Source organism: Streptomyces sp. NPDC032745, assembly GCF_055579465.1.
This window is the reverse complement of the sequence record NZ_JBVING010000001.1, coordinates 379,877-436,788: the sequence shown is the minus strand read 5'-3', so window position 1 is coordinate 436,788 and position 56,912 is coordinate 379,877. Positions and strand designations below refer to the sequence as shown.

The window sequence follows — 56,912 nt, the reverse complement described above, 5'->3', positions numbered from 1 at the left end:
TGGAGTCCAGGGCCAGCACGTAGCTGCTGTCGACGGTGAGGCCGTCCTGGTCCACGTCCACGACGTGCACGTACTGGGCGAGGTTGGCCAGGTAGACCGTGCCCTGCCCGGAGCAGCGCATCAGGTCGAGGCCCTCGCCGGTGCGGGCGCGGGCGGTGCGCTGGGTGGTGCTCTGGTACTCGCCGTCGAAGTCGATGATCCCCTGGTAGGCGACCATCGCGCCCTTGCGGGCGAGTACGTCGTCGGAGCCGCTCAGGGTGACCCGCAGCAGCTGCGGGTTCTGGACGGCGTACCGCTCCTGGGACTGGGCCTCGGCGTGGGCGAAAAGTGCGCTCTGCATGATGTGTCCGCTCCCCCTCAGCCCCGGGTCCGGAGCCGGTCGGTGCTGTCCTCGCTGGGCTGTACGACGACGATGCCCTGGCCGGAGAAGGCCATCTGGTAGGCCTCCCCGCTGCCCCGGCCGATCATCGACGAGGCCTTGAAGCTGCGCTTGCCCTTCACCTTGAGGTTCGGGGACCAGGCGACGAGCGCGTCGGGGTCGACGTACGTCTCGTCCTCGCCGCGGCCGCAGTCGACCACGATCGGGGTGCCGCGGGAGGTGATGGCGACCCACCCGGTGCCGGCGACCTGTACGTTGAACAGGCCCTGGCCGGCGAACTTGGCCATGCCCTTGACCCGTTCGACGCCCCACTGGAGGTGGGCGTCGAAGGCGAGCAGGTTGGTGCCGTTGACCGACAGCGCGTCGTTGTTGAGGTTGATCACGACGACGTCGGCGCCGTAGTCCGCGAGGTAGAGCAGGCCGTCGCCGGTGCACTTCATCAGCGGGGCGCCCTCGCCGGTGAGCCACTGGGAGGCCATCTGGCGCAGGGCCGGCGGGTTGGGCTCGTACTGGACGAAGCCCTCGTACGCGACCATCGATCCGGTGCGCGCGAAGAGGTCCTGGCCGCTCTGCATGGCGACTTTGAGCATGGCCCGGCCGTGGTTCTCCATGCGGGCCGTGACGGGGGTGGGGGCGTAGCCCGCGAGCTGCTGGTTCATTGCGTTCATGACGGGCTCCCTCAGACCTCGTACGGCTGGACGACGATGAAGTTGCCGGGAGCGCCGCGGAACTGGAGGTTCACGGTCTCCCCGCTGTGGCCGGGGTAGGCGTTGCGCCGCAGCCGGACCTGGCTGGAGACGATCACCTGGGAGGCCGCGGACCACGCGACGATGGCGTTGCTGTCGGCGAAGGTGGTCGGGGTGACGGGCAGCACGACCGGCGTGCCGTGCGTCTTGACGATCACCGTGCCGGAGCCCTGGAACAGCATGGTGAACAGGGCGCCGCCGGGGATGCCGTGGCCCTCGATGCGGCGGACCTCGTGCTGGAGGCTCTCGTCGAAGGCGAGGACGCTCTCGGCGGAGACGCAGATTCCGTCGCCCTGGAGCTCGATGGCGTGCAGGTGCGCGCCGTTCTCGGCGAGGAAGACCTGGCCGCGGCCGCTGCAGCGCATCAGCTGCATCTCCTGGCCGGTGGCGTTGCCGACGATGCGGCCGGCGAAGCCCGCGCCCTTGTAGCTGAAGTCGACCTTGCCCTGGTAGAGGACCATGCTGCCCTGGCGGGCGAGGACGGGCTGGCCGCCCATCGCCAGGTCGACCCGCATGAGCTGCTGGTTCTGCGCGGTCCAGCGGGTGCCGGTGGGGACTTCCTTGTACGGCTGGAGGGCGGCGGCGAGGCCGGCGCCGGCGGCCTGCGGGGCGCCCTGGCCGTAGCCGGGCTGCTGGCCGGGCATCTGCCCGGGCGCCTGGCCGTACGGGGGCGGCTGCTGGCCGGGGACCTGGCCGTAGCCGGGGGGCTGCTGGCCGTACGGCGCGGGGGCCGGGGCCGGCGGCGGGACCTGGCCGTGGCCGGGCATCTGGCCGTACGAGGGCTGCGGCTGCTGGCCGTACGACGGCGGGCCGGGCGGCTGCGGGGCGTGGGGCGGCTGGCCGTACGGCGCGGGGGCCTGCGGAGTGGTCAGCGGGCCGACCATGGTCGGGGCCGAGTGCACCGGGGCCGGCGCGGCGGGCTGCTGGTACTGCGGGGCGGGCGCGGGCGCCGGGGCCGGCTGCGGGACGTGCGGGGGCTGCGGGGCCTGGGGTGCCTGCGGGGCCTGGACCGGAGCGCCGAAGGACGGCGCCGGGGCGGTGGCCTGCGGCGGCGGGGCGAAGCCCGGCGCGGCGCCGGCCTGGGCCTGGGCGGGCGCCTGCGGCTGCGGCTGCTGCGGGGCCTGCGCCTCGTCCTCCTCGGCGACCTCGCCGCCGAAGTTCTTCAGCAGTGCGGCGAGTCCGCCGTCGAAGCCCTGGCCGACGGCGGCGAAACGCCACACGTCCTTGAGGTAGAAGTCGCCGAGCATCACCGCGCGCTCGGTGCTGAACTCCGCGCCCGTGAAGGAGTACCGGACGACTTCCTCGCCGCCGGCCACGATCCGGATGTAACCCGGGCCGATCTGCGACATCTGCCCGGCCCCGTCGATCGTGGCGGTGAAGGACAGCTTGTGGATGCTCGCCGGAACGCGGTCCAGCGTCACCCGGAAGGACTCGGTGTCGCCGGCCTGCGTGCCGAGCTGCTGAATGGACTCCTCAGGCGACTTCGGCTGGTTGTAGAAGACGAAGTAACGGTCGTCCGACAGCTGCTCATTGACGTCGAGACCGAAGCAGCTGATGTCGAAGGCGAGTCCGGGGCCGGCGATCTGGACACCCACGTACAGATCGGTGCCTGCCGTGAGATCGCTGATCTTGGCCTTGTGACCGCGTTGGAATTCCCTGGCCATACGTAACGACCGTCCCCCATCCCGACAGTGAAATGCGTGCCGCTCAGGCTAGCCGCATCTGCCGACATCCGGCCAAGCCGGTACCGACCCGGTACATATCGATACGTCCGCGCCCGACGGTGGGCGGGCGGGGTCATTCCTCGCGGGCCGCCGGGACCTTGGGAAGGCGCTCGGCGGCGACCACTCCCTCGAGGTAGCCGCGGGCCCGCTCGGTGCGCGGGTAGGCCTCGAGCAGTTCCCAGAAGCGGGGGCCGTGGCCGGGCACGAGCAGGTGGGCGAGTTCGTGGAGCAGCACGTAGTCGACGACGTACTCCGGCATCCCCTGGAGGCGGTGCGAGAGCCGGATGCTGCCTTCGGCCGGGGTGCAGGAACCCCAGCGGGTGTTCTGGTTGGTGACCCAGCGCACCGAGCGGGGGCGGGCACGGGCGCCGAAGTACTGCTCGGACAAACGCTCGGCGCGCTCGGTGAGTTCCGCGTCCCCGAGGGTGCGCTTGCTCTCCTGCGCGGCCAGCTTGTCGAGCATGACCCCCACCCACCGCTGCTCCTCGGCCTCGGACATCCGGGCAGGGATGAGGACGACCGTACGGTCACCCTCGCGATAGGCGGATACGGTCCTGCGGCGGCGCGCGCTCCGGCGGACTTCGACGGCGCGCTGCTGTGGGTCGGCGGACACGCCCAAGACCGTACCCGCTCGCCGTCGCGGAAGTCGCCCTGCTCCACGGTTCGAACATGATCGATTCGGAGCCGGTACAGGAAACACCCTTTTTCTCCATCTCATATGCCTAATAGCCCTTGCCTGTGGACAAATGCGCGCACGGAATGCGGCGGGCGGGCACTCTGCTCGGGAAGGCGATGGGGCGGAGTTCGTACGACGGGGGGAAAGCCATGTATCCGAAGGTGAAGCCGGCGCTGGCGAGGGCGTGGCGGGATCTGCAGACGGTGCAGTTCGGGGTGACGCCCGCGCATGCGGTGGTGCTCGGCCCGGTGGACACGGCGACGGGATCGCTCCTCGACCGGATCGACGGGACGCGGGGCATGGAGCTGCTGCGCGCGGAGGCGGCGGCCGTGGGGCTGCCGGAGGGGCAGGTGGACGCGCTGGTGCGGAGGCTGGCGGCGGCCGGGCTGCTGGACGATGCCACCGCCGGCGGGCCGCGGGCCCAGGCGGTGCGCAAGCGGCCGGAGACCCTGGAGCGGCTCGGCCCCGATCTGGGGTCGCTCTCGCTGGTCCACCGCGACCCGGGAGGCGACTTGCGGGGTGTCGCGGCCCGCCGGGCCATACGGGTCCAGGTGCGCGGGAGCGGCCGGGTGGGCGGGGTGATCGCCGGGGTCCTGGCGGGAGCCGGCGTGGGCCGGGTCGAGGTCCTCGACGGCGGCCGGGTGGAGGCGGCGGATGTGGCTCCGGGCGGGCTGGGGCCCGGCAGCATCGGCCGGCTGCGGGCCGAGGCCGCGACCGGGCTGGTGCGCACATCGGCCCCGGGGCGCGCGCCGCGGACCGCGGAGCACGAGGGGCCCGAGCCGGGGGTGTCCTTGGTGGTGGTCGCACCCCGGGACGGCCTGCAGGCATGGGCTCCTGACCCGGGCCTCGCGGCCGACTGGATCGCCACCGGCACCCCGCATCTGTATGCCGGGGTGCTGGAGGGCACCGGGCTGGTGGGGCCGCTGGTGCTGCCGGGTGCGACGGCGTGCGCGGGCTGCATGGAACGCGACCGGGTCGAGGCGGATCCGGCCTGGCCCCGGATGCTGGTCCAGTGGCGCTCGGCGCACCGCCGCCGAGCCACCGCGGCCTGCGACCTGGGCCTGGCCACGGCGGTGGCCGGCCTCGCCGCGGCCCACGCCCTGTCCTTCCTCGACGGCGCACTCCCCGCCTCCACTGCCTCCCGCTGGGAGGCCGCCCTCCCGGCCCTCCACTGGGAGCAGACCCCGTTACGCCCCCACCCCGACTGCCCCTGCGCGGCAGCCCGCATCCCGGCCGAACAGGCGGCGGCGACATGAAGCTCTTACGAAGGCACGTCAAGCCGCTCCTCCACAGCGCGGCATGGCCCCTCGATCCGGGGCCCGGCCGCCGGAATCACCGGGACGAGGCTGCGCAGGGCCACGACCAGCTCGCGCAGCTGCCCAAGGGGTGGATTACAGCCCAGGAATTCCGCCAGGTTCTGCTCGGCCGGCTCCCAGCGGGCCGCAAGGCAGTGGGAGAGGAGAAGGTTTCCCACGTCCGAGGAATCCCGGTCTCCGGCAGCGTCGGAGATGACGAGCTCGGCCACACGGAGCAGGTGCGCCTCCCGCTCGGGCGGCGGAGCACGTGCAGGACGACGGGCGTCTCGTAGTGCACCCAGGCGTTGCCTGGCGCGAGTCCGGCCGCGCGGCCGAGGTCGGCGAGCGCCTCCTCGTACCGGCCCAGTTGCACGTAGGCGTCACCCCGGCCGGCAAAGGCCCCCGGGTTCGGGGCGGGCGCCTCGGGCGGGGCGGGGCGGAGGCGCCATGACAGGATGCGGTTGGCCGAGGGGTCATCCTGAACCGCCGCTTGCGGCACAGCAGTCTGGGAACTGGAGGGGCATATGTCTGATCTTCCCCGGAAGGCGGTCACCCGTACCGTCAAGCTGGCCGCGCTGCCGCTCGGCTTCGCGGGCCGGGTCACCTGGGGGCTGGGGAAGCGGATCGGGGGCAAGTCTGCGGAGATCGTGGCGCGCGAGCTCCAGCAGCGGACCGCCGAGCAGCTGTTCCGCACGCTCGGGGAGTTGAAGGGCGGCGCCATGAAGTTCGGGCAGGCGCTCTCGGTCTTCGAGTCGGCCCTGCCCGAAGAGGTCGCCGGGCCGTACCGGGCGGCGCTGACCAAGCTTCAGGAGGCGGCCCCGCCGCTGCCGGCCGAGACCGTGCACCAGGTGCTGGCGGACCGGCTGGGCGCCGACTGGCGGGACCTGTTCGAGGAGTTCGAGGACAAGCCGGCCGCGGCCGCCTCGATCGGACAGGTGCACCGGGCGGTGTGGCACGACGGCCGGCAGGTCGCCGTGAAGGTCCAGTACCCGGGGGCCGGTGAGGCGCTGCTGTCGGACCTCAGGCAACTGGGCCGGTTCGCGGGGCTGCTGGGGCCGCTGATTCCCGGCATGGACGTCAAGCCGCTGATCAAGGAGTTGCGGGACCGGGTCGCGGAGGAGCTGGACTACGAGCTCGAGGCCGAGGCCCAGCGGATCCACGCGGACGCGTTCGAGGGCGACGAGGACGTGGTCGTACCGGACGTCGTGCACCAGGGCGACCAGGTGCTGGTGACCGAATGGATGGAGGGGACCCCGCTGTCGGAGGTGATAGCGGACGGCACCGAGGAGGAGCGCGACGGCGCCGGTCAGCTACTGGCCCGGTTCCTCTTCTCGGGGCCGGCGCGCACCGGGCTGCTGCACGCCGATCCTCACCCGGGCAACTTCCGCCTGCTGACGGGGGCGGACGGCCGGATGCGGCTCGGCGTGCTGGACTTCGGCACCGTCGACCGGCTGCCCGGCGGCTGGCCCAAGCCCATCGGCACCTCGCTGCGGATGACGCTCGAGGGCGATGCCGAGGGGATCTACGGGCACCTGTGCGCCGAGGGGTTCGTCAAGGAGTCCATAGAACTGGACCCGGAGGCGGTGCTGGACTACCTGCTGCCCATCATCGAGCCCGCCCAGGCCGAGGAGTTCACCTTCACCCGGCCGTGGCTGCGCGGTCAGGCGGCCCGGATCGCCGATCCCCGGTCCCCCGCACACCAGTTGGGCCGGCAGATCAACCTGCCTCCCTCGTACCTGCTGATCCACCGGGTGACGCTGAGCACCATCGGGGTGCTCTGCCAGCTGGGCGCGACGGTACGGCTGCGGAGTGAACTGGAGTCCTGGCTCCCGGGGTTCCTGCCCGAGGAGTGAGCGCACGGACCCAGCGGGCCTGAGGGCTGAGGGCCTGAGGGCTGAGGGCCTAAGCGCCTGAGGTCACCACCAGGACGAATCGAGGCGGCCCTCGATCGCCCTGAGGTTGGCCCGCGCGCAGTCGACGCAGAAGTACTGTCTGGTCCCGTTCTCCACCGAGCAGGTCCAGGTGGGCGGGGCGCCGTCAGGGGCTTTCTTGCCGCAGCGCGCACAGACGACGGGCTGGGCCTCGGGTCCCGACGGGGCGGGGTGGGGATTCGGCTGGTCCACCTCCAGACGATACCTCCGCAAGGGGTGGAGAACCGTCCGCAACGCACCGGGGGGACCGGTCCGTTCGGACCGGTCCCCCGTACGCTGCTGCGCCGCTGGTCAGCGGCAGTTCAGCGGCTGATCAGTGCATGACGGCCATGGCCAGTGCGCGCCGGGCGCGCAGCGAGACGCGCTCGGCTCGCCGCTGCATGCGGCGGGCGGCGACCAGGCGGAGGGCCTGACGCTCGGCGTCGACCTCACGCATGCGGTCGTCCATATGGGCACGAGCCAGGGCTTCTGGGATGAGTTGCATTTCACGGGTCCTGTTCTGACGCGAGGTGATCGCGCCGGCGGTGATGAAGTCTGCGGTGGCGGAGCCGTACGGCTGCTCGCTCGTCGTGTGGGCGGTCATGGAGGCCTGCTTCAAGGGGTCGTGCGTCAGGGGGCGGTCGATGGTTCCGATGGCGGTCATGCCGCAACAACCGGGTTCTTGCGCGGACGGCCACGGGGGCGCTTCCGGGCTACGACGACGCCCTGGACGAACAGCTCGCCACCCCAGACACCCCAGGGCTCGCGGCGCTCGAGCGCACCGGCGAGGCAGGCCTCGACCAGCGGGCAGGTGGCGCACAGGGACTTGGCGTACTCGACGTCCGCCGGGGACTCGGCGAAGAAGACCTCGGGGTCGTAGGTACGGCAGGCGACGGGTACGCCGAGGTTCTCGATGGCGTCGTCGAGCGCGGTCAGCGCGGTGAGGGGAGTCAAGGCGGAGTCCTCCGGGACTGCGGGCGGGGAGATCGTCTGGGTCTGCGGTACGGACGGGGCGTGCGCTTCGAGTTGCACGGTGTTTTCTTCCTCGTCTTGGTTGGCTAGTCGTTCCGGCCGGGTTCGGCCGGGGGCGGCTGGTACCTGGTCTTGCCAGTCCCGAGGCTCCTTCGTGCCGTCGTCCCCGTTCGGGGACAAACAGAAGGGCCGCGGATCCCGGGTGGGGTTCCGCGGCCCTGAAGGCGCCGGCCTGATCATGCGATCAGACTGGATCACTCCAGGGTTCGAGCCCACGGAAGGCCCACATCAGGTGGTGCTGCTGCTTCGTCGTCTGCTTCGTCTTGGCTCCGGCACCGGCTGCGGCCGCGAAGCCATAGGCGCCATGCGCCTGAGCTTCTGCTGCCAGTACTGCCACCGGTGCCTGGGTCGGTCGCTCATTCCGCTCGCTCACAAGGCGCGCGGCGGGCGCGGCCAGCAGGGCGCGGCTGTCAGCGCAAATCGCAGACAGACCGGTACCCAGGAGCGGGAGGAGCGAGGAAGAGCCGAGCATGGAGGAGGCGGCGACCGAGCGATCGGTCATTTTGGTGCTGGTGATGAAGCTGGTCACTGGTCTCGCCTCCTCTCGGCGTCTCGGGGACGGGGCCCGGGGGCCTGTCCCATACGTATTCGGATAAGTACAGCACGGATCCGGAGCTTCGGAGAAGCCACCGTTTCCGTTGCTAAGAACCTATGGGGATTCGCTGGGCATGTGCAAACTATTTTTCCGACGAGTTTCTACGCGTCGTCAGAATCTGCGCTCCCAGGCTCCTGACCTGCGCAGATGGCCAGGACGTCGGCTCCGTACCGGTCGAGCTTGCGGCCGCCGACTCCAGAGATCATCGAGAGCTCGCCCTCCTCGGACGGTGCGGCCTCGGCGATCGCGACGAGCGTCCGGTCCGTGAACACGCAGTACGCGGGCAGCCCCTGCTCCTTCGCCTGGCCCGCGCGCCACTCCCGCAGCCGCTCGTAGAGGCCTTCGTCCATGTCGGACGGGCAGTCGTCGCAGCGCATCAGTTTCAGCTCGCCGGCCTCGATCAGCGTCTTGCCGCACACCCGGCACAGCGCCGGGCCGCGGCGGCCCCGCTTGCGGACCCCCCGCTCGGCCGGGGCGCCCGCGGCGCCCGCTCTGCCGCCCGGGGCCGCAGAGCCCGGCCGGAGCCCGTTCAGGAAGCGGCTGGGGCGTCGGGAGGCCCGGCCGCCCGGAGCCCGGGAGAGAGCCCAGGACAGCGTCAGGTGCAGCCGCGCCCGCGTGACCCCGACGTAGAGCAGCCGGCGCTCCTCCTCCACCTGCTCGTCGGTCTTGGCGTACGTGATCGGCACCATGCCGTCGGTCAGGCCCACGAGGAACACGGCGTCCCACTCCAGGCCCTTCGCCGCATGCAGCGAGGCGAGGGTGACGCCCTGGACGGTCGGGGCGTGCTGGGCGGCCCGGCGCTCGTCCAGCTCGACCGTCAGGTCCGCCAGGGTGGCCCCGGGCCGGCTCCGGGCGAAGTCCTCGGCGAGCCGGACCAGGGCGGCCACGGACTCCCACTGGTCGCGAACCGCGCCGGAGCCGGCGGGCGGCTCGCTGGTCCAGCCGGTGGAGCTGAGCACGGCCCGGACCTGGGAGCCGAGTTCGACGACGTCGTCGAGCAGCGGGTCGTTGCCGCCGGAGCGGGCGGCGCCGCGCAGGGCGAGGATCGCCTTCTGCACCTCGCCCCGCTCGAAGAAGCGCTCGGCGCCGCGCAGCTGGTACGGGACCCCGGCGTCGGCGAGGGCCTGCTCGTAGACCTCGGACTGGGCGTTGATGCGGTAGAGCACGGCGATCTCGCCGGCCGGGACGCCGGCCGCGATCAGGTCCCGGATCCGGATCGCGACGCCCTCGGCCTCGGCGGGCTCGTCGGGGTACTCGGCGTAGACCGGGTCGGGACCGGGCTCGCGCTGGGAGACCAGCTCGAGGCGGTGTTCGGCGGCGCGGCCCCTGGCCTGGGCGAGGAGCCCGTTGGCGAGGTGCACCACCTGGGGGGTGGAGCGGTAGTCCCGGACCAGCTTGACCAGGGTGGCCTGCGGGTAGCGGGTGCGGAAGTTCAGCAGGTGGTCCGGGGTGGCCCCGGTGAAGGAGTAGATCGTCTGGCTGGCGTCGCCGACGACGCAGAGGCTGTCGCGCTCGCCGAGCCACAGGTCCAGCAGCCGCTGCTGGAGCGGGCTGACGTCCTGGTACTCGTCCACCACGAAGTGCTGGTACTGCGTGCGGATCTGCTCCGCGATGTCGTGCCGGTCCTGCAGGATGCCGACCGTGAGCAGCAGCACGTCCTCGAAGTCGATCATGCCGCGGTCGCGCTTGAGCTGCTCGTACGTCCCGTAGATCTGCGCGGTCTCCGCCATGTCCCGGGGGGCTTCGCGGCCCGCCTTGAGGGCGGCCGCCGGATAGTCGGAGGGCACGGTCTGGGTGACCTTCGCCCACTCGATCTCGCCGGTGACGTCGCGCAGCTCGCCCCGGTCGAGCCGGATACGGCAGCGCGCGCCCGCCTCGGCGACCAGCTGGACCTTGCGCTCGACGAGCCGGGGCATCTCGCCGCCGATCGCCTTGGGCCAGAAGTAGTGGAGCTGGCGCAGGGCTGCGGAGTGGAACGTCCGCGCCTGCACCCCGCCCGCGCCGAGGGAGCGCAGGCGGCCGCGCATCTCGCCCGCGGCGCGGTTGGTGAACGTGACGGCCAGCACGCTCGCCGGCATCAGCTGGCCGGAGCGGACCCCGTAGGCGATGCGGTGGGTGATCGCCCGGGTCTTGCCCGTACCCGCGCCCGCCAGCACGCACACCGGCCCGCGCAGGGTCGTCGCGACCTCGCGCTGCTCCGGGTCCAGGCCCAGGAGCACCGCGTCGGCCGAGTCGGCTCCGGCAGGGAAGGATGAGAGGTGCGTTGCTGATGTCACCCCGCCATGCTGCCAGGTCTCCAGGGACGCACGGGAAACCTGTCCACAGGGTGCGGGCATTCGTCGTACCGGCGTCCTTGACGCACGTGACGTACTTGACGTACCGGCCGTACCGCGGGTGCGGGAATGGCCCCGCGGTCCCGTACGTTCGAGTACTCGGACCACCCAGACCCCACAGAGGAGAGCGCAGCATGCAGGACACGGGTTCCGTCACGATGTACAGCACGACCTGGTGCGGCTACTGCCGCCGGCTGAAGACCCAGCTGGACCGGGAAGGCATCGCGTACAACGAGATCAACATCGAGCTGGACCCCGAGTCCGCGGCGTTCGTCGAGAAGGCGAACGGCGGCAACCAGACGGTTCCGACCGTCCTCGTGGTGTCTCCGGCCGGCACCGAGGCCGTCATGACGAACCCGAGCCTGGCCCAGGTCAAGCAGGCCCTCGCCGTCTGACCGACGGGCCCGGCCCGTCGGTGCGCCGCGTGAACAGAGCTGCGTGAACAGAAAGGCCCCCGCCGCGGCGGGGGCCTTCTGCTGTGTGAGAAGCCTTACGTCGTCCGGACCGTCCGGACCGTCCGGACCGTCCGGACCGTCCGGAAGCGTTGCGCCGTCCGTCCCGTGCCTTATACGAGCGGCCGCGGCAGCGGCTCTCCGTACCAGCGCTCGACCAGGCGGGCCGCGATGGAGATCCCCGACGGGGGCACCATCGCGCCGGACTCGAACGCCGCGCGCAGCTCCTCGCGGGAGAACCAGCGGGCCTCCTGGATCTCCTCGCCGTCGACCGTGATCTCCGTGGTGGTGGCGCGCGCCGTGAAGCCCAGCATCAGGCTGTACGGGAACGGCCAGGGCTGGCTGGCGACGTACTCGACCTCGCCGATCCTGACGCCCGCCTCCTCCCACACCTCGCGCACGACCGACTGCTCGATCGACTCGCCCGGCTCCACGAACCCGGCGAGCGTCGAGAAACGCCCCTCCGGCCAGTGCACCTGGCGGCCCAGCAGCGCGCGGTCCTGCTCGTCGGTGACGAGCATGATCACCGCCGGGTCGGTGCGCGGGTAGTGCTCGGCGCCGCAGCCCGGGCAGCGGCGGATGTGCCCGGCGGCCGCGACCACCGTGCGCTCGCCGCAGCGGGAGCAGAACCGGTGCATCCGCTGCCAGTTCTCCAGGGCCACCGCGTGCACCATCAGCCCGGCGTCGCGCGGGGACAGCAGCAGTCCCGCCTCGCGCAGGCCGGCCGCGCGGGCCGACTGGTCCATCCGGCCCGGCAGCGAGTCCTTCTGGAGCGCGAAGTACCGCACGCCGTCCTCGTCGGTGCCGAGGAAGTAGCGGTGCGTCTCGGTGACCGGGGCCTCGAAGGCCGGGGTCATCACGATCCCGGTCTCTCCGTCGGGGGTGTCGTCGATCAGGACCTGACCGCCGGAGACGACGAACACGCGCGTCGTCGGGTGGCTCCAGGCGGCGGCGAGCCAGGCCTCGTCGAGGCGGTGGTGCGCGGCGCGGTCGATTCCGCTGGGCGCGGTGAGCGAGATCGGCTGCTCGGTATGGGTGCTCACAGGTACTTCCAACTCCCCCGGTGGTGGGACAGGCAGGCTCAGTGACTCGTGACTCGGTGCGTGCGGTGCGTGCGGTGCGGTGGTGCGGGCCGGTGTCAGGCGGGCTTCCCGTGGTTGGCGGCCAGGTCGCCCCACAGGTGGGCGGCCGTCTCGACGCCCTTGAGGAGCAGGTCCAGCTCGACCTTCTCGTTCGGCGAGTGCCAGCCGTCGGACGGCACGGAGATGCCGAGGAACAGGACGGGCGCGTCCAGTACGTCCTGGAGGTCCGCCGCGGGTCCGGAGCCGCCCTCGCGGGTGAAGCGGACCTTCTCGCCGAAGGCACGGCCCATGGCCCGTACGACGGACTGCAGCGCCGGGTGGTCCAGCGGCGTCAGGCACGGCCGGGTGGGGGCGCCGAAGACGATGGAGTGGCGGATCCCGTCCGGGATGCGCGCCGCGACCCAGTCCCGGACGGCCGCCTCGACCTCGTAAGGGTCCTGTCCGGACACCAGGCGGAACGACAGCTTCAGGTGGGCGGAGGCGGGGACGATGGTCTTGCCGCCGGGGCCCTGGTAGCCGCCGCCGATGCCGTTGACCTCGGCGGTCGGGCGGGCCCAGACCCGCTCCAGGGTGGAGTAGCCCTTCTCGCCCGCAGCCGCGTGCGACTTGGCCGTACGCAGCCACTCGGACTCGTCGAACGGCAGCTCGGCGATCAGCGCCCGCTCCTCGTCCGTGAGCTCGGCGATGTTGTCGTAGAACCCGGGGATCGTGACCCGCTCGTCGGCGTCGTGCAGCGCCGCGACCAGGCGGGCGGCGACGGTGGCCGGGTTGGGCACGGCCCCGCCGAAGGCGCCGGAGTGGATGTCCTGGTCGGGCCCGTGGAGGTCGATCTCGCAGTCGGCGACGCCGCGCATGCCGGTGCAGACGGTGGGGGTGGTCTCGGACCACATGCCGGTGTCGGAGACGATCACGACGTCGGCGGCGAGGCGCTCCGCCTCGCGCTCGACCAGGGCACGGAAGTTCGGGGAGCCCGACTCCTCCTCGCCCTCGATGAGCAGCTTGAGGTGCACGGCCGGGGCCTCGGCGCCGGTCGCGGCCAGGTGGGCCCGTACGCCGAGGGTGTGGAAGAAGACCTGGCCCTTGTCGTCGGCGGCGCCGCGCGCGTACATCCGGCCGTCGCGGATCACCGGCTCGAACGGGTCGGTGTGCCAGCCGTCGGCGACGGCGGCGGGCTGCACGTCGTGGTGCCCGTAGACGAGGACGGTCGGGGCGTCCGGGTCCGCGCTCGGCCACTCGGCGAAGACGGCGGGCGCGCCGGGGGTCTGCCAGATCTCCGTGACCGGGAAACCGGTCTCCTTGAGCTTGGCGGCGAGCCATTCGGCGCTGCGACGTACGTCGTCCGCGTGCTCGGGCTGGGCCGAGACGGAGGGAATGCGCAGCCACTCGGCGAGATCGTCGAGGAAGGCGGCGCGGTGGGTCTCGATGTACGTGCGGACGACGCTGTCCGCCGGGGTTTCGCTCATGCCTATGAGCCTATCTGTCGGGTTGCCGGTCACTGTCCGTGTCCGGTTTGCCTTGGAGGATCCGCTCAAGACGGGCCCGGTCGGGGAGGTTGCGGGGCCGGATCACGCGGCCGCTGCGGACGTGGAGGAAGACGGCGGAGACCCGGTCGAGGGGGGTTCCGGTGGCTTCCGCCCAGGCCAGGCGGTAGACGGCGAGCTGGAGGGGGTCGGCCTCGGTGGTGCGGCCGGTCTTCCAGTCGACGATCTCGTACGAGTCGTCGTGGTTGCGGTACACGGCGTCGATCCGGCCGCGGATGACGCGGCCGGCGAGGGTGAGCTGGACCGGGACCTCCATGCGGTGGGGGGTGCGCTCGGCGTACTCGCTCCGCTCGAAGGCGGCCTTGAGGGAGTCGAGGTCGGCCTCGTCGGCGATCTCCTGGTCGGAGCCGGGCAGCTCGGTGGCGGGGTCGAGGACGTCGAGGAGCGGTAGGGGGAGTTCGTCGAACCGGGACTCGACCCAGGCGTGGAAGCGCGTGCCCTGGCGTGCCGCGGGCTGCGGGGGCTTGGGCATGGGGCGGGCGAGGTCGCGGGCGAAGCCCTGCTCGTCCGCGGCGAGGCGGAGGAGCTGGCTGGCGGAGAGCGCGGCCGGGAGCTCGACGTCGCGCACGGCGGCGCGCGCACGCCGGAGCTCGCCCTCGAGGGCGTCGAGATCCCGGTCCCAGGAAGCGACGGCCCGAGCCTCCTCGGACGTGAGGCCGGCCCCTCCCGCGGTCCGCCGTCCGCCACGGGCGGGACCCCGGTCGTCGCCGTACGGGCCGGTGACCGCGGGCGGTGGAGTGGGGCGTGGCACGGGCGTGCGCGTGGGCTCGGCGGCCCAGGGCTCGGCGGCCCAGGGCTCGGCGGCCCAGGGCTCGTCGTCCGGCCAGAGGGTGTCGTCCGGCCAGGGGTCGTCGTGGGGTGCGGAGTCCTCCCCCGCCCCGCCCCTTCCCGAAACCGGGGCTCCGCCCCGGACCCCGTGCGTCGGTCCTGCGGCCCGGAGGTCCTCGCCGCCCGGCGCGCCGGAACCGGGCTCGGCACGCGCGTGCGGGATGGCCGCGGTGGCGCCCTGCGGGGAACCGGTGGCCTCGTCCGGGGCCCACAGGTCATAGCCGTCCGGCGCGCCGGCGGCGGGCTCCTCCGCGTACGACGGGTCCTCGCAGTCCGGGGGCCACAGGTAGGGGTCCTGGTCCAGCTCCGGGGCGGGCTCCGGGTCCGGGGTGGCCAGGTGGGACTCGACCAGGGCTGCCGCGGCGCGGCGCAGGGCCAGGGAGTCCGGGTCCAGGGGCAGGGGCCAGGACCGGTCCGGGGTGGACTCGGTGGCGAGCGACGGGTTCTCCGCGTCCGGGTCGGGTTCCTCCGCCCAGGCTTCGATCTCGCCGTGGCCCGCCACGCAGTGGTCGTGGAGCGAGGACAGGAAGGGCGACGGGCCGCGGCGCTTCTTCTGCGTCGGGCCCCACCAGTGTGCCGAGGCCAGGAGGAGCGAGCGGGGGCGGGTGAACGTCACGTAGCCCAGGCGGAGTTCCTCCACCGCCTTGTGCTCCTTCAAGGAGGACTTGAAGGACTTCAGGCCTGCCGAGGTCCACGCCGGATCAGCCGGGAGGGTGGCCGCGTCGCCGCGCAGACCGTACGGCAGGACCTTGGCGTACGAGGTCCACGGCTCCGGGGCCTTCTCCTTCGGGAACGAGCCCGCGCACAGGTCCGGAACGACCACCACGTCCCACTCCAGCCCCTTGGACTTGTGGGCGGTGAGCACCTTCACCGTGTTCTCCCCGCCGGGGAGCGCGTGGTCCAGGCCCTTCTCGTACTGGACCGCCGTGCGGAGGAAGCCGAGGAAGGCCAGCAGGGACGCCTCGCCGTCCAGCGATGCGAAGCCCGCCGCGACGTCCAGGAAGCCGGACAGCGACTCGCGGCGCCGGGCCGCCAGCGCGTGCGGCGACGCCGACAGCTCCACGTCCAGGCCGGTCGCGGCCAGCACCCGGTGCAGTACGTCCATCAGCGGGTCGGCGAGCGAACGCCGCAGGTCGCGCAGTTCCTGGGCCAGGTGCGCGAAACGGACCCTGGCTGCGGGAGAGAACGGCAGGTCGTCCGCCGCGGACGCGGAACCGTCCAGGAACGTCTCCAGCGCGTCCGCCAGCGAGACGATCTCCGCCGGGTCCACGCCCTCCACGGCCGCCGCGAGGCGCTCGTCCGGGTCCACCTCACCCGGCCCGCGGCCGATCAGCTGCCGCGCCCGGCGGCCCAGCAGCGCCAGGTCACGGGCGCCGATCCGCCAGCGCGGGCCGATGAGGAGCCGGACCAGGGAGGCGTTGGCGCCCGGGTCCTGCAGCACCTCGCAGACCGCGACCAGGTCGGCGACCTCCGGGAGGTGCAGCAGTCCCGAGAGCCCGACGACCTCCACCGGCACGTCCCGGGCCACCAGTACGGCCTGGATCTGGGCGAAGTCCCGCGCGGACCGGCACAGCACCGCGATCTCGCGCGGCTCCGTCCCCGTACGGACCAGGTGCGCGACCGAGTCCCCGAGCCACTCCAGCTCCTCGGCGTGCGTGTTCAGCAGGGCGCAGCGGACGGTGCCGGCCTGTTCCTCCCCCGGCGCCGCGCGCAGCGCTTCGACGCCCTCGTGCATGGACCGCAGCGGGGCGGCCAGCCCGTTGGCCAGGTCGAGGAGGCGGCCGCCGCTGCGCCGGTTCTCGCTCAGCGAGAACCGGGTGGCGGGGCTGCCGTCGGCGTGCGGGAAGTGCTCGGGGAAGTCGTCCAGGTTGGCCACGGACGCACCGCGCCAGCCGTAGATCGCCTGGCAGGGGTCGCCGACGGCGGTCACGGCGTGCCCGCTGCCGCCGCCGAACAGGCCGGACAGCAGGAGCCGCTGGGCCACGGAGGTGTCCTGGTACTCGTCGAGCAGGACCACCCGGAACTCCTCGCGCAGCAGCGCCCCGACCTCGGGCCGGGTGGTGGCCAGCTGCGCGGAGAGGGCTATCTGGTCGCTGAAGTCGAGCAGGTCCCGGGAGCGTTTGGCGGCGCGGTAGCGCTCGGTCAGCTCCAGCAGCTCGAGCCGGCCGCGCACGGCCTCGGGGACCTTGCGCAGGTCGTCGTTGGTGAGCCTGGTGGTGGCGAGGGTGTCGAGGAGTTCGGTGTCGTACGCGCGCAGCTCGGCCGGGGTGACCAGGTGCTCGGAGAGCTCCCCGTCGAGCGCGAGCAGGTCGCTGACCAGGTCGGGGACGGATTTGGTGAGCGCCGGGTACGGGCCGGGCGCCTCGCGCAGCACACGCGCGGCGAGCTGGAAGCGGGTGGCGTCGGCGAGCAGCCGGGCGCTGGGCTCCAGGCCGATGCGCAGGCCGTGGTCCTTCAGGAGCTGGCCGGCGAAGGCGTGGTACGTGGAGATGCGCGGCTCGCCGCCGGCCGCGTCGGCGTCGGCGTCGGCCGGAGAAGGGTCCGGGTCGCTGATGCCGGCCCGCGCGAGAGCCTTGCGTACGCGCTCGGCGAGCTCGCCGGCGGCCTTGTTGGTGAAGGTCAGGCCGAGGACCTGCTCGGGCGCGACCGCTCCGGTGCCGACCAGCCAGACCACCCGGGCGGCCATGACCGTGGTCTTGCCGGAGCCGGCGCCGGCAACGATGACCTGCGGGGCGGCCGGGGCGGTGATGCAGGCCAGCTGTTCGGGCGTGAAGGGGATGCCGAGGAGCTCCTTGAGCTGCTCGGGGCCGGTGAGGACGGACGGACGCGCGGACACGTGAAGAGGCTAGCCGGACCCACGGACACTCCCGGCCGCCGTCTCACCGGCCGGCCGGTCGCGGGGCGGCGGGCCCTGCTGCCCGCGGGCCCGGCGGGTTCGGCCGTGTGACTCACTCCACCGTCTGGCGGCCCTCCGGGCGCGCGCTGCAGGAGCTGCGGAAGGAGCAGTGGTCGCAGTGCTTGCCGGTCGCGGGCGCGAAGCGCTCGTCCAGGACCCGGCCGGCGGCGGTGGCGAGCAGGTCGCCGACCCATTCGCCGTTCAGCGGCAGCTGCGCCTGGATCTTGGGCACCGCGTCGCCGCCGTCGCGCTGGGCGGCGCCCTGGCGCAGCTGCACCAGCTCGGCACCGCCCGCCTCGGGGCGCAGCCCGTCGAAGACCTCGTCGACGGCGCCTTTGCGTACGGCGAGCTGGTACACGGCGAGCTGGGGGTGTCGTGCGACCTCGTCCTTCGTGGGCGCGGCCTTGCCGGTCTTGAAGTCGACGACGTACGCACGCCCCTGGGGGTCCGATTCGACCCTGTCCATGGCACCCCGGATCCGGACGGTGTGGTCGCCCGCTTCGAGCGTGACGTCGAACGCGTGCTCCGTGGCCACGGAGGCCCGGCCCGCGCGGTCGGTGGTGTGCCAGCGCAGGAAGCGCTCCAGGGCGGCGCGGGCGTTGTCCTTCTCCTGGCGGGATTTCCACGGGGCGTCGAAGGCGAGGGCGTCCCACACGGAGTCGAGGCGTTCCATCAGGACGGCGAGGTCGGCGGGGGTGCGGCCGGAGGCGACCTCGTCGGCGAGGACGTGGACGACGTTGCCGAAGCCCTGGGCGGCGGTGGAAGGGGCGTCGGCCTTGACCTCGCGGCCGAGGAACCACTGGAGGGAGCAGGTGTTGGCGAGCTGCTCCAGGGCGCTGCCGGAGAGGGCGACGGGCCGGTCCCGGTCGCGCAGCGGGACGCTGCTGCGGGTGGGCTCGTACAGCCCCCACCAGCGCTGCGGGTGCGCGGCGGGGACCAGCGGGCGGTCGTCCTCGTCGGTGAGCGCGGCGAGGCGGGCGAGGCGGCGGGCGGCGGCGTCGCGGAGCGCGGGCGAGGCGTCGGGGTCGACGGTGGTGGCGCGCAGCTCGGCGACGAGGGCGGGGACGGCGAGGGGGCGGCGCGGGCGGCCGGTGACGTCCTTGGGGGTGACTCCGAGCTCGGTGAGGAAGCGGGAGGGCTGGTCGCCGTCCTCGGCGGGGGCCTTGACGGCGGTGACGACGAGGCGGTCGCGGGCGCGGGTGGCGGCGACGTAGAAGAGCCGGCGCTCCTCGGCGAGGAGCGCGCCGGGGGGAAGGGGCTCGGCGAGGCCGTCCCGGCCGATGCGGTCGGCTTCGAGGAGGGAGCCGCGGCGGCGCAGGTCGGGCCAGAGCCCTTCCTGTACGCCGGCCACGACGACGAGTCGCCACTCCAGGCCCTTGGAACGGTGGGCGGTCATGAGGCGGACGGCCTCGGAGCGGGTGGCGCGGGTGGTGAGGGTGTCGGCGGCGATGTCCTCGGCCTCGAGCTGTTCGAGGAAGTTGAGGGCGCCGCGGCCGCCGGTGCGCTCCTCGGCGCGGGCAGCGGTGTCGAAGAGCGCGCAGACGGCGTCGAGGTCGCGGTCGGCGTTGCGGCCGGCCGCGCCGCCGCGGCGGGCGCCCCGCTCCAGGCGCTGGGGCCAGGGGGTGCCCTCCCAGAGGGTCCACAGGGCCTCTTCGGCGGTGCCGCCGCCCTCCAGGAGCTCGCGGGCCTTGCGCAGGAGCAGTCCGAGGCGCTGCGCTCCGCGGGCGTAGGCGGGGTCGTGGGCGGTGAGCCGTTCCGGCTCGGCGAGGGCGCGCGCGAGCAGCACGTCGGACGGGGCCGGCACCTTGATGCCGGCGGCCCGCTCCTCGTCGCGCAGGGCCCTGCCGAGCCGCCGGAGATCGGCGGCGTCCATCCCGCCGAGCGGCGAGCCGAGCAGCGCGAGCGCCGCCTCGACCCCGACCCACCCCGCGTCGACGCCACCGCCTGCGGCGGGCCCGGAGTCGGTGGTGTCGCCTGCTGCGGACCCGGACCCGGCGGCGCTGCCGGCGGCGCTGTCGGCGACGGGGGCGGCGGACTCGGCGGCGCTGTCTGCGACGGGGGCGGCGTGCTGCCCGGCAGGGATCGGGGTGGCGGCTGCGCGGAGGGCCGTGATGAGGGGGGTTATCGCCGGTTCGTGGCGCAGGGGGGTGTCCGAGCCGTCCGTTTCGGCCGGGACTCCCGCCGAGATCAGGGCGCGGCGCATCGCCGGGAGGGTGCGGCCGCCGGAGCGGACCAGGACGGCCATGTCCTGCCACGGCACGCCGTCCTCCAGGTGTGCCCGGCGCAGGATGTCGGCGATGTTGTCCAGTTCGGCGCCGGCCGTGGGGTACGTGAACACCTCCACCCCGCCGCCCTCCCGGACCGGGGCCAGGGCGCGGTGGGCGCGGACCGCTGCCGACGGGAGGCGCGGGACCGGCATGCGGGACGTCAGCAGGCGGGTCGCCGCGAGGAGGCCGGCGCCCGAGCGGCGGCCCACCGTCAGGGCGTGCACCGCGGCTCCCGGGAAGGAGCCCTCGAAGTCCAGGATGTTGTTGATGTCGGCGCCGCGGAAGGCGTAGATCGACTGGTCCGGGTCGCCGAACGCGACCAGCGTGCCGGCCGGCCCGGCCAGGGCCCGCAGCAGCCGCAGCTGGGAGGCGTCCGTGTCCTGGTACTCGTCCACGTAGATCACGTCGTAGGACAGAGCGAGGGAGGGCGTGCGCTCCGCCAGCAGGACCGCTCGGTGCACGAGCTCCGCGTAGTCCAGCGTGCCCTGCATGTCGAGGACGTCCAGGTATTCGGAGAGGAACGCGGCCGCCGCCTTCCAGTCCGGGCGGCCCAGCCGGGTCGCGAACGCGTCCAGCGCCGCCGGGCCGAGGCCCAGCTCGCGGGCGCGGGCGAGCACCGCGCGGACCTCGTCCGCGAAGCCGCGCGTGGTCAGTGCGGCCCGCAGGTCGTCCGGCCAGCGGATGGAGCGGATGTGGCGCTGGCCCTCCAGCAGGGTGCGGACCGTCACGTCCTGTTCCGGCCCGGACAGCAGGCGCAGCGGATCCGCGAACAGGTCGGTGTCCTGGTGGGCGCGGACCAGCCCGTAGCAGAAGGAGTGGAACGTGGTGGCCTGCGGAGCCCGCGCCCCGCCGAGCCGCAGGGCGGCCCGGTCGCGCAGCTCCACGGCCGCCTTGCGGCTGAAGGTGAGGATCAGGATCCGGGCGGGGTCCGTCCCGGCTTCGACACGGGCCGCGGCCGCCTCGACCAGTGTGGTCGTCTTCCCGGTTCCCGGTCCGGCCAGGACGAGGAGCGGTCCGCCGGTGTGATCAACCACCGCCTGCTGCGCTGCGTCCAGAACAGGGGGATCCACCCGCTGCGGCCCGGTGCGCACGAGGCGGTACGCGTCGGGGGTCCGCGTGCGCCGCCGCTCGGAGCGGTCGGATGGAGAGGTGATCACGTGGGGTGCCGGTCCAGGTCCTGGTGGGTCTGCGGTTACTGCGGTTGCTGCGCTCGCTGCGGGTTCCGCGACCGCTGCCGCGCTTGCCGAAGAGGCAACGCTACGGCAACCGGCGGGTCCCGCGCAGTTCCCCGAGGTCCGGGCGGGGAGGCCGCAGCGGCCTTCGCCGGTCGCCCGTACCGTCGCCCGTACGGGCGCCCGACCGCCCGCCCGGGCCCCGCATGGACGAAGCTGTCAGATGTGACCCTCGTCCCGTGCGGCGCGCTCCTCCAGCCCGTCCCAGCGCGCCCGCGGCATGTTCAGCCGCGCCTCGCCGTCGGCGGTCAGACGCAGCGGGGTGGCCTCCGCGCGGTAGTGCTCCAGGGCCCCGTGCTCGCTGCCGGGCAGGGGTCGCCCGTCCGCCCTGACCACCCGCCACCAGGGGACGGCTCCCCCGTAGAGGGCCATCACGCGCCCGACTTGGCGCGGTCCGCCCTCGCCGAGCCATTCGGCGACGTCCCCGTACGTCATCACCCGGCCGGGCGGAATCCGCTCGGCCGCCTCCAGCACCCGCTCCGCGTACGCGGGCAGCTCTTCGCTCATTCCGCCCATGGTGCCGTACATCACGGACCGGTTCCCGGAAGGTTTCCTTCCGTACCGGCGCGCACCCTGATGCCCCGCCCGCCGGTCGGTCCGTGCCACCATCTTCCGGGCGGTGACTGGTGATACGTGATCAAGAAGAGACGGATGTGACGACGAAGGAGCAGGGTGTGAGCCCTCCGGACGGCGCGGCTGAGGACGACGGCACGCGCCCAGACCCGCGCCCCGGGAAGCTCCCCGACGAGCTCCCCGGCCGGGCCGCACCCGAACCCGGGACAGGGGCCGCACCCGAACCCGGTCCCCGGGCCCGGGCCGGCTCCGGAGCCGGGGAGCAGCCCGACGCGGCCGGCTCCGAGGGGCCGCACGGGCGCTCCTCCGCGTCCGCCGACCAGGTCGAGGTCGACGAGCCGCTGCTCGCCGCCCGCGTCCACCGGCCGTCCGACCTCGTACGCCTTCTCGTCGGCGTCCTCGGCATCGCCGTCGTCCTCGCCATCGCCGCCTTCGCCCACCGCACCACCGCCGGCCTCGAGGCCGACATCTCCCAGGGCACCGGCGCCGCGCCCGATCTGCTGATCAAGGTCGCCGGGCTGGTGTCCAGCATCGCCGTGCTGCTCGTACCCGTGGCCTTCGCCATCGAGCGGCTGATCAAGCGGGACGGCCTGCGCATCGCCGACGGCGTGCTCGCCGCCGTCCTCGCGCACGGCGTGACCCTGGCCACCGACCTGTGGGTCTCCCAGGCCGCCTCCGACACCATCCAGGAGGCCCTCACCCGTCCCACCAGCGTCGGCGGCCCCCTCACCGACCCGGTGCACGGCTACCTCGCGCCCGTCATCGCCTACATGACCGCCGTCGGCATGACCCGCAGGCCGCGCTGGCGGGTCGCGCTGTGGGTGGTGCTGCTGCTCGACGCCTTCGCGATGCTGGTGAGCGGGTACACCACCCCGTTCTCGATCATCCTGACCGTGCTCATCGGCTGGAGCGTCGCGTACGGGACCCTGTACGCCGTCGGCTCGCCGAACGTCCGCCCCACCGGGCAGACCCTCCTCGCCGGCCTGCGCCGGGTCGGCTTCAAGCCGGTCAGCGCCATGCGCGCGGAGCTCCCGGACGGCGCCGACGCCTCGGAGGTGAGCGACCGGGGCCGCCGGTACCACGTCACGCTGGAGGACGGCCCGCCGCTCGACGTCACCGTCGTCGACCGCGAGCAGCAGGCCCACGGGTTCTTCTACCGGGTCTGGCGCCGGCTCACGCTGCGCGGCATCACGACCCGGCGCAGCCTGCAGTCGCTGCGCCAGGCGTTGGAGCAGGAGGCGCTGCTCGCGTACGCGGCCATCGCGGCCGGGGCCAACGCGCCGAAGCTGATCGCCACCTCCGAGCTCGGCCCGGACGCCGTGATGCTCGTGTACGAGCACCTTGACGGCCGGCCCCTGGACGCGCTCGCCGACGAGGAGATCACCGACGACCTGACCCGCAGCACGTGGAAGCAGGTGCGGGCGCTCCAGTCGCGGCGGATCGCGCACCGGCGGCTCACCGGCGACGCGCTCGTGGTGGATCGTTCCGGCAATGTCGTCCTCACCGACCTGCGCGGCGGCGAGATCGCGGCCGGCGACCTGGTGCTCCGGATGGACATCGCGCAGCTGCTGACCACGCTCGGCCTGCGGATCGGCGCGGAGCGCGCGGTGGCCTCGGCGGTGTCGGTGCTCGGCCCGGACGCGGTGGCGGACTGCCTGCCGCTGCTCCAGCCGATCGCACTGAGCCGCTCCACCCGGGCGACGCTGCGCAGGCTGGCCCGGGAGCGGGCCGACCGGCAGCGGGAGGCCGTACTGGAGTCCTCTCGGGCGGCGAAGGCGGCGCGCGAGGCGGCTGCGGAGGAAGCGAAGCCGGACAAGGCCGGCAAGCCGGGCGGCAAGGCCGGAGCCAAGTCGGCGGCGGCCACGGCCGCGGAGAAGAAGGCCGAGAAGAAGGCGCTGGACGACGCGCTCGACGGGGCCCGCGAGGAGGATCTGCTGAGCCAGATCCGCCAGCAGGTGCTGCTGATCCGCCCGCAGGCGCCGGTGGAGCCGGCCCGGCTGGAGCGGATCCGGCCGCGCACGCTGGTGTCGTTCATCGCGGGTGCGTTCGGTGCGTACTTCCTGCTCACGCAGCTGGCGCACGTGGACTTCGCGACGATCGTCGGCGAGGCGCAGTGGGGCTGGGTGGGGGCCGCGCTGGCCTTCTCGGCGCTGACGTACTTCGCGGCGGCGATGAGCCTGCTGGGCTTCGTACCGGAGCGGGTGCCGTTCCTGCGGACGGTGGTCGCGCAGGTGGCGGGGTCGTTCGTGAAGCTGGTGGCGCCGGCGGCGGTCGGCGGTGTCGCGCTGAACACGCGGTTCCTGCAGCGGGCCGGGATCCGGCCGGGGCTGGCGGTGGCGAGCGTGGGTGCCTCGCAGCTGTTCGGGCTGGCGAGCCACGTCCTGCTGCTGCTGGCCTTCGGCTACCTGACGGGTACCGAGAAGACCCCGGAGATGACCCCGTCCCGGACGGTCATCGCGGGTCTGCTGACGGTGGCGGTGCTGGTGCTGGTGGTGACGGCGGTGCCGTTCCTGCGGAAGTTCGTGGCGACGCGGGTGCGGGCGCTGTTCGCGGGTGTCGTGCCGCGCATGCTGGACGTGCTCCAGCGGCCGCAGAAGCTCATGACGGGCATCGGCGGCATGCTGCTGCTGACCGGCTGCTTCGTGATGTGCCTGGACGCGTCGATCCGGGCGTTCGGGGGCGGCCAGGCCATCAGCTACGCGAGCATCGCGGTGGTCTTCCTGGCGGGCAACGCACTGGGGTCGGCGGCGCCGACGCCGGGCGGAATCGGCGCCGTGGAGACGACGCTGACGCTGGGCCTGATCGCGGCCGGGCTGGACAAGGAGGTCGCCATCTCGGCGGTACTGCTGTTCCGCCTGATGACGTTCTGGCTGCCGGTACTGCCGGGCTGGATTTCGTTCAACTACCTGACCCGCAAGGAAGCCATCTAGCTCCGCGGGGGGGCAGGGGGCGTCCGGGGCTCCGCCCCGAACCCGCGCCTCGACCGCCGGCGGGGCCACCCTCGCCGCCGCGTCCGACTGGTCGCGCCCGCCGCGCCGGACGATCGGCGCGGCCCAATTCCATCTGCACACCGGCCAGTGGCGCGACGACACCCTCCCGGCCCCCTCGCAGCCCGCGTCACCCGCTGGGGCGGCGCCCTCCCCAAGTACGACGTGGGCCACCGCGCCCGCAGTCACCCGCGTCCGCGATGCGACGTCAGAGCTCCCGGGCCTCGCCCTCTACGGCGCGGCGTACGAGGGTGTAGGCATGGGGTCTGCATCGCCACGGCCCGCACGGCAGCGCGCGAAACCCTCTCCGCCCCTGACGCCGTCTCAATATGTGCGCCGGGCAAGGCGCAAAGTTGGATCCCACTCGAACACCCCCCAGAATTGCGTTCGATTGCAAACGGTGTGGGGGGTGTCGGAATGGGGTTCGACGAGGAGTGGGGCCGACTGCGGACGGAGGCCGCGGGGCGAGCACACGAGCCCGTCACCGGTCCCTTCGAGTCGGCCCGCGCAGCGGTACTGGAGCGGCTGGAAGACTTCCGCAACCGGGCGGCGCTCGTTCCGCTGGACGAGCAGGGCGGCCTGTGGACCGCCGAACTCGGCGGCCTGGACTGGATCTGCGCGTTCTCCGACGAGGAGGCGCTGTCCCGGTTCGCCGTGGCGCGGGACGATGCCTCGCGGGAATGGACGTACCGGCGCGTCACCGGAGCCCGGCTGCTCGATGAGCTCATCCCGGCGCTGGACTTCCCCTGCGGGGTGGCCCTGAACGCGGCCGGCCCCGACGGCGCGGTTTTCCCGCCCATGCGCGGAATCGTTCCTGCCACGGCAGCGCTCGACGGGGAGGCTGCCGCGTGAGCGGGGATCAGCCGGATCTGGACGTCTCGAAGCAGGCGTTGGATGAGATCGCGAAGGGCATCACGGACACGCTGTCCGAGCTGGAGGAACTCGGCATGGTCGGTACGGCCGGCATGGGCCGCGGTTTCTCCCACCTCGGCCTCTCCGGCATGCAGACGGGCCACGACAGCCTGGCCTCCACCCTCAGGACGTTCTGCCAGCGCTGGGAGTGGGGGGTGCGATCCCTGGTCCAGCAGGGGAACACGTTCGCGGCGAACGTGGGCCTGTCGGCAGGCCTCGTCCACGAGCAGGAGCAGAACATCCAGGGCAGTTTCAAGGTCGCCGTGAACGCGGCCTGGGGCAACCCGTACGCCTCCGAGGACGACATCACCGGGAAGGGCTGGGGCGATGTCATCTCGGACAACCCCTTCACCCAGATCCGCGACGCCGACTACAGCCGCGAGTCCTTCGACCGCTCCTCGGGGAACATCAAGGAGGCCTGGAAGGGTGCGGCCCACGACGTGAACAGCTCCGACATGCTCCTGAGCAACCAGGTCATCGACGCGGCCGGCCTGCGCGGCGAAGTGGACGACGCCGTCGAGGACGTGCTCGGCCCGGCACCGGAAGGCCACGGCCGATGACGGACTGGGGACGGCTGGTCGGCAAGGGCCTGGACCACGCAAGAGAGTTCACGGGACATGTCGTCGACAAGGCTTCCGAGGGGCTCGGCAGGGCCCTCGACACGGCCGGCGCGCATGACCTGGCGGACAAGGTCGAGGACTTCGGCGACGATGTCGCCTCGAAACTCGGAGTATCCGTACGCGAGCAGGAACTCGGCCAGACCGAGCAGGCCAACGAACTGGTCCACGGCTCACCGTCCGCAATACGCGAAACCATCAAGCACTTCCAGGACTTCCAGGCCGCCTTCGACCGGGTCGGCGAGGGCATGCGCGCCCTGGACTCGGGCCACTGGAAGGGCGCGGCGGCCGACGCCTTCCGCGCCAAGTTCGCGATGCACCCGACGGAATGGCTGCACGCGGCCGACGCCTGCGAGGCGGCCGCCGGTGCACTCCTGCGCTACATGGAGACGCTGGAGTGGGCCCAGCGCCAAGCCCAGGCGGCGATCGACGCTTACAAGGCCGCCGAGAAGGCGTCGAAGGACTCGGAGGACGCACACAGGACGAAAACCGAGGCCTACAAGGCAGACCTTGCAACGGGCCGCGACGCCGGACCGGAACCGGTCCTCGGCGCCGACCCGGGCAAGGCGGGCCGCCAGGAGGCCAAGGACCACCTCAACGAGGCCCGCCGCCAGCGCGACGAAGCCGCTTCGGCAGCCGAGCGGGCGCTCACCGCAGCCCTGGAGCACGCCCCGGCCGCACCGTCGGGGATGAAGCAGGTCCTGGCCGAGTTCGCCGACTACGAAGGCGCCCAGGCAGTGGAGTTCGGCCACTTCTTCGGCGGAGTCGTCAAGGGCACGGCCGGCCTCCTCAACTTCGGCCGCGGCCTCAACCCCGCGGACCCCTACAACCTCACCCACCCCGCCGAATACGAGGAGCACCTCAACACGACCCTCGCGGGCCTCGTCTCCGCGGCCTCCCACCCCGAGCGCATTCCCGGTCCCATGCTCGACAGCTTCCTGGAGGACCCGAGCGAGTTCCTGGGCCGGCTCGTCCCCGAACTCTTCGGCACCAAGGGCACGGTAGGCGCCGCCCGTACCAGCGTCCGCCTCGCTGAGGAAGGAGCGGAGACCGCAGCCCGGAAGGAGGCGACGCGGGCCGCGCAGCAGGCCGAGACGGAAGCCGCGGCGCGCGCCAAGAAGGAGGACCTGACCTGCCGTGAGGACCCCGTCGACATGGCGACGGGCCGGATGATCCTCCCGCAGACGGACCTCGTGCTCCCCGGCTCACTGCCTCTGGTGTTCAGCCGTACCTTCGAATCCTCGTACCGCTCGGGACGGTGGTTCGGCCCGACCTGGGCCAGTACGGTCGACCAACGCCTGGAGGTCGACGAGGAAGGTGTCATCCTCGTCCGCGAGGACGGCAGCCTGCTCGCCTACCCGGTCCCCGAGCCCGGGATCGCCGTCCTGCCCTCTCACGGCCAGCGCTGGCCGCTCACCCTCGACGCCGACGGCGCGTACACGGTGACCGACCCCGAGTCCGGGCACGTCCGCCACTTCGCGCAGGACGGCGCAATCCTGCAGGTCGACGACCGCAACGGCGCCTGGATCGCCTTCTCGTACGACGAGTCCGGCGCCCCGAGCAGCATCTCGCACAGTGGCGGCCACGAGCTGCGCCTGACGTCGTCGGGCGGCCGGATAACCGGCCTCGCCCTGGCGGACGGCACCCAAGTCCTCCGCTACGGCTACACGGACGGCCACCTCACCGACGTCACGAACTCCTCCGGCCGCCCCCTGCGCTTCGGCTACGACGAACTGGGCCGGATCACCTCCTGGACCGACACCAACGACCGCCACTTCGACTACGTCTACGACGAGCAGCACCGCTGCATCGCGCAGTCCGGCACCAACGGCCACCTCAACGTCCGCTTCACGTACGAGCCGGGCCGCACCACCCTGATCGACTCCCTGGGCCACCGGACCCAGTTCCTGGTCAACGACCGCGCCCAGATCACGGCGGAAATCGACCCCACGGGCGCAACCACCCACTTCACCCACGACGCGTACAACCGCCTGCTTTCCCGCACGGACCCGCTCGGCCACACCACCCGCTTCGGCTACGACGAACAGGGCCGGCTCACCAAGGTGGTCCGCCCGGACGGCCGCGAGGTCCACGCGGCGTACGGCACCCTGGGGCTGCCGGTCGAGGTCGTCCTTCCCGACGGCCGGGTGACCCGGCAGACGTACGACGACCACGGCAACCGCACCTCCGTCACCGATCCGTCCGGCATCACGACCCGGTTCTCGTACGACACCCGCCGCCATCTGTCCGCAGTGACGGACGCCTCGGGCCATACGACGGCGGTGCGCTGCGACGCGGCGGGCCAGGTGGTGTCCGTCACGGACCCGCTCGGCGCGACGACGACGTACACCCGCGACGCCTTCGGCCGCCCGATCGCCGTCACCGACCCGCTGGGCCACACCACCCGCTTCACATGGAGCGTCGAAGGCCGCCCGCTGCGCCGTCTGAACCCCGACGGCAGCACGGAGTCGTGGACGTACGACGGTGAAGGAAACTGCCTGACCCACACGGACGCGGTGGGCGGGGTGACCGTCTCCGAGTACGGCGACTTCGACCTCCTCGTCGCCCGGACCGGCCCGGACGGCGCCCGTTACTCCTTCGCGCACGACACGCAGCTCCGCCTCACCGGAGTCACCAACCCGCAGGGCCTCACCTGGGACTACGCCTACGACCCGGCCGGCCGCCTGGCCGCCGAGACGGACTTCGACGGCCGCACCCTCACGTACGGCCACGACGGCGCCGGCCGCCTCAGCACGCGCACCAACGCGGTGGGCGAGACCACGAGGTACGAGCACAACGTGCTCGGCCAGGTCCTTCGCAAGGACGCCGCCGGTCTGGTCACGACGTATGCGTACGACGTCTTCGACGCCCTCTCGAGTGCGGTGTCCCCGGACGCAACGGTCACCTGGCTGCGCGACGAGGCAGCCCGGCTGCTCGCGGAGACGGTCGACGGCCGCACCCTCACGTACGGCTACGACGCCCTGGGCCGGCGCACGAGCCGCACCACCCCCACGGGGGCCGAGTCCTCGTGGTCGTACGACGCGGCGGGGAGGCGCTCGACGCTGACCACTGCGGGTCGCACGTTGAGCTTCGACCGGGACGCGGCGGGCCGGGAACTGACCCGCACGCTGAACCCGTCGCTCTCCCTCACCCACGAGTACGACGACATGGGCCGCCGGACCGCGCAGTCGGTCGTGGGCCAGGACGGGCGGACCCTTCAGCGCCGCGGCTACAGCTACCGGGCGGACGGCTACCTCACCGGCATCGACGACTCGCTGACCGGCCACCGCACCTTCACCCTCGACCCAGCGGCCCGCGTCACGGCGGTGGATGCCGCGTCCTGGTCGGAGCGGTACGCGTACGACGAGGCCGGCAACCAGACGCATGCCTCGTGGCCAGCCCGTCACCCGAGTGCGGACGCGCAGGGCGAGCGCACGTACGCGGGCACCCGCATCACGCACGCGGGCTCGGTCCGGTACGAGCACGACGCGCTGGGCCGCGTGGTGCTCCGCCAGAAGACCCGCCTGTCCCGCAAGCCGGACACGTGGCGCTACGAATGGAACGCGGAAGACCAGCTCACGGCGGTCATCACCCCGGACGGCACGCGGTGGCGGTACACGTACGACCCCCTGGGCCGCCGCACCGCCAAGCGACGCCTGTCGGAAGACGGCACAGTGGTGGAAGAAGTCCTGTTCACCTGGGACGGCACCACCCTCTGCGAACAGACCACCGGCGGCGTCACCGTCACCTGGACCCACCAGGGCCTGCACCCCCTCACCCAGACGGAACGCCTCGACCAGGCGGAGGTCGACGACCGCTTCTTCGCGATCGTCACCGACCTGATCGGCACTCCGACCCAGCTCCTCGCCGAGGACGGCACGACGGCGTGGCGCACCCGCACCACCCTGTGGGGCACCACGACCTGGAACCGAGACGCGACGGCGTACACCCCGCTCCGCTTCCCGGGCCAGTACTACGACCCGGAGTCGGGCCTCCACCACAACTACTTCCGCACGTACGACCCCGAAACGGCCCGCTACCTCTCTCCGGACCCCCTGGGCCTCACCCCGGCCCCGAACCCCGCAACGTATATCGCCAACCCCCACACCTGGTCGGACCCTGTCGGCCTGGCGCCGTGCCCGCAAATTGACGGGCGGAAACTTGATTACCTATTCGACAGCAACATCAAGGCCGACGCCCATAACACCCCGAGGGCAAATCAGAACGCACAGCAACTGAAGAGCATTGGATTTGGCGACACCCCCGCATCGCGCGAGTACGTCCACAACCATCTGGTGAAAGCCACACAGAACGGCTTCGAACGAACCTTCAGTAACGAATGGGGGGAGTTTGGCGAAACACATTCTGTCATAATGGGCCCTAACGGAATAAGGGGGGTTGAATCAACATGGCAGATCATGCCTGACGGAAGCCTGAGGTTCTCCACCGCCATTTTCAAGGGAGGCAAATGGTGGACCAACATCGAGCCCCCACCGGCAAGGTAGGCCTTCAGCCGTCACACACGAGGAGTTTGGATCAATGGCTGGCCAGTTCGTGACGCCCGACCCACAAGATTTCGTTAATACATTCGGCGTGGAGCCTGTCATTACCGACGAGACCGTCCGAACCCTCAGTTTCTTCGACGTTACCGGCGAGAAACTCGATTTTTCCTATGACGCGATCGGCAGGTCAGTTTCACTGACCTGGCATCCCGCTGGAGGGAAAATCACGGTCCGAAATTTCCGGGAAGGGGCGACCCTGCTCCAGATCATCGATCGCCCGGACGCCTCCAGGATGGTTGTGGATTTCAGCACACAGGACACCATCGGACAGTTGGACATTCAAATTTTCCCCCGCGTGGAGATCTCGGAACGAACCCTTCTCTGCTGAGAACCAACCCCCTGTCCTCGGTGGGTGCCCCCATTCCGCTCCGGCCGCAAATCGGCATACGCGAACGGGCCGGCGCGGGGCGCGGGCGCGCCGGAAGTACGCAAGTCGGCTCCATCGGCGCCCTTGCGATCCACCAGGCCGGCATCTGCGGCTGCCGGCACGGGACGTCAACTGGAAGGACGCAGCGTGGCTTTCCTTCGGGCTGTCACTCCATGCCGCCGAGCTTCCCGCGAGGACGGCAGTCATCTCCGCGTCGCCTTCGAGTCCCTTGTGTACCCCTGTGCCGACTACCGGGCCGAAGTCGCCGCGCTCGCGATGGACTGCTGGGGCCATCGGAACCTGTGCGTTCCCGTTCCCCCATGCGGCGTCCCCGGTGGAGTACGACCGGCTGCGGGGCGAGTTCCGCTTCGACCGGGGCCCGGTGTCGTGCCCTTCTCTGCTGGTCTGCCGCGCTGAGCTGCTGCTCGACCCGAATGGGTCAGCGCACGGGCGGGCCGGCTGAGGGGGTCGCAGGATGGGGGCATGGGTCGAAACGTGGTGCGGGGTGCCGTGGCCGTTGTGGCTGCCCTTGGGCTGGCCGGGGTCAGTGGGTGTTCCGACGAGAGCGGGAAGAAGCCCGAGGCCGGCGGGACCAAGGGGGCCGCGCCGCTGAAGTGGGGGGAGTGCGAGGCGCCCACCGTCGCCGAAGGCGGGGGGCAGGCGCCTCCCAAGGACTGGGAGTGCGCCACGCTCCATGTGCCCCTCGACTACGCCAAGCCCGAGGGGGAGACCATTCCGCTCGCGCTGATCCGGGCCAAGGCGCGGGACAAGGACAAGCGGCTCGGATCGCTCGTGTTCAACTTCGGCGGGCCCGGGGGGTCCGGGATCAGTACGCTGCCCGGCGCCGCCAAGGAGTACGAGGCCCTCCGCTCGCGGTACGACCTCGTGAGCTTCGACCCGCGCGGCGTCGGCCGCAGCGCCCCCGTCCGGTGCGAAGACGACAAGCAGCTCGACGCCTATTACGCCCAGGACTCGAGTCCCGAGACACCGGCCGAGGAGAAGGCCTTCGTCGGCAACATCGACAAGTACCAGCAGGCCTGCAAGGACAACTCCGGCCACCTGCTGCCCCACGTCGGCACCGAGAACGCCGCCCGCGACCTCGACCGGATCCGCCAGGCCCTCGGCGACGACAAGCTGAACTACTTCGGGATCTCCTACGGCACCGAGCTCGGCGGGGTCTACGCCCACCTCTTCCCGAAGAACGTCGGCCGGGCCGTCTTCGACGCCGTCGTGGACCCGACCAACACCTCCGAGGAGGGGGCACTGGGCCAGGCCAAGGGGTTCCAGCTGGCCCTCGGCAACTTCGCGCAGGACTGCGTGAACCGCGGCGACGAGTGCCGGCTCCAGGGCAGCACCGCCAAGGAGATCGAGGACAACATCATCAAGCTGCAGAAGAGCCTGGCCGACAAGCCCATCCCCGGCATCGGAGGCCGGATGCTCACCGACTCCGCCGCGACCAACGGCATCGCGCAGGCCCTGTACTCCAAGGAGCTGTGGCCGCTGCTGGAGCAGGGGCTGGACGAGGCCGACGGCGGGCAGGGGCAGCTGCTGATGGCGTTGTCCGACGCGCTCAACGGCCGTGACCAGCAAGGGCACTACAGCAACATCGGCGCCGCCAACACGGCGATCAACTGCGCCGACTTCAAGGACCGGTTCACGCTCGAGCAGACGAAGGCGAAGCTGCCCGCCTTCCGGGCCGCGTCCCCCGTCTTCGGGGACTTCCTCGGCTGGGCCATGATGAGCTGCACCGACTGGCCGGTCCCGGGCGCCTGGGAGACCCCGGACGTCTCCGCCCCCGGCTCCGCGCCCATCCTGGTGATCGGCAACACCGGCGACCCGGCCACCCCCTACGAGGGCGCGCGCAAGATGGTGGAGCGGCTCGGCCCCGGCGTCGGCGTGGAGCTCACGTACAAGGGCGAGGGGCACGGCGCGTACAACAGCGGCGACAAGTGCGTGCAGCAGGCGGTAAATTCCTACCTGCTGGACGGGAAGGTGCCCGCCGCCGACACGGTCTGCACCCCTTCGCAGAACCCCTCGGCCACGCCCGTGGCGCCGGAACCCCCGCCGCAGGGCGCCTGAGGCGTGCGGGGCGCCCGACACGCGGAAGGGCCGTTCCGCGGCTGCGCGGAACGGCCCTTCCGGGACGTGACCATCCGGGACGTGACCATCCGGGAAGTGACTAGTAGACCGGCTTCTCGGGCTCGATCTGGTGGACCCAGCCGATGACGCCGCCGCCGACGTGGACCGCGTCCGCGAAGCCCGCGGACTTCAGGACCGCGAGGACTTCCGCACTGCGGACACCCGTCTTGCAGTGCAAGACGATGCGCTTGTCCTGCGGGAGGTCCTGGAGGGCGGTGCCCATCAGGAACTCGCCCTTGGGGATCAGCTTCGCGCCGGGGATCGAGACGATCTCGTACTCGTTGATCTCACGGACGTCGATGATCTCGATCGGCTCGTCGTTGTCGATCCACTCCTTGAGCTGCTTCGGAGTGATCGTGGAGCCGAGCGCCGCCTCCTGCGCCTCCTCCGACACGACGCCGCAGAAGGCCTCGTAGTCGATGAGCTCGGTGACCGTCGCGTTCGGACCGCACACCGCGCAGTCGGGGTCCTTGCGGACCTTGACCTGGCGGTACTGCATCTCCAGGGCGTCGTAGATCATCAGGCGGCCGACCAGCGGCTCGCCGACGCCGGTGAGGACCTTGATGGCCTCCGTCACCTGGATGGACCCGATGGACGCGCAGAGCACGCCCAGCACGCCGCCCTCGGCGCAGCTCGGGACCATGCCCGGCGGCGGGGGCTCCGGGTACAGGCAGCGGTAGCACGGCCCGTGCTCGGACCAGAAGACCGAGGCCTGACCGTCGAAGCGGTAGATCGAACCCCACACGTACGGCTTGTTCAGCAGTACGCAGGCGTCGTTGACGAGGTAGCGCGTGGCGAAGTTGTCCGTGCCGTCGACGATGAGGTCGTACTGGCTGAAGATCTCCATCACGTTCTCGGCCTCGAGCCGCTCTTCGTGAAGGACCACGTTCACGTACGGGTTGATGCCCAGCACGCTGTCGCGGGCGGACTCGGCCTTGGAGCGGCCGATGTCCGACTGGCTGTGGATGATCTGGCGCTGCAGGTTCGACTCGTCGACCTCGTCGAACTCCACGATGCCCAGCGTGCCCACACCGGCCGCGGCCAGGTACATGAGGGCGGGGGAGCCGAGGCCGCCCGCGCCCACGGCCAGCACCTTGGCGTTCTTCAGGCGCTTCTGGCCGTCCATCCCGACATCCGGGATGATCAGGTGGCGGGAGTACCGACGGACCTCGTCAACGGTGAGCTCAGCAGCTGGCTCGACCAGGGGTGGCAGCGACACGGGGACTCCGTAGATGGGAAAGTCTGAACGGTGGTTCTCCCCGTAACACTGCCACGCCCTTCTTCATTCCGAGACACCCGGTCCGATCCGCGAGACGATTTCGTCCCAGTACGCGGGCATCGAGGCCCACGGATCGCGCCCGGCGGCGCCTGGCCGGTCGGTGAACCAGATCGTGCCGGCGCCCTGCCAGCGGGCGATCCGGACGGCCTCCTCCAGATGCGTCCGCGGCACCCCGTGGACCAGGTGGCAGAAGCGTTCGGGCGGGTACTCGGCGGTCCACTCCGCCACCTGCGACCAGCGGTAGTCGGCCCAGGCCCCGGAGAACGTGACCAGCTGGTCGGCGGCCTCCGCGTATCCCTCGTACGGGTGCGTGCCGTGTCCCAGCACGATACGGAGGCCGTCGCCGAGGCCGCGCAGGGTGTCGGCGACCCGGCGCACCTCCGCCAGTTCGGCCTTGTCCGCCGGGGCGTCGGCCAGGTAGAAGCCGCCCACCCGATACCAGTCGAGGAAGCGGTGGGCGTCGGAGACCAGCTCACCGAACGACCGCGCGCCGTCTCGCATCGCGAGATGGCCGAGCACGGTCCCGGCGGCCTCCCTGAGCTTGCCCGCGGCCTCCGTGCAGTGGGGGTCGGGCCGGCCGCCCGGCCCGTCCGTGACATTGAGCACCGTCCAGTGCAGCGGGGTCCCGGGCCGGGTCAGTTCGGCCCATTCGACCGGGGCGAGCAACGGGTGGGCGTAGCCGGGGACTCCGAGGCCGAGGCGACCCGCCTCGGTCGCGGCGGCCGCCGTGGCTGCCGTCGTCAGATGCGGCACGCCGCCTCCATCCAGATGTCCGCGAGGGACTCCTCCAGGTTGATCCGGGGCCGCCAGCCGAGCCGGTCCCGGGCCGTGCGCACGTCGGCCTGCTGCCAGGCGCCGCAGCCGTCGGGGTACGGGTACGCGGGCGTCGCGCCGCCGGCGGCGGCCAGCTGCTCGGCCGTCGCCTCGGAGCGCGGGGCGCCGATGGCGGCGAGCCCGGGCGAGCGGCCCTGAGGCCCGAGCCCGTGCCCGAGCCCGACCCCGTGGCCGCCGCCGTGGCCGGCGCCGTGCCCGTGGCCGTGTCCCTGCCCGTACTGCCCCTGCTGCGGTACGTCCAGCTCGTGCAGGGCGCCCCCGTACCCGGCGACCCGGGCCAGCACCGCCGCCGCGTCGCGCAGCCGGACCGCGCGTCCGGTGCCGATGTTGACGACGCCCTGGGCCGCGGAGAGCGAGGCGGCGTGCACGGCCCGCGCCACGTCCCGTACGTCCACGAAGTCCCGCTGGACGCCCAGCCCGCTGAGCTTGAGCTCGCCGTCGCCGTTCTGCATCGCGCGGCGCATGGCCTCGGCGAGCCGGCCGAGCGGGGATCCGGCCGGGGTGCCGGGTCCGACGGGCGAGAAGATCCGCAGGACGACCGCGTCCAGCCCTGAGCCGAGCACCAGCTCGGTGGCGGCGAGCTTGCTGACGCCGTACGGCCCGCCCGGTCTCGGCACGGCGTCCTCGGCCGTGGACGATCCGGGCTGGCTGGGACCGTACTCGGCGGCGCAGCCGAGCTGGACGAGACGGGCGCCGCAGCCGCTGCGGCGCAGCGATTCGCAGATGGTGGCCACGGCGACGGTGTTGTGCCGGGTCAGCTCCCGGGCCCCGCCGCGGGTGGCGCCGGCACAGTTGATGACGACGCCCGGGTGGACGGCGTCGAGGAACCGGGTGAGGGCGCCGGGGCTGCCGGTGGCGAGGTCGAAGCGGACGTCCGCGTCGTCGCCGCGGCCGAGCGCGGTGAGCTGGACGGCGGGGTCGGCGAGCAGCCGGTCGGCGACGTAGCGGCCGAGGTATCCGTTGGCTCCGATCAGCAGCACCCTCATCGCGCGGTCCCTCGGTTGGTTGGCTGGCCGGTCATCCTGTGTCTCCTTGGTCGATGGGCAGGGGGTCGGGGTTCGGGGTCGGGGTTCGGGGATCCGGTGGGGGGACGGCCCTTCGGCGTCGGCTCCGGAGAGCGGCGGACCGGCGGCGGCTCGGGAGGGAGCCGGCTCAGGGCCGGGCGTGCGCGGACGCGCGGGACAGCACGAGGACGGCATGTACGAGGAGCCCTGCCGCGGCGGCGGGCACCGCCGGCGGGATCGGGAGCAGGGCCAGGGCCAGGGCTGCGGCGACGGCCCCGCGCGGGGCGCCGTGCACGAGCAGCAGCCGGGTCAGGAAGAGCAGCACGGCGAGCGGTACGGCGACGGCCGGCGGTGTCCCGGCGAGCGCGGCCGCCCCCGCGGCGGTCGCGGCGAAGACCAGGGCCGCCGCGATCAGCAGCGGCCGGGCCCGGTCGGCGAAGTCCTCCAGGGCGCGGCTGCCGGCGAGCCGGCTCCGGGCGTGGGCGGCGTACACGGCGCCGACCAGGTGGCCGGGGGCCGCGGCCAGTGCGAGGCCGACTCCGAGGGGGGTGCCGTGACGCAGCACGGCCCAGCCGACGACGGCCGCGCCGAGCAGGAGCGCGGCGTACGGGAACCGGCCCGCGGAAGCCCGCCCGGCGCGCCCGGGCCTCGCGGGCCACACCAGGGCGGCGACTGTGGCGAGTACGGCGACGGGCCCGGCGTACGGCACCCCGGCGGCGGCCGCGCCGAGCGCGAGGGCCCCGGGGAGCACGGCGTACCCGTAGCCGCGTAACGCCCGGGCGTCGGACGGGCGGACGGCACGGGGCGCGGCCGGCTCGTCCCCGCGCGGGGTGCGGGCGTAGAGCTCCTCGGCGAGCGAGAACACGTCCCGGTGCCGGAATCGCGCGGCGGTGCGGTCGGTGATGCCCTGCACCTCCAGCCCGGCGGCGATCTCCAGCGGGTCCACGGCCCGCTCGCACAGCGCCCGGTGCCGGTGCAGCAGCGTCTTGACGGGATCCCCGCCGGCCCTGCGGCGGGGGGCCGGGGCGACGGGGGCGGCTTCGTCCAGGGTCATACCGTCGCCTCCGTGGTCGTGGTGGTGGTCGGGGTCTGGGCCGGAGCCGGGCCGGCTCCCGAAGCCGCACCCGGACCCGCACCCGGCGCGCCCGTCGCGGCCGCGGGGGCCCGGTCCGCAGCCGGGGCCGGAACCGGATCCGGGGCCGGAGCCGCCCAGGTGGGGCTCGTCCAGTGGCCCGGGACCCGGGCCTCGGGGGGCTGCTCGAAGGGGATACCGCCGTCGGGCCGGGCCGATCCGCGGGCCAGCAGCCGCAGGTAGATCTCCCGGAAGGCGGCCACGTTCTGCTCGACGGTGAACAGCTCCAGGGCCCGGGCCCGGGCGGCCGCTCCCAGCCGGAGGGACCGTTCGGGGTCCCGCAGCAGCGACAGGCAGGCGTCGGCCAGGGCCCGCGGGTTGCGCGGCGGGACGACGAGGCCGGTGCCGCCGATCACCTCGCACACGGCGCCGACGTCGGTGGACACGGTGGCCCGGCCGCAGAGCATCGCTTCGGCGAGGGTGATCGGGAAGCCCTCGATCACCGAGGACAGCACGACCACCCGCCCGGAGCCGTACGCGTCGGCCGGCGAGGGGGCCTCGGGCCCGCCGATCTCCTCGAAGGTGACGGGGTTCTCCCCGGCCGTGACGGCGTCCGCGGCCTCGTCGGGGAAGAGCTGGGCGGCGAGCGAACGGCAGTCCGCGAGGTAGCCGGGGACCGCGGCGGTCGCGAAGATCCGCAGCCGGGTGTCCGGGGCGGCCCTGCGTACCTCGGCGAAGGCGTGCAGCAGCGCGATCAGGTCCTTGGCGGGCTCTATCCGGCCGACCCAGACCAGGGTGTCCGGGTCCCCGCAGTCCGGGTCCTCGCCGACGGTGGCGAATCGGTCCGCCTCCATCCCGGGGTACACCGTCTGCAGCCGGTCGCGGGTGGCGCCGCAGCGCTCCTGCCAGCGCCGGGCGTGCGCGTTGCCGGGGGTCAGGAGGTCGGCCCGGGCGTAGATCTCGGAGGCCAGCCGCATGTGGAAGGCCGCGAGCAGGGCCCGGACGGCGGGCCGGCGGGCACCTCGGCCCGCTCCCGGGCGGCCGGGTCCGGAGGCGGCGTCCGCCGAGTGCTCCAGATAGTGGGCGCGCAGCTGGACCCCGTACTCGGTGACCAGCAGCGGGACCCCGAAGAAGCGTTTGGCCAGCAGGCCGGGGAGCGCGGCCACCCCGCCGGCGGCCGCGTGGCAGACGTCGACCTCGCGCAGGTCCTCGTACCAGTCGAGGGACAACGGCCGCAGCAGCCGCTCCAGTTCGTCGACGAAGTCCAGCAGGTCGGCCACCTGGGCGCGCTGTACGGAGCGCAGCGCGCCGGGGGCCCGGCAGGCGGACTCCACCGCCCGCACCGCGGTCTCGGAGCGCAGGGCCGCGTACAACCCGCCCTGTTCCCGGGCGAGTTCGGCCAGCCCGTACAGGCCCGCGGCGAACGGCTCGGGCTCGCCCGCGCAGATCCCGCGGACCAGGCTCTTGAAGCACTCGGCGAAGCGCCGGCGCTCACGCCGGGAGTACGTGCGGCCGTCGTCCGCCGGGGCCCAGAGCGGGGCGGTCCAGACGCGGGTGACGTGCTCGGGCAGGACGACCCGGCCCCGCTCCTCCTGCTCGGCGCTGCGGCTCAGCGCGTAGAGCTCGAACTCGTGCTGCGGCAGCCCGCGGACCAGCCGGTCGCACCACAGCCGCGCCTCTCCCGTCGCATACGGATAACCACCTTCCGTGAGCAGTCCGATCCGCACGAGTGGCACCCCCGATCTCCCGTTCAGGCGGTCGCCGTCGGTCCGGTGACCCGCCGCGGGAAACTCAAGCGGATATGCCGATGACGCGACGGACGGTTGTCCGTCGCGCCACCGGAAGGGGTGAAGAGTCGTAACTTTCGCCTGCGGCCCGCGTTCGAGCGCGCTACAAAGGGCCTACGGCCCTCGTCCCTCTCGCGTCTCCCGGGCCTCTCGTGTCCCTCCCGCTCCGCGGGGAGCCCCGGGCCCGGGCCCGGGCGCACTACGGCGTCGGCGCGCCGCCATGGACCGTCAACTTCCGGGGAACACCCAGGGGTTGGGCTTGCACTGGACGCCGCCGATGTCGAGCGACTTCGTCTGCTGCTGCATGATCGGCGCGAGCGAGCCCGGGGTCTGGCAGTTCACGTGCCCGTGCCCGAGCCGGTGGCCGACCTCGTGGTTGATGAGCATCTGCCGGTACGCGAACATCTGGTCCGCGCCGTACGTCGGCGAGCCCTGCGCCCAGCGGAACGCGTTGATCATGACCCGCTCGGTGGACGCGGAGTCGCAGCTGACGTTGTCGACGGTGGTGTCCAGATCGGACTTCGCGCACCACACGCCGGTGGTGCCGGGGCTGGCCAGCGTGATGACGAAGTCGGCCTCGCCGCCCGGCACCCGCTCGAAGGTCTTCGTCCCGCCGTGGCCCCAGCTGCGGTCGTCGTTGAGGGTGCGGTGGACGGCCTCGGCGAACAGCTGCGCGTCCAGGCCGAGCCCCTGCTCCACGTCGACCCGGTAGCGGATCTTCTTCCCCTTGCCGGGCGCCGGAGCCACCCCGGGGACGGTGTCGAAGGTCCCGGGTCCCTTCAGCTTCTCGTCGATGGGGAGCTGCTGGGCCATCTTCTGCTCGTACGACAGCTCCTGCACGGGAGCGGCGGGCGCGGCGGGCGCGGCGGGGGTCGCCCGGCCGTCGGAGCGGGAGGCCGGGGACTGGCCGGGCTCGGCGCGCTTCGGGTTGTCGCCGGCGGCCCGGGCGGTGGGCGAGGAGCCGCTGTCGCCGTCGGGGGCCATCTGCACGGCGACGACGACGGCGAGCACGGTGGTGACGGCTGCGGCGGCCATCCCCGTGAACGTACGGACCTTCCGCCCGCGGCCGGGCCCGGGCTCCTCCTCGGCCGGATCGGCGGGGGCGGCCGGCGCTGCGGGAGCGACGGGTTCGGCCGGCGCGGCAGGCGCCGCGGGCGGCGGCGCAGCGGCTGCGGTCATCGGCGCGCGGGGGCCCGGCACCAGGCGGGGCGAGCCGGTGGAGGTGAACGGGTCGGCCGGCGGCTGTGGGAGGGTCACCTGCGGGAAGCCGACCGCGGGGGTGCCGAAGGCCGGTGTGTCGCTGTCCATCACGGCGGCGGCGGCCGGACGCCGCGCCCGCGGGACGCCGTGCCAGTCTCCGTAGACCGCGTCGGGCCCCACACCCCAGGCGCCGCCGGGCTCGCGCTGCTCGGGGTGGCCGCCGCGCGGTTCCTCGTACGGGAACTGCTCCTCGTAGGGGAAGCGCTCCTGGTACTCCTGATGCTGCTGGTACTCCTGGTACTCCTGGTACTGCTGGTACTGCTGGTACTGCTGTTGAGGAGCGGGCTCCTGGTACGGAAAGTGGTGCTCCGCATACGGGACGTGCTCGGCATACGGCGGCTGCTCCCCGTACGGCACCTGCTCCCCGTACGGGAACTCCGCTGCGGGTTCCGCCGCCGGTGTCGGGCGGACAGGGGCGGGGGCCGGAGCGGGCCCCTTGCGACTATGTCGTCCCACGGTCCTCAGCCTCTGCCGTCTTCGGTATCTCGGTCGGTGTCGTGCAGCAGCTCCCGGAAGGCGTTCGCCACCACCTCGGGGTACTCCATCATCGCCACGTGCCCGGCCTCGGGCAGGCTCAGCAGCCGCGAACCCCGGAAGGCCCCGGCCGCTTTCTGCGCCATACGGTACGAGACCAGCTGGTCCCGGCCACCGTAGACCAGCAGGGTCGGGGCGAGTACCCGCTGCGCCTGGCGCCACAGCCCGTGCTGCCCGCCGAGGGTGTACGCGTCGACGATGCCGCGCGAGGAGCGGGTCATCGCGTCCCAGAAGTACGGCAGGGCCATCCGCCGCTCCATCTCCGCGACGGCGTGCCCGAAGCCCTCCGGTGTCACCCGGGAGGGGTCCCCGTAACAGAGGGAGGTCACCCCGCGGGTGCGTTCCTCGGCGGTCAGCCCGCGGGTCAGCCGGCCGAACAGCGAAGCCATCCCGGGTACGGCGAGCAGGGCGGTCGGCACGGCCGACTTCTGCACCCGCAGCTCGGGCAGCGCGGGCGAGATCAGCGTGAGCGTGCGCACCAGGTCGGGGCGGACGGCCGCGACGCGGGTGGAGACGGCGCCGCCGAGGGAGTTGCCGAAGAGGTGCACGGGCCCGCGGTCGGCGGCGTCGAGGTGCCGGATGACCGCGCGGGCGAGCGCCGTGACCGAGTAGTCCCGGTCGGCGGGCGGCGGGGACCAGCCGAAGCCGGGCAGGTCGAGGGCCTCGCCGTCGACGGTGTCCTCCAACTGCACCATGAGGTCCGACCAGTTCGTCGACGAACCGCCGAGTCCGTGCACGAACAGCGCGGGGGGCAGACCCGTACGCCGCGGGGGCCGGGACCGGACGGCGAGCTCCAGCCCGGGCAGCACGGCGGTGCGCAGCTGCTCCCCCTCGGCGACGTGGACGGCTCCCACCTGGGAGGACGGCTCGGATGTGGATCGCACACCCGGCAGCTCGGTCGAAGACATGCGGCCAATGTTACGAGACGATCACGTCCGGACTCTTGTGTTCGGCATCACAGACGTGTGGGGATCCGCGTAGCGGGGCATGCGCGATCCTCCTAGGCTCATAGGTAGGGCAGGCCAACGGGGAGTGAGGGAAGAAGGGGAGCCACATGACCGTCGACCCCGCAGAGCCGGATACCTTCCAGGACCGATTCCGGGAATCCCTCGACGCCGAGGCGCCCGAGGCCGATGCGGCGGAACAGCTGGCCGAGTTGCAGCCCGACGACGACGACCGGGTCACCGGGGTGGACCGCGACGAGGCTGCGGACGGGGACGCCGTCGAGCAGGCGCGGGTGGTGACCCTGGACGAGGACGACTACCGCTGACTCCCCCTGGGCCCGGCGGCCCGGGAGGTACCCCCAGCTCAAAGCTACCGCGCGGTACTCCTGCCGAGCACCGCTGACCAGCGCCTCCGGGCGGTCCGTACAGCGAGAAAACTCGGCTTCGACCCTCCAGATTCGGTTACCGAAAAGTACGATGGCGGCGCGGCGCAGAGCGCACTGTGTTCTTAGAGAAAGTGGGAGGCGGCGTGACAGCCATCGAGCAGACGGAGGCAGCGCGTCCCCGGGGCACGCGACTGCCGCGCCGAGCCCGACGCAATCAGCTCCTGGGCGCGGCCCAGGAGGTCTTCGTCGCGCAGGGCTATCACGCGGCGGCGATGGACGACATCGCCGAGCGTGCCGGAGTCAGCAAGCCGGTGCTGTACCAGCACTTCCCGGGCAAGCTCGACCTCTACCTGGCGCTGCTGGACCAGCACTGCGAGGCCCTGCTGCTCGCCGTGCGCACGGCGCTCGCGTCGACGACGGACAACAAGCTGCGCGTGGCCGCGACCATGGACGCGTACTTCGCGTACGTGGAGGACGAGGGCGGCGCGTTCCGGCTGGTCTTCGAGTCCGACCTGACCAACGAGCCGGCGGTGCGCGAGCGCGTGGACCGCGTCTCGCTGCAGTGCGCCGAGGCCATCTCCGACGTGATCGCCGAGGACACCGGCCTGTCCAAGGACGAGTCGATGCTGCTCGCCGTGGGCCTGGGCGGCGTCTCGCAGGTCGTGGCCCGGTACTGGCTCTCCAGCGAGAGCCCTGTCGCCCGCGACACTGCGGTGGGGCTGCTGACCTCGCTGGCCTGGCGCGGTATCGCCGGCTTCCCGCTGCACGGCACGGAGGGCGGGCCGGCGGCGCAGGCCTGACCTCGGCCCGGGCCGGCCCGCCCCGCCGGCCCGGCGGGGTCTGACCGGCTGCTGTTCGCTGCCAGCGTGTCCGGAGCGCGGCATCCGCGTCCCCTCTCCGGGCTAATGTGGACCGGTACGGCGCGGCTGATCGCGCACAACCGACCATCGGAGGGACAAAGCCGTGGAGGTCAAGATCGGCGTGCAGCACGCACCCCGGGAGATCGTGCTGGAGAGCGACTTGAGCGCCGAGGAGCTGGAGCGCATCGTCACCGCCGCGCTGACCGGTTCGGAGCCGCTGCTGAGCCTCACCGACAACAAGGGCCGCAAGGTCCTGGTGCCGTCCGACCGCCTGTCGTACGTCGACCTGGGCGAGCCGAGCGTGCGCAAGGTCGGCTTCGGCGCGCTCTGACGCAGCGCGACCCGCGTTCGAGAACTGGGTGGAACGGCCCGGTGGTTGATTCCACCGGGCCGTTTCCCTTTCTTCCGCTTCGGGTAGGACCGCAGTGAACCGGTTTGCCCCTGACCTGCGGGAGGCCCACATGCTGCTGATGGAAGCGCTCGGCTCTGCCCTCCTGGGCCTCGCCCTGGCCGGAGTGGCCGTGCGGGTGCTCGCACAGCGGCTGCCGTCCCCGAGAGTGGTGCTGGTCAGCGGGATGCTGGGAGCGCTGTTCGGCGCCTATCTCACGCAGTTCGCGCTCGGCCCGGGGCACAACACGCTGACCGCGACCCTGGTCGGCTCGGTGCTGGTGTCCGCGGTGGTGCTGTCGCTGCTGCTGCGTCCCGGCGCGGGGCCCCGGCGCTCGTCCCACCGGACTCCGTTTTCGCTCCCGTCGCAGGGCTGACCGGTCCTCGGACTCCTCCGGCTCCTCTGACCCCTCCGACTGACCTCGTACGTCGGCCCCGGCGCGGGATTCCGCGCCGGGGCCGACGTACGAGCAGGTGAGGGCGAGCGGGTAGAACGATCAGGCGGCGAGGCCCAGTGCGGCCATCCGCTTCGTGTGCGCCTTGGTGATCCGGGTGAACATCTCGCCGACGGCCGCCAGGTCGAAGCCGGCCGCCATCCCGTCCACGCCGCCGACCAGCATGGTGGAGAGCGCGTCGCGCTCGGCGACCACGCGCTGCGCCTGCGAGAGCGCCTCGCCCATCAGCCGGCGGGCCCACAGCGCGAGCCGGCCGCCGCAGCGCGGGTCGGCCTCGATGGCGGCCCGCACCTTCTCGACGGCGAAGCCGCCGTGGCCGGTGTCGTCCAGCACGCTCACGACCAGGGCGCGCGTGTCGGTGTCCAGGTGGCTGGCGACCTCGCGGTAGAAGTCGCTGGCGATCGAGTCGCCGACGTAGGCCTTGACCAGGCCCTCCAGCCAGTCCGACGGCGCGGTCTGGCGGTGGAAGTCGTCGACGCCCTTGGCGAAGGGCTCCATGGCGGCGGTGGGCTCGGCGTCGATCGCCGCCAGCCGGTCGCGCAGCCGCTCGAAGTGGTGGAACTCCGCGGAGGCCATCTTCGCGAGCTCGGCCTTGTCGTCGAGGGTGGGTGCGAGCTTCGCGTCCTCCGCGAGGCGCTCGAAGGCCGCGAGCTCTCCGTACGCGAGTGCGCCCAGCAGGTCCACGACGGCGGCCCGGTACTGCGGCGAGGCGGAGGCGGCCGCCCAGTCCTGGGCAGCGATCCCGGTCGCCTCGGCGGCGGCGCTGTCGTCGGAAGGCGATGCGTTTTCAACGGTCGACATGCTCCGCACAATAGCCCGCCGGAACGCCCTGCAAGGCACCGCATCCGGTCACTGCCGGTCCGCCTAAACGCGACTACCAGGTGAATTCACCCGACACAGCTGCGCGATTCCGGGGTACAGTGGTAATGCGCCTGCCGGATACTCGGCGGGCCATCCGAATGAGGATGCCCGGTCGGTGGCCCGATCGGCTCCACCCGACCGCCCTCGGCGTGATGCGTACGTCCATGCGTACCGCCTCTCCACGAGGGGCCCCCTCAGCGGCACAAGCGCTTGAGCGAAGGCTAGTGGTCCCGCGCAGCTTCGTATTGCTCTCCCGCACCTTGGGAGGGCGCAGTACTGCAAGCCAGGCACGGTACGACCCCCCTCGCCGCCTCGCGCCGCGTCTCACAGAAGAGGCAGCACCCTGACTACGTTCCGAGACCTCGGGATCTTTCCCGAGACGGCCGAAGCCCTTGAGGCCGTCGGCATTGTGTCCCCCTTCCCGATCCAGGAGATGACCCTCCCCGTCGCCCTTTCCGGCACGGACGTCATCGGCCAGGCGAAGACCGGAACCGGCAAGACGCTCGGTTTCGGCCTTCCGCTGCTGGAGCGGGTCGTCGTCCCCGCGGACGTCGAGGCCGGCCGGGCCACGCCCGCGCAGCTCACCGACTCCCCGCAGGCCCTCGTCGTCGTCCCGACGCGCGAGCTGTGCACCCAGGTCACCAACGACCTGCTGACCGCGGGCAAGGTCCGCAACGTCCGCGTCCTCGCCATATACGGCGGCCGCGCGTACGAGCCCCAGGTCGAGGCGCTCAAGAAGGGCGTCGACGTGATCGTCGGCACCCCGGGCCGTCTGCTCGACCTGGCCGGTCAGCGCAAGCTCGACCTGTCGCACGTCAAGGCCCTCGTCCTGGACGAGGCCGACGAGATGCTCGACCTGGGCTTCCTGCCCGACGTCGAGAAGATCATCAACTACCTGCCGGCCAAGCGTCAGACGATGCTGTTCTCGGCGACCATGCCGGGCGCGGTCATCGGCCTGGCCCGCCGGTACATGACGCAGCCGACGCACATCCGCGCCACCTCGCCCGAGGGCGAAGGCGTGACCGTCGCCAACATCAAGCAGCACGTCTTCCGTGCGCACAACATGGACAAGCCGGAGCTCGTCTCCCGCATCCTGCAGGCCGACGGCCGCGGGCTCGCCATGATCTTCTGCCGTACGAAGCGCACGGCGGCCGACATCGCCGAGCAGCTGGAGAAGCGCGGCTTCGCGTCCGGCGCCGTCCACGGCGACCTGGGCCAGGGCGCGCGCGAGCAGGCGCTGCGCGCGTTCCGCAACGGCAAGGTCGACGTGCTGGTGTGCACGGACGTCGCCGCGCGCGGTATCGATGTCGAGGGTGTCACCCACGTCATCAACTACCAGACGCCCGAGGACGAGAAGACCTTCCTGCACCGCGTGGGCCGTACCGGCCGCGCGGGCAACAAGGGCACGGCCGTCACCCTGGTCGACTGGGACGACATCCCGCGCTGGCAGCTGATCAACAAGGCGCTGGAGCTGGACTTCCACGACCCGGTCGAGACGTACTCCACGTCGCCGCACCTGTTCGAGGAGCTGCACATCCCGGCCGGCACCAAGGGCATCCTGCCGCGCGCCGAGCGCGTGCGGGCCGGCCTGAAGGCCGAGGAGCTCGAGGACCTGGGCGAGACCGGCGGCCGCGGTGGCCGTGGCGGTCGCGGCCCGGCCGCCGCCGCCGCTGCGGTGGTCGAGGAGCGTCCCGCCCGTACGCGCACTCCGCGCCAGCGCCGCCGTACGCGGGGCGGGGCGGAGCTCGCTGCCGAGGCCGGTGCCGTCACCCCCGTGGTCGAGGCCGAGGCTCCCGAGGCTCCGGCCGGCGACGAGCCCCGCAAGCCGCGGCGCCGCCGGACGCGTTCCGTGACGACCGCTGCCGCCGCTGCGGCTGCCGTGGCCGAGGTGGCCCCGGTCGTCGAGGTCGCTCCGGTCGTCGAGGCGGCCCCGGTCGCCGTGGCTCCCGCCGAGGAGGCCCCGGTCAAGGTCCGCCGGACCCGGACCCGCAAGGTCGCCGAGGCGCCGGTCGTGGCGGAGCCGGACTTCCAGCAGGCCGCGCCGGCCGAGCCGGTCAAGGCCGAGCCGGTCAAGGCCGAGCCGGTCAGGGCCCGCCGGGTCCCGACCCAGAAGCCCGTCCTCGCCCAGGTGACCCCGATCGCCGAGGCTCCGGCCGCGGAGACGGTGGTAAAGGCCCGCCGGACCCGGACCCGCAAGGCCGTCGACGCGGCCCCGGAGCCGGACTTCCAGGTGGCCCCGCCCGTGGAGCCCCCGGTCAAGGTCCGCCGCAGCGCGCCCACCACCCGGACCCGCAAGGTCGCGGAGGCCGCTCCGGTCGCCGAGGCCGCCGCGGTGGCCGAGGAGGCTCCGGTCAAGCCGAAGCGCACCCGGACCCGCAAGGCCGCCGCTGCCGTCGTCGAGGCTCCGGCCGCGCCGGTTGCCGAGGAGGCCCCGGCGAAGCCGAAGCGCACGCGGACCCGCAAGGCCGTCGCGGAGACCACGGAGGCCTGATCCCCCGCTCCGCCGTCCGGTGGCCCCGGTCCCCTTCCGAGGGGGCCGGGGCCATCGGCGTACCCGGGCTGGACAGGCCCCTACGGGCCGGTAACCTCTGGCCATGAGCAAGCCGCCCCGCCTCACGCTGCCGTCCGGTGCCCGCGCGCACGTCCTGTCCACCGCCCGCGGCGGGTTCGCCGTGCACGAGGCCGGCGAGCCGGTCCGCGGCACCGCCCTGCTGGTTCCCGGCTTCACGGGCAGCAAGGAGGACTTCATCGGCCTCCTCGAGCCGCTGGCCGGCGCCGGGTACCGGGTGGTCGCGGTCGACGGGCGCGGCCAGCACGAGAGCCCCGGACCGCGCGAGGAATCGGCGTACGCGCTGGACGAGCTGGCACTGGACGTCCTCGCCCAGGCCGCCGCGCTGGGCGGGGGCCCGGTCCACCTGGTCGGCCACTCGCTGGGCGGGCTGATCGCGCGCGCCGCCGTACTGCGCGATGCAGCGCCCTTCGCCTCCCTCACCCTGATGAGCAGCGGCCCGGCCGCGATCTCCGAGGACCAGCAGGAGCGTACGAAGCTGCTGGTCGCCGCGCTGGAGGCGATGCGGGACGACATGCCCGGCGTATGGACGGCGATGCGGTCCTTCGACCCGGAGGACGCGGTGCCCGACGCCCCCGAGCTCGCGGAGTTCCTGCAGGGGCGGTGGCTGGCCACGGTGCCCGAGCAGCTGATCGCCACGGGCCGGATCCTGGTTTCCGAGCCGGACCGGGTGGACGGGCTGAGCGGCGTGGACCTGCCGAAGCTGGTGCTGTCCGGCGAGGTCGACTACGCGTGGCCGGTCCCGCTGATGGACGACATGACACATCGACTGGGTGCTGAGCGGGTGGTCGTACCGGGTACCGAGCACTCCCCCAATGCGGAGAATCCGCAGGTCACGGCCGGTGCGCTGGCCGCGTTCTGGGATGCTCACCCCCAGGTTTAGTTAGCGAATGAAAAAATTTCCTTAGCGTAGGGAATGTTTGTCTCTTACACTTCGTTGGAACAGTGCAAGGAGAACACTGACGAAGGGAGAAGCCCCGTGCGCTTCGAGATTCTGCGCCTGGACGATGTCGACGGATCCGCCGTGGACAGCACCGTCGTGGACGCGGCCTCCGTCAACCGGATCGTGCAGCAGGCGGCCGCCGTAGGCCAGCGCATTCTGATCCGACCGGCCGAGAGTGCGTCCTCCTGACAACTCCGCACCATCTGCACAAGACGCGAACGCCCCCGCACCGATCCGGTGCGGGGGCGTTCGCGTACGCGGAAGCAGGCCGGGCGCCGGTCAGGCGCCGTGCACGACCTGGAGCACGCCGTTGATGATCTGCTGGACGGCGATCGCGGAGAGCATCATGCCGGCGAGCCGCGTCACGAGGACGACGCCGCCCTCCTTGATGACCCGGATGATCACGAGCGAGTAGCGCATCGTGAGCCACAGCACGACGTGCATGGCGATGATCGCCAGCCAGACCGAGACCTGGCCGGTGACCCCGTCCGCCTTCTGCACGGCGAGGATGACGGACACGATCGCACCGGGACCGGCGAGCAGCGGCATGCCGAGCGGGACGAGGGCGACGTTCACGTCCTTGGTCTGCTTGGGCTCGTCGGTCTTGCCGGTGAGCAGGTCGAGCGCGATGAGCAGGAGCAGCAGACCGCCCGCGATCATCAGCGCGGGGACGGAGACGTGCAGGTAGTCCAGGATCTGCTGGCCGCAGATACCGAAGACGGCGATGACGCCGAAGGCCACGCAGACGGCCTGCCAGGCCATGCGGCGCTGCACCTTGGCGGGGCGGCCGGAGGTCAGGGCGAGGAAGATCGGCGTGATCCCCGGGGGGTCCATAATCACAAAAAGCGTGAGAAATAGGGATCCGAAGACGGCGAAGTCGAACACAGTGATGCCTTGCAGGAGAGAGGGGTGTTACGAAGAAAGAAGAAGGGCGGCGAGGCGCGGTTACGCGCCGGTCGCTCCGCCGGCGCCCGGAACGGGGAAGGCCCCCGTCGCGCGGCGCGTGATCTCGCCGTAGATCTCGGGGTCGGTCGTGTACTCCCCGAGGCGGCAGGTCTTGCGGCTGCCGTGGTAGTCGCTGGACCCGGTCGCCAGGAGTCCGAGATCGCCGGCCAGGCCGCGCAGCCGCGCGCGCGTGTCGGTGTCGTGGTCCATGTGGTCCACCTCGATCCCGTCCAGGCCCGCGGACGCGAGCTCCGCTATCGCGGACTCGGGTACGCACCGGCCGCGCTTGACGGCGGCGGGGTGTGCGAACACGGTGACCCCGCCGGCCGCCTTGACGAGGCGGATGGCTTCGAAGGGGTCCAGCTCGTGCTTCTCGGCGTACGCGCGGCCGCCGTCGGCGAGCCAGTCCGGCGTGAACGCGTCGGACACGGTGGGTACGACGCCCAGCTCGACGAGCGCGGTGGCGATGTGCGGCCGCCCGACGGAGCCTTCGCCGGCGATCCGGGACACCTGCTCCCAGGTGACGTCGACGCCGAGCTCCCGGAGCTTGGTGATCATGGCGTGGGCGCGCGGGGTGCGGTCGTCGCGGACGAGCTCCCGCTCCCGGGCGAGCTCGGGCTCCTCGGGGTCGAAGAGGTACGCGAGCATGTGCATCCCGATGCCGTCGAGCCGGCAGGACAGCTCCATGCCGGTGACGAGGGTGAGCCCGTGCGGCACCGCGGCGAGGGCTTCGGCGTATCCCCCGACGGTGTCGTGATCGGTCAGTGCGACCACGTCCAGCCCGGCGGCGGCCGCATTGCGGACCAGCTCGGCGGGGGTGTCGGTCCCGTCGGAGGCCGTGGAGTGGGCGTGCAGATCGATGCGCACGGCCGGGGCTCCAGGGGTCTCGCGGGTACGGGGGGACACCCCAGGATACCGCCCGCCCGCCGCGCGGGCGCCACGCCACCCGACACCCGGTCCCGGCGGGGGCCTTGGGGGCGCCCGGCCACGGCAACGGCAACGGCTACGGACCCAGCACGCGCGGGCTCAGAGCGCCGCACGGAAGGAGTTCGACCTCGGCGCCCGCGTCCCGCAGGTCCGTCAGCACCAGTTCGTCGTACATCAGCAGGCCCGACTGCTCCGGCCAGACCACGGCCCACAGCCACAGTCCGCGCGCCTCGCCGGCGAACACGGCCCGGTCCTCCGGGGCTCCCTTCACGTGCCACAGCGGTGTCGGGCGGCCCGCCGCGACGACCTTGGCGTGCGGCGGGGCCGAGACGTCGATGTAGGTACCGGGGTCGGGCCCGTCGATCCCCGCGTACCGCGCGCCGAGGCCGACCCCCAACTCCTCGGCGACCAGCAGCAGCTCCCCGATCCCGCCGAGCGGTCCGGGACCCGAGCAGGCCACCGCCGTCGCGCGGCCCCCGCTGCGGTCGTCACCGGCCGCCGCCACCCCGGTGAACAGCCACCCCACCGGCAGCGGCCACGGCATCCACACCGGCACCTTCGCCCGGTTCACCACGACGCCCAGGCCTTCGACGCTGGGCGGGATGACGGGCTGCAGGGGGTGCACCGTGCCATGCACCGCACACTGCCACGAGTCGGAGAAAAGCCCGGGCGCCCTGACCCGGCCACCGCACTTCGGGCAAGTTGGTTCGCCCCTCATAAGAAGCCACGCTCCTCCCCGCCCGGCGCCCCGTCAAGACACGATCACCCGTCCGGATGTCTCAGTCCAGCGCCACGGCGGTACGAAGAGGATCCCGCAGATCCGTGCCGTGCGACAGCCAGCGTTCCTGGAGCGCCGCCGCGCCGTGCACCCGCTTCCACGCGGCCTCGTTCGCCGTCATCGGCAGGAGCGGGAGGAAGTGCACCGGGTCCATGGGCTCGTCGAGTTCCAGGTCCTCGACCAGCCCGCCCGGCTCCGCGACGAGTACGGAGGTGAAGGGCGCCCCGTCCCACAGCGGGCCGCCGACGTCGAGCGAGGCGCCGGGGGTCACGACCAGCCCCTCCACCTGCGGCGAGGCGCCCAGTACCGCGAGGGGCCGCAGCAGCTTGTCGGTGGGCGCCAGGCCCGCCCGTACGGTCAGCACGAGCTCGGCGCGCGGTCCGCGCAGCGGGTCTGCGACCACGACGGTCGGGTCGGCCATGGGATGCGCGGACATCCCGAGGGTCGCGTAGCGCACGAGGTCGCCCTCGGCGAAGCGGAGCACTTCGATGCGGTCGGTGCCGAGGAAGGTGACGGCGGCGCGGGCGTCGGGTTCGCCGAGTGCGCTGCGCAGCCGGGCTTCGACGAGAGCCAGAATTTCTGCCATGAAGCGAGCATAGAACTCGTATGAGGCGGGTAAAGGGCGGGTCTTGACCATCCGTCGGCTGATAATGTTGACCGCTGGTCGGGGCCACACTCTCGAATGGGGGCAACCCCCAGCGGAGCTGGGGGAGTTTCGGGGCATCCGACGACAGGACGTCCTCCACGGGGGACCGGCCGGAGGAGGTGGGGCTGCAATGGATCGAAGTCGATCGTGCAGTACCAACCGCTCTTCCACTCCCGGTACGGGCACGTTGCAGCCCGTTTGATCATCTGATCAGTCGAAGAGCGACGGCAGAACTTCGTCCTCCCGTCCTGTTCCTTCCGTCTGCCCGGCCCTGCCCGCCGGCGGCGACGGAAGGCCTCCCACCCGTACGGTCCGCAGCCGTGCGTGCGAAGGAGCCCGCCATGTCGATGCTGCCCTACCTGCGTGCCGCCGTACGTCCGGCCCTGCGCAGGTCAACCCCGGCCCAGCCCGGCTACGACACCACCCGCGACCCGTCCGCGAGCAGTGCGGTCGTCGACTGCGCCGTGTACCGCGACGGCCGACGCGCCCTGGGATCGGCCTGCCTGACGCCGCGTGAGGCGATGGCCCGGGTCCGCGAGGGCGGCGGCTTCGCGTGGATCGGCCTGCACGAGCCGACCGAGGCCGAGTTCGCGGGGATCGCCGCCACCTTCGGGCTGCACCCGCTCGCCGTGGAGGACGCGGTGCACGCGCACCAGCGGCCGAAGCTGGAGCGCTACGACGACACGCTCTTCACCGTCTTCAAGACGATCCACTACGTGGAGCACGCCGAACTGACCGCCACCAGCGAGGTGGTGGAGACCGGCGAGGTGATGTGCTTCACCGGCCCGGACTTCGTCATCACGGTCCGGCACGGCGGCCAGGGCTCCCTCAAGGGGCTGCGCCACCGGCTCCAGGACGACCCCGACCTGCTGGCCAAGGGCCCCTCGTCGGTCCTGCACTCCATCGCCGACCACGTCGTCGACGGGTACATCGCGGTCGCGGCGGCCGTCCAGGACGACATCGACGAGGTGGAGAGCGCGGTCTTCGCCGCGCCCGCCAAGGGCAGTGCGCGCGGGGGCGACGCGGGCCGCATCTACCAGCTCAAGCGCGAGGTGCTGGAGTTCAAGCGGGCCGTCGCCCCGTTGCTGCGGCCGATGGAACTGCTGAGCGAGCGCCCGATGCGCCTGGTGGACCCGGACATCCAGAAGTACTTCCGCGACGTCGCCGACCACCTGGCGCGGGTGCACGAGCAGGTCGTCGGCTTCGACGAGCTGTTGAACTCGATCCTGCAGGCCAACCTGGCCCAGGCGACGGTCGCCCAGAACGAGGACATACGCAAGATCACCTCCTGGGCGGCGATCATCGCCGTCCCGACGATGATCTGCGGGGTCTACGGGATGAACTTCGATCACATGCCGGAGCTCCGGTGGCGCTACGGCTATCCGATGGTGATGGCCACGATCGTCGGCATCTGCTTCACCATCCACCGGGCCCTGCGCCGCCACGGCTGGCTCTAGGGGGTTTCCACCGGCTCCGCAGGCACCCCCTTACTCTGGTGCGCATGACTCTCAGCACGCTCGACCTGGCCCTCGTCGAGGAGGCCACCAAGAAGTCCGGCCTGATCTGGGTCCGTGGCTCCGGGGCCGACCGGGCCCTGTGGCACGCCTGGGTGGACGGCGCGGCCCACGTGCTGGGCGACGGTCCCGGTGAGCAGCCGTTCCCGGGTCTCGCGGACGGCGCGGCCGCCGAGGTGACCGTGCGCAGCAAGGACAAGGGCGGCCGGCTGGTGGCCTGGACCGCGACCGTACGGGAGCTCGCGCCCCGCAGCGAGGAGTGGCAGGCCGCGGTCGCCGAGCTCAAGGGGAAGCGGCTGAACGCGCCCGACTCGGAGGAGATGACCGAGCGGTGGGCGCGCGAGTGCCGGCTGCTGCGGCTGGAGCCGGTGACGGCGAGCACGGACCTGCCGGGCGGATCGCTGGCCGCGGCCCCGCTGGGCTCGCCCGCGGTCACCCGCCGGCCCATCCCGGCGGGCCTGCCGAAGCTGCTGCTCAAGCGGAAGAAGGCGGCCCGCTAGGGCGGTCCCCTTCTCTCGGCCACCCGGCCACCCGGCCGCTCGGCTACTTCGTCGGGTTCGAGCCCTGGCCGGAGCCCTTGCTCGGGGCCGGGGCGGGCGCCCCGCTCTGCTCCTTGGTCGTCGGCATCTGGGACCCGTAGTCGACGGTCTGGTCCTGCGCGGGCGCCTCCAGCGGGAAGGCCTTGCCCCACTCCACGAGATCGACCCGGCCCGCCCCGCCGGCCCGCTCCAGGCGCAGCGGGTACGGGGTCCCCTCCAGGGAGACCGACAGCTTGCCGCCCTTGCCCTTGTCCGCCGTGACCAGGACCGCGCGGGTCGGCCCGACCTTGGTGTAGTCGCCCTTGGCGAGCTTGCCGTCGAGTCCGAGCAGCCCGTCGAGCAGCACGTGCATGTCGGTGAACCCGCGGAACTGCTTGTACGTGGGGTCGCTCTCGGGCACCTTCACGTACTTGTCGCCGAGCTTGCCGGCCGAGTCGGACTTGCCCCAGAAGGCGGCGCTCGCCTTGAGGTAGAGCTGCTCCCCGACCCGCAGCACCTGGAAGGTGTCCTCCTGCGACTTCACCTCGCCGGAGCCGCCGTCCTTCCCCAGCCGCATGTCGAGCGTGAAGGACTTGCCGCCGCTGACGAGCGTGCCGGACAGGTGGACCGATTCGGCGGCGCCGGCCGCGGCCTTCGCCTTGCTCTCGATCTGGTCGGCGGAGAGCTTGCCGACCCCGTTGGTGCCCTCGTCGGGGTCCGCCCCGCAGCCCGCGCCGGTGACGGCCAGGCCCGCGAACAGGACACCGACGAAGGCCGCCCGGCGCAGCCGTGCGGCGGGGAGGTAGGCGGTCACGGGCAGGTGCCTCTCGTCGTGCGTCTTCGAGCAGCAGGCAGCGTACCCGCCCGTAGCAACCGTGCCGGGCGGGTGGTCGGCCCACCCGCCCGGACCACCTCCCCCGGCTGCGCACGGGCGGACCGCCCCACCAGGACGGTCTCGCGCGGCACGGGCTAGCCTGAGGGGCGGCAGGACTGAGGATCGACGCTCTAGGAGGCGCTCGCATGGCTGGTGGCGCCCCGCGGATCTTCGTCTCACATCTGTCGGGTGTGCCCGTTTTCGACCCCAATGGTGACCAGGTCGGCCGCGTCCGCGACCTCGTCGCGATGCTCCGCGTCGGCGGCCGTCCGCCGCGGCTGCTGGGCCTGGTGGTCGAGGTGGTCAGCCGACGCCGGATCTTCCTCCCGATGACCCGCGTGACGGGCGTGGAGTCCGGACAGGTCATCACCACCGGCGTCGTCAACATGCGGCGCTTCGAGCAGCGGCCCACCGAGCGGCTGGTCCTCGGTGAACTGCTGGACCGCCGGGTGACGCTGGGCACCACGGGCGAGGAGGTCACCGTCCTCGACGTGGCCATCCAGCAGCTGCCGGCCCGCCGCGACTGGGAGATCGACAAGATCTTCGTACGCAAGGGCAAGGGCGGCGCGCTGCGCCGGCGCGGCGAGACCCTGACCGTGGAGTGGTCGGCGGTGACGGGTTTCTCGCTGGAGGAGGAGGGCCAGGGCGCCGAGAGCCTGGTGGCCACCTTCGAGCAGATGCGCCCGGCCGACGTGGCGAACGTCCTGCACCACCTGACGCCGAAGCGGCGCGCCGAGGTGGCCAACGCCCTCGACGACGACCGCCTCGCGGACGTCATGGAGGAGCTGCCCGAGGACGAGCAGGTGGAGATCCTCGGCAAGCTGAAGGAGGAGCGTGCGGCGGACGTCCTGGAGGCGATGGACCCGGACGACGCGGCCGACCTGCTCTCGGAGCTCCCGGAGGACGACAAGGAGCGGCTGCTGACCCTGATGCAGCCGGACGACGCGGCCGACGTGCGCCGTCTGCTGTCGTACGAGGAGAACACCGCGGGCGGTCTGATGACCACCGAGCCGATCGTGCTGCGCCCGGACGCGACGGTCGCGGACGCGCTGGCCCGCGTACGGCAGTCGGACCTGTCGCCGGCGCTGGCCGCACAGGTCTACGTGTGCCGGCCGCCGGACGAGACGCCGACGGGCAAGTACCTGGGCACGGTGCACTTCCAGCGGCTGCTGCGGGACCCCCCGTTCACGCTGGTGAGCTCGATCGTGGACGCGGGCCTGCCGCCGCTGCGGCCGGACGCCTCGCTGCCCCAGGTGACGAGCTATCTCGCCGCCTACAACATGGTGGCGGTACCGGTGGTCGACGAGAGCGGTTCGCTGCTGGGCGCGGTGACCGTGGACGACGTACTGGACCACCTGCTGCCGGACGACTGGCGGGAGACGGACTACCACGCCGAGGAGGTCCCCGGTGCCCGGTGAGCGACGGGGTGAGCCGGCGCGCGAACGACGCCGTGAGCAGATCCGCGTGCGGCGCGAGCTGGCGCGCGAGCACGCCCGTGAGTTCGCGCGCGAGCAGGGGCTCACGGGCCGGGAGGAAGAGACCGCCGAGCGGCTGCGGTCCAAGGCGGCCGGTTCCTCGACCGGGTCGACCGCGCTGACCCGGTCGCCGCGGGTGCGCCTGGACCAGCCCCGGTCGGACCGGCGGCGGGTGCTTCCGGTGTACGACCCGGAGGCGTTCGGGCGGCTGTCGGAGCGGGTGGCGCGGTTCCTAGGCACGGGCCGGTTCATCGTCTACATGACGCTGGTCATCATCATCTGGGTGCTGTGGAACATCTTCGCGCCCGGGCACCTGCGGTTCGACGAGTACCCGTTCATCTTCCTGACGCTGATGCTGTCGCTGCAGGCCTCGTACGCGGCTCCGCTGATCCTGCTCGCGCAGAACCGGCAGGACGACCGGGACCGGGTCAACCTGGAGCAGGACCGCAAGCAGAACGAGCGCTCCATCGCCGACACCGAGTACCTGACCCGTGAGATCGCGGCGCTGCGGATGGGCCTGGGCGAGGTCGCGACCCGCGACTGGATCCGGTCGGAGTTCCAGGACCTGATCAAGGAGATGGACGAGCGGCGGCTATTCCCGCTCGAGAGTGACGAAGGCGACCGCTAGCGGCCTTTCCTGAGGCGGGCTACCGAGCCGTACCATCGGGTCATGGCTACCGACACAAGCTCCGCCGCCGTGCCTGAGCAGGATGCGATCCTCGACGCGCTGGCGACGGTGAACGACCCCGAGATCCACCGGCCGATCACCGAGCTCGGCATGGTCAAATCGGTGGAGATCGGCGACGGCGGCGAGGTCGCCGTCACGGTCTACCTCACGGTGTCGGGCTGTCCCATGCGCGAGACGATCACCAAGAACGTCACCGAGGCCGTCGAGCGCGTCGCCGGCGTCACGTC

The 56,912-nt window shown here is 72.5% G+C and carries 49 protein-coding genes and 1 pseudogene (2 of these 50 running past the window's edge); 21 read left to right on the top strand and 29 right to left on the bottom strand.

The genetic code is table 11. The features are described from left to right. The 4 genes from ACZ5WG_RS01920 to ACZ5WG_RS01905 form a co-directional block, all read right to left on the bottom strand. Positions 1–340, bottom strand: the beginning of a protein-coding gene (locus ACZ5WG_RS01920) for an AIM24 family protein (RefSeq protein WP_266663983.1). Its footprint begins 416 nt before the window's first position; the window shows 340 of its 756 coding nt (coding positions 1–340); the start codon lies at positions 338–340; its stop codon lies beyond the left edge, outside the window. Positions 341–357: 17 nt separating this feature from the next. Then, entirely contained in the window at positions 358–1,038 is a 681-nt protein-coding gene (locus ACZ5WG_RS01915) for an AIM24 family protein (RefSeq protein ID WP_030291234.1), read from the bottom strand. A gap of 20 nt (positions 1,039–1,058) precedes the next feature. Then, positions 1,059–2,789, bottom strand: a complete 1,731-nt coding sequence (locus tag ACZ5WG_RS01910; protein WP_468719915.1) for a TerD family protein — start codon at positions 2,787–2,789, stop codon at positions 1,059–1,061. A 133-nt stretch (positions 2,790–2,922) separates the two neighbouring features. After that, on the bottom strand, positions 2,923–3,567 hold the full coding sequence (locus tag ACZ5WG_RS01905) for a M48 metallopeptidase family protein (RefSeq protein ID WP_468719914.1): 645 nt from the start codon (positions 3,565–3,567) through the stop codon (positions 2,923–2,925). A gap of 107 nt (positions 3,568–3,674) precedes the next feature. Between ACZ5WG_RS01905 and ACZ5WG_RS01900 the strand changes: the two genes are divergently transcribed. Continuing rightward, the gene (locus ACZ5WG_RS01900; protein ID WP_468719913.1) at positions 3,675–4,781 is read left to right on the top strand and encodes a ThiF family adenylyltransferase; all 1,107 of its coding nucleotides are present in this window, start codon (positions 3,675–3,677) and stop codon (positions 4,779–4,781) included. 5 nt (positions 4,782–4,786) lie between these two features. Here the strand turns inward: ACZ5WG_RS01900 and ACZ5WG_RS01895 are convergent, their stop codons facing one another. Further along, entirely contained in the window at positions 4,787–5,050 is a 264-nt protein-coding gene (locus tag ACZ5WG_RS01895; RefSeq protein WP_468720539.1) for a hypothetical protein, read from the bottom strand. Positions 5,051–5,118: 68 nt separating this feature from the next. After that, positions 5,119–5,193: pseudogene (locus ACZ5WG_RS01890) on the bottom strand (hypothetical protein); the annotation flags it as partial. 151 nt (positions 5,194–5,344) lie between these two features. Here ACZ5WG_RS01890 and ACZ5WG_RS01885 point away from each other — a divergent pair. Then, the gene (locus ACZ5WG_RS01885; RefSeq protein WP_406512678.1) at positions 5,345–6,673 is read left to right on the top strand and encodes an ABC1 kinase family protein; all 1,329 of its coding nucleotides are present in this window, start codon (positions 5,345–5,347) and stop codon (positions 6,671–6,673) included. Positions 6,674–6,736: 63 nt separating this feature from the next. Here the strand turns inward: ACZ5WG_RS01885 and ACZ5WG_RS01880 are convergent, their stop codons facing one another. The 5 genes from ACZ5WG_RS01880 to ACZ5WG_RS01860 form a co-directional block, all read right to left on the bottom strand. Continuing rightward, entirely contained in the window at positions 6,737–6,943 is a 207-nt protein-coding gene (locus tag ACZ5WG_RS01880; RefSeq protein ID WP_099889587.1) for a hypothetical protein, read from the bottom strand. 121 nt (positions 6,944–7,064) lie between these two features. After that, positions 7,065–7,394, bottom strand: coding sequence for a hypothetical protein (locus tag ACZ5WG_RS01875; protein ID WP_468299037.1), 330 nt, complete (start codon positions 7,392–7,394; stop codon positions 7,065–7,067). Continuing rightward, the gene (locus ACZ5WG_RS01870; protein ID WP_366099924.1) at positions 7,391–7,762 is read right to left on the bottom strand and encodes a WhiB family transcriptional regulator; all 372 of its coding nucleotides are present in this window, start codon (positions 7,760–7,762) and stop codon (positions 7,391–7,393) included. Before ACZ5WG_RS01870 ends, ACZ5WG_RS01875 begins: the two co-directional genes overlap by 4 nt. 184 nt (positions 7,763–7,946) lie before the next feature. Continuing rightward, positions 7,947–8,291, bottom strand: a complete 345-nt coding sequence (locus ACZ5WG_RS01865) for a hypothetical protein (RefSeq protein WP_468719910.1) — start codon at positions 8,289–8,291, stop codon at positions 7,947–7,949. Between the two features lie 167 nt (positions 8,292–8,458). Continuing rightward, a complete protein-coding gene (locus ACZ5WG_RS01860) occupies positions 8,459–10,693 on the bottom strand; it encodes an ATP-dependent DNA helicase UvrD2 (RefSeq protein ID WP_468719909.1) in 2,235 nt (744 codons plus the stop codon). Between the two features lie 131 nt (positions 10,694–10,824). Between ACZ5WG_RS01860 and ACZ5WG_RS01855 the strand changes: the two genes are divergently transcribed. Next, positions 10,825–11,085 (top strand): mycoredoxin, encoded by a 261-nt coding sequence (locus ACZ5WG_RS01855; protein WP_030291216.1) that lies wholly within the window; start codon positions 10,825–10,827, stop codon positions 11,083–11,085. A 170-nt stretch (positions 11,086–11,255) separates the two neighbouring features. On the opposite strand, the gene nudC is transcribed toward ACZ5WG_RS01855, so the two are convergent. The 5 genes from nudC to ACZ5WG_RS01830 all read right to left on the bottom strand — a co-directional run bounded on the left by nudC (position 11,256) and on the right by ACZ5WG_RS01830 (position 21,504). Beyond that, positions 11,256–12,197 carry an NAD(+) diphosphatase gene (nudC, locus tag ACZ5WG_RS01850; RefSeq protein ID WP_468719907.1) on the bottom strand — a complete coding sequence of 314 codons (942 nt, stop codon included), beginning with the start codon at positions 12,195–12,197 and terminating at the stop codon, positions 11,256–11,258. Between the two features lie 83 nt (positions 12,198–12,280). Beyond that, complete coding sequence (locus ACZ5WG_RS01845; RefSeq protein WP_468719906.1) at positions 12,281–13,687, bottom strand: dipeptidase; 1,407 nt, start codon at positions 13,685–13,687, stop codon at positions 12,281–12,283. Positions 13,688–13,697: 10 nt separating this feature from the next. After that, positions 13,698–17,429 (bottom strand): UvrD-helicase domain-containing protein, encoded by a 3,732-nt coding sequence (locus ACZ5WG_RS01840; protein WP_468719904.1) that lies wholly within the window; start codon positions 17,427–17,429, stop codon positions 13,698–13,700. A 112-nt stretch (positions 17,430–17,541) separates the two neighbouring features. Beyond that, entirely contained in the window at positions 17,542–20,913 is a 3,372-nt protein-coding gene (locus ACZ5WG_RS01835) for an ATP-dependent helicase (RefSeq protein WP_468719902.1), read from the bottom strand. A 234-nt stretch (positions 20,914–21,147) separates the two neighbouring features. Beyond that, a complete protein-coding gene (locus tag ACZ5WG_RS01830; protein WP_468720491.1) occupies positions 21,148–21,504 on the bottom strand; it encodes an MGMT family protein in 357 nt (118 codons plus the stop codon). A 110-nt stretch (positions 21,505–21,614) separates the two neighbouring features. Between ACZ5WG_RS01830 and ACZ5WG_RS01825 the strand changes: the two genes are divergently transcribed. The 6 genes from ACZ5WG_RS01825 (at position 21,615) to ACZ5WG_RS01800 (ending at position 33,085) form a co-directional block, all read left to right on the top strand. Beyond that, positions 21,615–24,491: a lysylphosphatidylglycerol synthase transmembrane domain-containing protein gene (locus tag ACZ5WG_RS01825; protein WP_468719900.1), complete on the top strand. Its 2,877-nt coding sequence runs from the start codon at positions 21,615–21,617 to the stop codon at positions 24,489–24,491. A gap of 474 nt (positions 24,492–24,965) precedes the next feature. Next, positions 24,966–25,400, top strand: a complete 435-nt coding sequence (locus ACZ5WG_RS01820; protein WP_468719899.1) for an SseB family protein — start codon at positions 24,966–24,968, stop codon at positions 25,398–25,400. Continuing rightward, the gene (locus ACZ5WG_RS01815; RefSeq protein WP_468719898.1) at positions 25,397–26,020 is read left to right on the top strand and encodes a hypothetical protein; all 624 of its coding nucleotides are present in this window, start codon (positions 25,397–25,399) and stop codon (positions 26,018–26,020) included. The genes ACZ5WG_RS01820 and ACZ5WG_RS01815 overlap by 4 nt, the downstream gene beginning before the upstream one ends. After that, on the top strand, positions 26,017–30,582 hold the full coding sequence (locus ACZ5WG_RS01810; RefSeq protein ID WP_468719897.1) for a putative T7SS-secreted protein: 4,566 nt from the start codon (positions 26,017–26,019) through the stop codon (positions 30,580–30,582). The genes ACZ5WG_RS01815 and ACZ5WG_RS01810 overlap by 4 nt, the downstream gene beginning before the upstream one ends. A 34-nt stretch (positions 30,583–30,616) precedes the next feature. Further along, positions 30,617–30,967 (top strand): hypothetical protein, encoded by a 351-nt coding sequence (locus ACZ5WG_RS01805; RefSeq protein WP_468719896.1) that lies wholly within the window; start codon positions 30,617–30,619, stop codon positions 30,965–30,967. Positions 30,968–31,489: 522 nt separating this feature from the next. After that, on the top strand, positions 31,490–33,085 hold the full coding sequence (locus ACZ5WG_RS01800; protein WP_468719894.1) for an alpha/beta hydrolase: 1,596 nt from the start codon (positions 31,490–31,492) through the stop codon (positions 33,083–33,085). Positions 33,086–33,185: 100 nt separating this feature from the next. Here the strand turns inward: ACZ5WG_RS01800 and moeZ are convergent, their stop codons facing one another. From moeZ to ACZ5WG_RS01765, 7 genes are all read right to left on the bottom strand, one after another. After that, positions 33,186–34,364 carry an adenylyltransferase/sulfurtransferase MoeZ gene (moeZ, locus tag ACZ5WG_RS01795; RefSeq protein WP_030291201.1) on the bottom strand — a complete coding sequence of 393 codons (1,179 nt, stop codon included), beginning with the start codon at positions 34,362–34,364 and terminating at the stop codon, positions 33,186–33,188. A 63-nt stretch (positions 34,365–34,427) separates the two neighbouring features. Continuing rightward, positions 34,428–35,177, bottom strand: coding sequence for a spherulation-specific family 4 protein (locus ACZ5WG_RS01790; protein ID WP_468719892.1), 750 nt, complete (start codon positions 35,175–35,177; stop codon positions 34,428–34,430). Then, complete coding sequence (locus tag ACZ5WG_RS01785; RefSeq protein WP_468719890.1) at positions 35,165–36,244, bottom strand: NAD-dependent epimerase/dehydratase family protein; 1,080 nt, start codon at positions 36,242–36,244, stop codon at positions 35,165–35,167. Before ACZ5WG_RS01785 ends, ACZ5WG_RS01790 begins: the two co-directional genes overlap by 13 nt. Before the next feature lie 166 nt (positions 36,245–36,410). Continuing rightward, complete coding sequence (locus ACZ5WG_RS01780; RefSeq protein ID WP_468719888.1) at positions 36,411–37,316, bottom strand: hypothetical protein; 906 nt, start codon at positions 37,314–37,316, stop codon at positions 36,411–36,413. Beyond that, positions 37,313–39,061: a GT4 family glycosyltransferase PelF gene (gene pelF, locus ACZ5WG_RS01775; RefSeq protein ID WP_468719887.1), complete on the bottom strand. Its 1,749-nt coding sequence runs from the start codon at positions 39,059–39,061 to the stop codon at positions 37,313–37,315. The genes ACZ5WG_RS01780 and pelF overlap by 4 nt, the downstream gene beginning before the upstream one ends. A gap of 288 nt (positions 39,062–39,349) precedes the next feature. Continuing rightward, positions 39,350–40,837, bottom strand: a complete 1,488-nt coding sequence (locus ACZ5WG_RS01770) for a DUF3152 domain-containing protein (RefSeq protein ID WP_468719886.1) — start codon at positions 40,835–40,837, stop codon at positions 39,350–39,352. Between the two features lie 5 nt (positions 40,838–40,842). Further along, positions 40,843–41,823 (bottom strand): alpha/beta fold hydrolase, encoded by a 981-nt coding sequence (locus ACZ5WG_RS01765; protein ID WP_468719885.1) that lies wholly within the window; start codon positions 41,821–41,823, stop codon positions 40,843–40,845. A gap of 146 nt (positions 41,824–41,969) precedes the next feature. Between ACZ5WG_RS01765 and ACZ5WG_RS01760 the strand changes: the two genes are divergently transcribed. The 4 genes from ACZ5WG_RS01760 to ACZ5WG_RS01745 all read left to right on the top strand — a co-directional run bounded on the left by ACZ5WG_RS01760 (position 41,970) and on the right by ACZ5WG_RS01745 (position 43,869). After that, positions 41,970–42,185: a hypothetical protein gene (locus tag ACZ5WG_RS01760; protein WP_468719883.1), complete on the top strand. Its 216-nt coding sequence runs from the start codon at positions 41,970–41,972 to the stop codon at positions 42,183–42,185. Between the two features lie 203 nt (positions 42,186–42,388). Next, the gene (locus tag ACZ5WG_RS01755; protein ID WP_327285281.1) at positions 42,389–43,045 is read left to right on the top strand and encodes a TetR/AcrR family transcriptional regulator; all 657 of its coding nucleotides are present in this window, start codon (positions 42,389–42,391) and stop codon (positions 43,043–43,045) included. Positions 43,046–43,208: 163 nt separating this feature from the next. Further along, positions 43,209–43,436, top strand: a complete 228-nt coding sequence (locus ACZ5WG_RS01750; protein ID WP_030291177.1) for a DUF3107 domain-containing protein — start codon at positions 43,209–43,211, stop codon at positions 43,434–43,436. A gap of 130 nt (positions 43,437–43,566) precedes the next feature. After that, positions 43,567–43,869 carry a hypothetical protein gene (locus ACZ5WG_RS01745; RefSeq protein ID WP_399246738.1) on the top strand — a complete coding sequence of 101 codons (303 nt, stop codon included), beginning with the start codon at positions 43,567–43,569 and terminating at the stop codon, positions 43,867–43,869. A 120-nt stretch (positions 43,870–43,989) separates the two neighbouring features. Here the strand turns inward: ACZ5WG_RS01745 and ACZ5WG_RS01740 are convergent, their stop codons facing one another. After that, positions 43,990–44,748, bottom strand: a complete 759-nt coding sequence (locus tag ACZ5WG_RS01740) for a ferritin-like fold-containing protein (protein WP_468719882.1) — start codon at positions 44,746–44,748, stop codon at positions 43,990–43,992. A gap of 493 nt (positions 44,749–45,241) precedes the next feature. On the opposite strand from ACZ5WG_RS01740, the gene ACZ5WG_RS01735 reads away from it, so the two are divergent. The 3 genes from ACZ5WG_RS01735 (at position 45,242) to ACZ5WG_RS01725 (ending at position 48,509) form a co-directional block, all read left to right on the top strand. Next, positions 45,242–47,299: a DEAD/DEAH box helicase gene (locus ACZ5WG_RS01735; RefSeq protein ID WP_468719881.1), complete on the top strand. Its 2,058-nt coding sequence runs from the start codon at positions 45,242–45,244 to the stop codon at positions 47,297–47,299. Between the two features lie 103 nt (positions 47,300–47,402). Next, on the top strand, positions 47,403–48,260 hold the full coding sequence (locus tag ACZ5WG_RS01730; RefSeq protein ID WP_468719880.1) for an alpha/beta fold hydrolase: 858 nt from the start codon (positions 47,403–47,405) through the stop codon (positions 48,258–48,260). A gap of 96 nt (positions 48,261–48,356) precedes the next feature. Next, positions 48,357–48,509 carry a hypothetical protein gene (locus ACZ5WG_RS01725; RefSeq protein WP_166663124.1) on the top strand — a complete coding sequence of 51 codons (153 nt, stop codon included), beginning with the start codon at positions 48,357–48,359 and terminating at the stop codon, positions 48,507–48,509. A 90-nt stretch (positions 48,510–48,599) separates the two neighbouring features. Here ACZ5WG_RS01725 and ACZ5WG_RS01720 read toward each other — a convergent pair whose 3' ends face one another. The 4 genes from ACZ5WG_RS01720 to ACZ5WG_RS01705 all read right to left on the bottom strand — a co-directional run bounded on the left by ACZ5WG_RS01720 (position 48,600) and on the right by ACZ5WG_RS01705 (position 51,556). Continuing rightward, a complete protein-coding gene (locus ACZ5WG_RS01720) occupies positions 48,600–49,205 on the bottom strand; it encodes a MarC family protein (RefSeq protein ID WP_468719879.1) in 606 nt (201 codons plus the stop codon). Positions 49,206–49,265: 60 nt separating this feature from the next. Continuing rightward, positions 49,266–50,132 carry a PHP domain-containing protein gene (locus ACZ5WG_RS01715; RefSeq protein WP_468719877.1) on the bottom strand — a complete coding sequence of 289 codons (867 nt, stop codon included), beginning with the start codon at positions 50,130–50,132 and terminating at the stop codon, positions 49,266–49,268. 136 nt (positions 50,133–50,268) lie between these two features. Further along, positions 50,269–50,910 (bottom strand): DUF6758 family protein, encoded by a 642-nt coding sequence (locus ACZ5WG_RS01710; protein ID WP_468719876.1) that lies wholly within the window; start codon positions 50,908–50,910, stop codon positions 50,269–50,271. Positions 50,911–50,971: 61 nt separating this feature from the next. Further along, a complete protein-coding gene (locus ACZ5WG_RS01705) occupies positions 50,972–51,556 on the bottom strand; it encodes a suppressor of fused domain protein (RefSeq protein WP_468719874.1) in 585 nt (194 codons plus the stop codon). Positions 51,557–51,957: 401 nt separating this feature from the next. Between ACZ5WG_RS01705 and ACZ5WG_RS01700 the strand changes: the two genes are divergently transcribed. Next, positions 51,958–53,073 (top strand): magnesium and cobalt transport protein CorA, encoded by a 1,116-nt coding sequence (locus ACZ5WG_RS01700; protein ID WP_468719872.1) that lies wholly within the window; start codon positions 51,958–51,960, stop codon positions 53,071–53,073. Between the two features lie 44 nt (positions 53,074–53,117). After that, positions 53,118–53,630 (top strand): hypothetical protein, encoded by a 513-nt coding sequence (locus ACZ5WG_RS01695; protein ID WP_266664060.1) that lies wholly within the window; start codon positions 53,118–53,120, stop codon positions 53,628–53,630. A gap of 43 nt (positions 53,631–53,673) precedes the next feature. Here the strand turns inward: ACZ5WG_RS01695 and ACZ5WG_RS01690 are convergent, their stop codons facing one another. Further along, complete coding sequence (locus tag ACZ5WG_RS01690; RefSeq protein ID WP_468719870.1) at positions 53,674–54,462, bottom strand: hypothetical protein; 789 nt, start codon at positions 54,460–54,462, stop codon at positions 53,674–53,676. Between the two features lie 206 nt (positions 54,463–54,668). Here ACZ5WG_RS01690 and ACZ5WG_RS01685 point away from each other — a divergent pair, with 206 nt between their 5' ends. The 3 genes from ACZ5WG_RS01685 to ACZ5WG_RS01675 form a co-directional block, all read left to right on the top strand. After that, positions 54,669–55,940, top strand: coding sequence for a magnesium transporter MgtE N-terminal domain-containing protein (locus tag ACZ5WG_RS01685; protein ID WP_468719868.1), 1,272 nt, complete (start codon positions 54,669–54,671; stop codon positions 55,938–55,940). 133 nt (positions 55,941–56,073) lie between these two features. Continuing rightward, positions 56,074–56,625 carry a DUF1003 domain-containing protein gene (locus ACZ5WG_RS01680; protein ID WP_468720490.1) on the top strand — a complete coding sequence of 184 codons (552 nt, stop codon included), beginning with the start codon at positions 56,074–56,076 and terminating at the stop codon, positions 56,623–56,625. Positions 56,626–56,712: 87 nt separating this feature from the next. Continuing rightward, positions 56,713–56,912: the 5' end (the start) of an Mrp/NBP35 family ATP-binding protein gene (locus ACZ5WG_RS01675; protein WP_030153441.1), read on the top strand. It continues 916 nt past the right edge of the window; only the first 200 of its 1,116 coding nucleotides appear in the window; its start codon is at positions 56,713–56,715; its stop codon lies beyond the right edge, outside the window.

What these genes read in the sequence shown, in the direction of transcription:
- ACZ5WG_RS01915 (WP_030291234.1), bottom strand. Translation starts at nt 1,038, where the DNA reads ATGAACCAGCAGCTCGCGGGCTACGCCCCCACCCCCGTCACGGCCCGC.
- ACZ5WG_RS01910 (WP_468719915.1), bottom strand. Translation starts at nt 2,789, where the DNA reads ATGGCCAGGGAATTCCAACGCGGTCACAAGGCCAAGATCAGCGATCTC.
- ACZ5WG_RS01905 (WP_468719914.1), bottom strand. Translation starts at nt 3,567, where the DNA reads ATGAGATGGAGAAAAAGGGTGTTTCCTGTACCGGCTCCGAATCGATCA.
- ACZ5WG_RS01900 (WP_468719913.1), top strand. Translation starts at nt 3,675, where the DNA reads ATGTATCCGAAGGTGAAGCCGGCGCTGGCGAGGGCGTGGCGGGATCTG.
- ACZ5WG_RS01885 (WP_406512678.1), top strand. Translation starts at nt 5,345, where the DNA reads ATGTCTGATCTTCCCCGGAAGGCGGTCACCCGTACCGTCAAGCTGGCC.
- ACZ5WG_RS01875 (WP_468299037.1), bottom strand. Translation starts at nt 7,394, where the DNA reads ATGACCGCCATCGGAACCATCGACCGCCCCCTGACGCACGACCCCTTG.
- ACZ5WG_RS01860 (WP_468719909.1), bottom strand. Translation starts at nt 10,693, where the DNA reads ATGCCCGCACCCTGTGGACAGGTTTCCCGTGCGTCCCTGGAGACCTGG.
- ACZ5WG_RS01855 (WP_030291216.1), top strand. Translation starts at nt 10,825, where the DNA reads ATGCAGGACACGGGTTCCGTCACGATGTACAGCACGACCTGGTGCGGC.
- ACZ5WG_RS01845 (WP_468719906.1), bottom strand. Translation starts at nt 13,687, where the DNA reads ATGAGCGAAACCCCGGCGGACAGCGTCGTCCGCACGTACATCGAGACC.
- ACZ5WG_RS01830 (WP_468720491.1), bottom strand. Translation starts at nt 21,504, where the DNA reads ATGGGCGGAATGAGCGAAGAGCTGCCCGCGTACGCGGAGCGGGTGCTG.
- ACZ5WG_RS01820 (WP_468719899.1), top strand. Translation starts at nt 24,966, where the DNA reads ATGGGGTTCGACGAGGAGTGGGGCCGACTGCGGACGGAGGCCGCGGGG.
- ACZ5WG_RS01810 (WP_468719897.1), top strand. Translation starts at nt 26,017, where the DNA reads ATGACGGACTGGGGACGGCTGGTCGGCAAGGGCCTGGACCACGCAAGA.
- ACZ5WG_RS01805 (WP_468719896.1), top strand. Translation starts at nt 30,617, where the DNA reads ATGGCTGGCCAGTTCGTGACGCCCGACCCACAAGATTTCGTTAATACA.
- ACZ5WG_RS01800 (WP_468719894.1), top strand. Translation starts at nt 31,490, where the DNA reads ATGGGTCGAAACGTGGTGCGGGGTGCCGTGGCCGTTGTGGCTGCCCTT.
- ACZ5WG_RS01785 (WP_468719890.1), bottom strand. Translation starts at nt 36,244, where the DNA reads ATGAGGGTGCTGCTGATCGGAGCCAACGGATACCTCGGCCGCTACGTC.
- ACZ5WG_RS01780 (WP_468719888.1), bottom strand. Translation starts at nt 37,316, where the DNA reads ATGACCCTGGACGAAGCCGCCCCCGTCGCCCCGGCCCCCCGCCGCAGG.
- ACZ5WG_RS01765 (WP_468719885.1), bottom strand. Translation starts at nt 41,823, where the DNA reads ATGTCTTCGACCGAGCTGCCGGGTGTGCGATCCACATCCGAGCCGTCC.
- ACZ5WG_RS01760 (WP_468719883.1), top strand. Translation starts at nt 41,970, where the DNA reads ATGACCGTCGACCCCGCAGAGCCGGATACCTTCCAGGACCGATTCCGG.
- ACZ5WG_RS01745 (WP_399246738.1), top strand. Translation starts at nt 43,567, where the DNA reads ATGCTGCTGATGGAAGCGCTCGGCTCTGCCCTCCTGGGCCTCGCCCTG.
- ACZ5WG_RS01740 (WP_468719882.1), bottom strand. Translation starts at nt 44,748, where the DNA reads ATGTCGACCGTTGAAAACGCATCGCCTTCCGACGACAGCGCCGCCGCC.
- ACZ5WG_RS01735 (WP_468719881.1), top strand. Translation starts at nt 45,242, where the DNA reads ATGACCCTCCCCGTCGCCCTTTCCGGCACGGACGTCATCGGCCAGGCG.
- ACZ5WG_RS01730 (WP_468719880.1), top strand. Translation starts at nt 47,403, where the DNA reads ATGAGCAAGCCGCCCCGCCTCACGCTGCCGTCCGGTGCCCGCGCGCAC.
- ACZ5WG_RS01710 (WP_468719876.1), bottom strand. Translation starts at nt 50,910, where the DNA reads ATGAGGGGCGAACCAACTTGCCCGAAGTGCGGTGGCCGGGTCAGGGCG.
- ACZ5WG_RS01705 (WP_468719874.1), bottom strand. Translation starts at nt 51,556, where the DNA reads ATGGCAGAAATTCTGGCTCTCGTCGAAGCCCGGCTGCGCAGCGCACTC.
- ACZ5WG_RS01700 (WP_468719872.1), top strand. Translation starts at nt 51,958, where the DNA reads ATGTCGATGCTGCCCTACCTGCGTGCCGCCGTACGTCCGGCCCTGCGC.
- ACZ5WG_RS01695 (WP_266664060.1), top strand. Translation starts at nt 53,118, where the DNA reads ATGACTCTCAGCACGCTCGACCTGGCCCTCGTCGAGGAGGCCACCAAG.
- ACZ5WG_RS01685 (WP_468719868.1), top strand. Translation starts at nt 54,669, where the DNA reads ATGGCTGGTGGCGCCCCGCGGATCTTCGTCTCACATCTGTCGGGTGTG.